The sequence below is a fragment of the Mycobacterium sp. E2699 genome, assembly GCF_001666745.1.
Classification (GTDB): Bacteria; Actinomycetota; Actinomycetes; order Mycobacteriales; family Mycobacteriaceae; genus Mycobacterium.
On the sequence record NZ_LZJH01000138.1, the window covers coordinates 1 to 54,085 of the forward strand.

The window sequence follows — 54,085 nt, forward strand, 5'->3', positions numbered from 1 at the left end:
GGCGCCGGCCCCGCCGGCGGCCACGCCGACCGCGGCGGCACCGCCCCCGGCCACCACGACGACACCCGCCGGGCCGCGGCAGGTCACCTATTCGGTGACCGGCACCAAGGCTCCGGGTGACATCATCTCGGTGACGTACGTCGACGCGTCCGGCCGGTCCCGCACCCAGCACAACGTGTACATCCCGTGGTCGATGACCGTGACACCGATCTCCACGTCCGACGTCGGATCGGTCCAGGCATCCAGCCTGTTCCGGGTCAGCCGGCTCAATTGCTCGATCACCACCAGCGACGGAACGGTGCTGTCGTCGAACAACAGCGACGCACCGCAGACGAGCTGCTGATGGTCAGCAGGTATTCGGCCTACCGGCGTGGTTCGGACAGCATCCCGCCCGACGTCATCGACCGCCTCCTGCTCGGCGCCTGCGCGGCCGTCTGGCTGGTGTTGCTGGGCGTCAGCGTGGCGGCCGCCGTCGCCCTGGTGGATCTCGGCCGGGGCTTCCACAAGACGCCCGGCGGCTCGCACACCTCGTGGGTGTTGTACGCCGTCATCGCGATTTCCGCGCTGATCATCGCCGGGGCGATCCCGGTGCTGCTGCGGGCGCGCCGCATGGGCCTGATCGAGCCGGCGACCCGGCCCGGCGCGGGTGCCGGGCGCACGCCGCACCGGCCCCCGGTGCGCCTGATGGCCCCCGCGCCGCGCACCGCGGCCGAGCGGGCGCGCCAGCCGCGGATGCAGGCGGCGGAGCCGGCGACGGAGTGGTCGGGCGCCGCGGTGGATCGGGTGTGGTTGCGCGGCACCGTCATTCTGACCGGCACCATGGGCGCCGCCCTGATTGCGGCCGCCGCGGCGACGTACCTGATGGCCGTCGGTCACGACGGCCCATCCTGGGTGGGCTACGCGGTGGCCGGGGTCGTCACCGCGGCGATGCCGGTGGTGGAATGGCTGCACATCCGCCAGTTACGCGACCTGCGGGACGCGCGCTAGGCGCACAGGCTCCCTCGGTTCTCCTGGGGCCGGGTCTCCTGGGGCCGCGACACATAAACCTCTGCGAGGACACGCCGAAATGCGCCGCAAGAGTTGATGTCTCGCGGCGCACTCTTGGCTTGGTGCGGTTCAGTGCTCGTCGTGTTCGCCGTTGGAGGAGCCGACGATGCTCTCCTGGTATTCGCGCAGCGCGGTCAGCTCGCGGTGCTCGGCGGCATGCTCCGCCTCGCGCAACGCGGCGTCCTCGGACGGCGGGTCGGCGAACAGGAAGCTGCCGCTGCCGGGCGAGCCGGCGGAGCCCAGCTTGTTCATCCGTTTGGGCACCGGGGCGCCCTCATACTCCAGCGGAATCGCGTGACCGTGCGCGTCGACGGGGCCGAGCGGCTGGTGCAGCTCGATGTAGGCGCCGTGCGGCAGCCGCTTGATGATGCCGGTCTCGATGCCGTGCTCGAGCACCTCGCGGTCGCTGCGCTGCAGCCCGATGCACCACCGGTAGGCGATGAAGTAGACGAACGGCGGCAGGATCACCATCCCGATGCGCCCGATCCACGTCGTCGCGTTCAGCGAGATGTCGAACTTGAACGCGATGATGTCGTTCATCGCCGCGAGGGTGAGCACCATGTAGAAGGCGATCGCCATCGCGCCGATCGAGGTGCGCACCGGCACGTCGCGCGGCCGCTGCAGCAAGTTGTGGTGCGCGTAGTCGCCGGAGAACCGCTTCTCCAGGAACGGGTAGATGATCAGCAGGATGAAGATCAGGCCCATCAGCAGCGCGACCCAGACCGGGGCCGGAATGGTGTGGTGCCAGAAGTAGAACTCCCACGGCGGCCAGATACGGGCCAGGCCCTCCGTCCACATCATGTAGAAGTCCGGCTGCGAGCCCGCCGACACGTGAGACGGCTTGTAGGGGCCCAGGTTCCAGATCGGGTTGATCTGCAGCAGCCCGCCCATCAGGCCGAGCACACCGACGATCGCGGCGAAGAACGCGCCGGACTTGACCGCGAAGATCGGCATCACCCGCACGCCGACCACGTTGTGCTCGGTGCGGCCGGGCCCGGGGAACTGGGTGTGCTTCTGGAACCACACGAACGCCAGGTGCAGCCCGATCAGCGCCAGGATGATCCCCGGCAGCAGCAGGATGTGCAGGGCGTACATGCGCGGGATGATGGCGCCCACGGTCGCGCATTCGTTGCCGATGCCACCGCAGGGGAAGTCGCCGCCGAACAGCGCCCAGTGCAGCCAGGTGCCGATCACCGGCATTCCCAACGTGATCGAGGACAGGGCGGCGCGCAGCCCGATGCCGGACAGCAGGTCGTCGGGCAGCGAGTAGCCGAAGTAGCCCTCGAACATGGCGAGGATCAGCAGCAGCGAACCGATCACCCAGTTGGCCTCACGGGGTCGGCGGAACGCGCCGGTGAAGAAGATCCGCGCCAGGTGCACCATGATCGATGCGGCGAAAAGCAAAGCGGCCCAGTGGTGTACCTGGCGCACGAACAGCCCGCCGCGCACCTCGAACGAGATGTCCAGGGTCGAGGCGAAGGCCTTGGACATGTCGACGCCGCGCAACGGTTGGTAGGCGCCGTTGTAGGTGACCTCGGCCATCGACGGGTCGAAGAACAGCGTCAGGTACACGCCGGTGAGCAGCAGCACGATGAAGCTGTACATCGCGATCTCGCCCAGCAGGAACGACCAGTGGGTGGGAAACACCTTGTTGAGTTGCCTGCGCACCGCCGCCGACGGGTGGTAGCGCGTATCGATGTCCTCGCCTTGGCGGGCCAGGACGTCACCGATCTTCGGGGGACTCAGTTTGGGGCTCATGTCGTCGTCCTCTCCCAAAATGCCGGTCCGACGGGCTCGATGAAGTCGCCGTTGGCGACCAGGTACCCGTTGGAGTCGATCGTGATGGGCAGTTGCGCCAATGCACGCGCCGCGGGGCCGAAGATCGGCTTGGCGAAGTGCAGGGCGTCGAACTGCGACTGGTGGCAGGGGCACAAGATCCGGTAGGTCTGCTGCTCATACAGCGACGCGGGACAGCCCAGGTGCGAGCAGACCTTGGTGTAGGCGAAGAACTCGCCCCAGTTGAAGCTCTCCTGGCCCTGGCGCTTGACCATCCGCGACATGTCGCTGGGCCGGATCCGGATGAGCATCACGGGGTTTCGGACGCCCTGGTTGATCGCGCGGAGCTTCTCCTGCGATTCCGGGGTGGTGCCGTCCCCGTCGGACTCCCGCCACGGGAAGACGGTCTCCATGCCGCCGGCGTCGAGGTCCTCGGGGCGCATCTTGATGAACGGCGAGGAGCCGGCCGAACCGGTGGCACGCGCCAGGAAGATGGTCTCGCCCTTGTAGCGCGGGGTCCACCCGGACGTCCACAGCACGGCCTTCTTGCCGTCCGCGGTCGGCACCACCGGCTTCCACGGGTTTTTGATCAGGCCGCCGGCAAACGCCACCAGGGTGGACAGCCCGAACGCGCCCAGCCCCACGCCCAGCGACAGGCCGACCAGCTTGCGCCGCCCGATCGTCGAGCCCTGGTACGCGTCGGCCAGGTTGGCAACCACCGTCTTGCGGTCGATGTCGCGTGAGGCGCCGTCATGGCGCTCCTGGATCGAAAGCTCTTCGGGGATAAACCTTTTCTGGTACAGGATCGCGCCGATCGCGATGCACAGGATCGACATGCCGAAGGTCAGGCCGTACAGCGGGGTGGCCAGCGTGTACAGCAGGCTGCCCGGGGCGTCCTTCGGCTTGTACTCCCACGGCCAGAACAGGAAGACCAGCAGCAGCGCCACCCCGAAGAAGCCGCCCAGCAAAAGCCAGCGGGCCACGGAGCGCTCGGCGCGCTTCTCGGCCTTGGTGCCCTCGACCGGCCAGCGCGTCTCCTTGTAGACCGTCTCGACGCCGTCGATCTTGCCGCCGAGGGCCACCAGTTCCTGCTGCGACATCGCGGCCAGCGCGGCGTCGCTGGGCTCGTGGGGTGCCCCCGCTCCGCCCTTGTCGGTGTCCGAGCCGCGCACGTCTTGCTCGCTCATGATGCTCGCGCCCCAATCCACAGTGCCAGCCCGATGGCGGCCACCATCCCGATGATCCACGCGGCCATGCCCTCGGGCGCGGGTCCGAAGCCACCCAGGCCGTAGCCGCCCGGCTGCCGCTCCTCGGTGACGGTCTTCACGTACGCGATGATGTCCTTCTTGGCGTCGAAGGACAGCTGGCGGTCAGAGAACTTCGGCATGCTCTCGGGTCCGGTCAGCATCGCGGTCAGGATCTGCTGCTCGTTGGCTTCGCCCAGGTCGGGCGCGTACTTACCCGACGACAGGGCCCCGCCCTTCCCGGTGAAGTTGTGGCACGACGAGCAGTTCAGCCGGAACAGGTCGCCGCCGCGGCCGACGTCGTCACCGCGCAGCGAGTGCATCGCCAGGCTGCCGTCGGGGTTGCGCACGGTGGTGGGGCCGCCGCCGTTGGCCTGCACGTAGGCGCCGATCGCGTCGATCTGAGCTTCGTCGAAGATCGGCTCCTTGCGCGGAGCCTGGGCGGCGCCGGCCATCACCGGCATGCGGCCGGTGGACACCTGGAAGTAGACGGCCGCCTCGCCGACGCCGATCAGGCTGGGGCCGTGGTCGGCCACGCCCTGCAGGTTGGCGCCGTGGCAGGACACGCAGGACGTGTCGAAAAGCTGCTTGCCGGTGCGCAGGATCGCCGAGGAGTTCTCGTCGGCGACGGCCACCTGTGGCGTGGGGGTGAGGACGGCGGCCAGGCCGCCGGCCACGGTCAGGGCGATCAGCAGCAGCAGCCCGCCCGACAACCGCCGCCGCAGGCGCCGTCGCGAGCGGTCGCTGTGCCCTTTTCGCGGCTGGCCACGCCGGGCACCGTTTCGGGTAGACCCCAGTTTCTTCAACCGAGCACTCCTGTCCTTCGCCTGGTCAGCGGATGAAATAGATCACGGTGAACAGCGCGATCCACACGATGTCGACGAAATGCCAGTAGTAGGAGACGACGATGCTGGCCGTCGCCTGCGCCGGCGTGAACTTGCTCATCGCGGTGCGGGCCAGCAGGAAGATGAAGGCGATCAGCCCGCCGGTGACGTGCAGGCCGTGGAAGCCGGTGGCCAGGTAGAACACCGTGCCGTAGGCGCTGCCGGGGATCGTGGTCCCATGCGACACCAGGTGGTAGTACTCGTAAGCCTGGCCGAGGACGAAGAACAGGCCCATCAGGAACGTGATCACATACCAGCGGCGCAGCCCGAACACGTCGCCGCGCTCGGCCGCGAACACGCCCATCTGGCAGGTGAACGACGACGCGATCAGCACCAGCGTCACCGGCACGGCCTGATAGAGGTTCAGCTCGGTCGGCGGCGGCGGCCATTTGCCGCCCGCCTGAGCCCGCGCCGTGAAGTACATCGCGAACAGGCCAGCAAAGAACATGAGTTCGCTGGACAGCCACACTATGGTGCCGACAGCGACCATGTTCGGCCGATTCAGCGAATGCACTCGCGACGTGATCGCAGTACCCGAGGTCCCCACAGCGCTGGTCACATCCGCAAGTATGACGCTTTGTAGTTGTCGAACTCTACCCGGGTCCGAAATTTCTCGAATCGGCGTTCCGCCCGCCCCCACCGGCGCGCTGGGAGCAACGGTTGGGCGGGCGGCTGACCCTCGTGGGACCATCGGCGCGTGGCCGCGTCGCCTGAAGCCCGCCCTCCCCGGGGCGCCCCCGGGGAGTCGCCGTCGTGGCCGCAGGTGCTCGGCCGCCTGACGGGCGGTCAGGAACTGGGGCGGGGCCAGGCCGCCTGGGCCATGGACGAGATCATGGCCGGCGCGGCCGGCCGGGCCCAGATCGCCGCCTTCGCGGTGGCGATGACGATGAAGGTGCCCAGCGCGGCCGAGGTGAGCGAGCTGGCCGACGTGATGCTGCGCCACGCCCGCCCGATGCCCGCGGGCGCGGTCCCGGACGACGCCGTCGACATCGTCGGCACCGGCGGCGACGGCGTCAACACGGTCAACCTGTCCACCATGGCCGCGATCGTGGTGGCCGCCGCGGGGGTGCCGGTGGTCAAGCATGGCAACCGGGCGTCGTCGTCGCTGTCCGGGGGCGCCGACACGCTCGAGGCGCTCGGGGTGCGCATCGACCTCGAGCCCGACCAGGTCGCGCGGAGCCTCGCCGAGACCGGGATCGGGTTCTGCTTCGCGCCGCTGTTCCACCCGTCGTACCGGCACACATCCGCGGTGCGCCGCGAGCTCGGGGTGCCCACCGTGTTCAATCTCCTTGGGCCGCTTACCAATCCGGCTCGGCCGCGGGCGGGCCTGATCGGCTGCGCGTTCGCCGGCCTCGCCGAGGTGATGGCCGGTGTGTTCGCGGCACGCCGGTCCAGCGTGCTGGTGGTGCACGGCGACGACGGGCTCGACGAGCTGACCACCACGACCACCAGCACGATCTGGCGGGTGCAGGCCGGCACGGTGGACCGGCTGACGTTCGATCCGGCCGGATTCGGGTTCGCCCGGGCCGAGCTGCACGAGCTGCTGGGCGGCGACGCGCAGGCCAACGCGGCGGAGGCGCGCGCGGTGCTGGCCGGGGCCAAGGGCCCGGTCCGCGACGCGGTGGTGCTCAACGCCGCCGGGGCGATCGTCGCGCACGCCGGCCTATCCAGCCGTGCTGAATGGCTGCCGGCCTGGGAGGACGGGCTGCGGCGCGCCTGCGCGGCCATCGACTCCGGGGCGGCCGAACACCTGCTCGCGCGATGGGTGCGGTTCGGCCAGCAGCTCTGAGCCCCCCTGCGCCGGATCCTGTTGCCAGGCCAGCCGCGCCGAACGCGCCAGGGCCGCCCACGCCGACCAGGCGCCGGCCGACCGCAGCGGGGTGCTCCACCCGGCATCGTCAACGCCGGCCACCCGCACGATGCGCACCCCTGGGGTGGCCAGCCACCGCGCGACGAGCGCGGTCTCCTCGACCAGCGCGCCGCCCAGCGGGGCCGCCGTCGGCAGGATCGTCTGCGCGCCGGCCCGAAGGGCGTCGACCACCGGCATCGGGGGCACCCCGCGCCTGGCGGCGCCGGCCGCGGCGAGTTGGCCGTAGCGGATCACGGTGAGGTGGTAGCCGCCCTGACCATCGGGCGCGGCGGCGATCAGCTCGGGCACCGCGGCCAGCGACCGCAGCCGCTGGCCGCGCCACAGCGTCTCGATGGCGGTGGCGGTGCGGTCGCGCAGGCGCGCGGCGCTCTCGAAGTGGCGTTGCTCGGCAAGCGAGGCGACGTGGCGCACGGCGGCGGCCAGCGCGGCGTTGTCCAGCCCGTCGATCAGCGCCCCGGCCCCCGCCACGGCCGCCGCGTACCGGGTGGCGGTGACACCCCGGGCGGCCGGGCACGGCGACACCTCGACCTCCGGGCAGGCCGGTCCGTGCAGGGCCGAACGGCCCAGCCGCGCGGTGCACGTCCGCAGGCCGGTGAACCGCGCCAGCAGCGCCGCCGTGTCGATCGCATCGGTGCGGGACCGGAACGGGCCGACGGCGCGGTCGTGCCGCGGAGCCCGAATCGCCGACAGCCGCGGGAACGCCTCGTCGCTCAGCACCAGCCACCACCACCGCTGCGGGAACCTCGACCGCCGGTTGTAGGGCGGGGCGTGCGCGGCCAGCAACCGCAGCTCCCGCACGCCGGCCTCCAGCGCATGCGCGCACTCGACATGGTCGACCGCGCCGGCCAGCGTGACCATCTCCTTCATCCGGCCGCGGGGATCCGCGCCGGTGAAGTACTGGCCGACCCGGCGCCGCAGGTCGACGGCGGTCCCGACATAGAGCACTTCACCCGCCGGGCCGCGGAACAGGTACACGCCGGGCCGGTGCGGAAGGCCTTCCGCGAGAACGCGTTTGCTGCGCTGGGCGGGCGTCACGTCGGGCAGATACGAGCGCAGGTCGGCATAGGTGTGCACGCCCTGGTTGCCCACTCGCTCGATGAGCGCGTGCAGGACGTCGACGGTCGCCCGGGCGTCGTCGAGCGCGCGGTGCGTCGGTTGGGTGGCCACCGCGAACAGCCGCGCCAGGGCGGCCAGCCGCACGCTGGGGGCCTCCTCGCGGCCGAGCACCCGGCGGGCCAGGCGCACGGTGCACAGCACCTGGGGACGGGGCCAGGGGATGGCGCAGCGCTGCGCGGCGGCCCGCAGGAACCCCACGTCGAACCCGGCGTTGTGGGCCACGAGCACCGCCCCGTGGTCCAGGCCGGCGAACTCGAAAAACATCGGCAGCACGGCGTCGATGGTCGGGGCGTCGCACACCATCGCCGTGGTGATCCCGGTGAGCCGCACGATCTGGGGCGGGATGGCGCGCTGCGGGTCCACGAGGGTGGCGAACTCGCCGAGCACGACGCCGCCGCGCACTTTGACCGCCCCGATCTCGGTGATGGCGTCGCACGGTCCGCCGTCGGCGCTCTTGGTGCGTCCGCCGGTGGTCTCCAGGTCCACGACGACGAAAGTGGTTTCGCGCAAAGGGATTTCGTCGATCGGGGTGGCGGCCGGGTGCCAGCGCGCTCCCAAGTCGGCGAAACTCAGCTGAGCCGCACCACTCATGGCGGAGAGGTTAGGCACTCGCACCGACAGCGGTCTGCTTCCCACGCCGGGCGGATCGACGGCGGATTCGATGTCGGTGCCCCCGGCTAGCGTGCGGATCAGCGCGCGAAACTTCAGCGTTCGAACGACCGAGAGGACGGCCCGAGATGGCATACGGCAGCGGCAAGGGCGAGGCGGCGTCCGGTCCGGAGGCACCGGTGGTGATCGACTGCGACGAGTGCGCGGTGCGCGGCCCGGGATGCCGCGACTGCGTGGTCAGCGTGTTGCTCGGCGTTCCGGAGACCCTGTTGCACGACGAACGGGCCGCACTCGAGGTACTCGCCGATGCCGGGCTGGCGCCGAGGCTGCGGCTGGTGCCGATTCGTCGGGACCGTGGGGCCGGTGTAGCCTAATTGCCTTGTGCGCCAAAACCGCTCAAGCGTCTTAGGGGATTGCCAACATTCACATAGTAACGACAGAAATCTTTCCGATTTCTTAACGATCCGGTTTGGACAAACGTCGATATCGTTTCGTAACCTGTTTGAGACCTAAACTAGTCCGACGGCGCTCCTGCAGTGCCAGTCCAGGCCGTTTAAGGATGCAAATTTTGAGGCTCGACTCTATGTACCCCTGTGCGCGTGTCATCACACGTTCTGCCCTAGGTACGTTAGCGGGCTTGGTGGTCTTCTCGGGGGTTTTCGCCGCGAACTCCGTGGCCGATCCGGCCGAGGACGCGCTGGCCAAACTGAATCAGCTGTCCCGCCAGGCAGAACAGACCACCGAGGCGATGCACAGCGCGCAGCTCGACCTGAACAAGAAGCTGGCGGTCCAGCAGGCGGCGGAAAAGAAGCACGCCGACGACCAGGCCGCCGTGGATTCGGCGAAGGCGCGCCTGGCCTCCTTCCAGGGCGCCGTCAACAAGCTCGCCGCCGCGCAATACATGGGCGGCCGCGTCGACGGCATGGAGGCCATGCTGACCGCGGGATCGCCGCAGGGCCTCATCGACAAGCTGGCCGTGCAGCGGCTGATGGCGGCGCAGATGCGCACGCAGATGACGAGCTTCCGGGCCGCCAGCGAGCAGGCCGCCAAGGCCGAGCAGGCCTCCGCCAAGTCCGCGGCCGACGCCAAGAGCGCCGCTGAGCAGGCCGCCGCGGTCCGCGCGAGCCTGCAGTCCAAGCAGAGCCAGCTGCAGGTGCAGATCGCCGTCGTCAAATCGCAGTACGTGGCCCTGACGCCGGAGCAACGCACGGCGCTCGCCGACCCCGGGCAGGTCCCGGCGGCCGCGCCGCCGCCAGGTGCGCCGGCGCCGGACGCGGTGCCGCAGCCGGGCGGACCGCCGCCCGCCGACGCTCCGCAACCCGCCGGAATGATGCCCGGGATGCCGGGGATGCCCGGGATGCCCGGGATGCTGCCCCCCGGCGGCGTGGGCGGCGGTGACCGCGCGACCGTCGTGCAGGCGGCGCTGACCCAGGTCGGCTCGTCCTATGTGTGGGGCGGCGCCTCACCCGGCGCTTTCGACTGCTCCGGGTTGGTGATGTGGGCGTTCCAGCAGGCCGGCATCTCGCTGCCGCACTCCAGCCAGGCGCAGGCTCAAGGCGGTCAGCCGGTGGCGCTGTCGGACCTGCAGCCCGGCGACGTGGTGACCTTCTACTCCGATGCGTCGCACAGCGGCATCTACGTCGGCGACGGGATGGTCATCCACTCCTCCACCTACGGCGTGCCGGTGCGGGTGGTGCCGATGAATGCCGCCGGCCCGATCCACGACGCCCGTCGCTACTGACCCCCTCAGTCGGCGGCGTCGGCTGCCGCTCCTGCTGGCCTGGGTGTTCGCCCTCGAGCTGATCGTGGCCGCGGCCGTGCCGTTCGACGCGGCCGGCGACGGCAAGGCCCGGCACGCGCAGCTGGTCACGCCCGCCCGCAGCCAGGTGGGCGCCGCGGCGAGGTCGCTGGTCGTCGGCGACCGTACGGTCCGGCTCGTCGGCCTGGGCGGCGCCGTCAGCGACCGGCTGCTGTCGCGGGTGGCCTCCGGCATCGGTGGCGCGATCACCGCGGTGACGTCCTTCTGGGGCGGCGACTGGCCGCACGACATCTCGATCCTCGCCACCGGCTCGGACGAACAGTTCCGGGCCGCCGCCGGCGGGGGACCGGCGTCGCAGTGGGCCGACATCGCGGCCGTGACGGTGGCCGACCGCGTCGATCCCACCCACCACGCCGCTTTCGGTCAACGGATCGTCTTCGCCCCGGGCGCGGTGACCATGAACGAAAGCGCGCTGCGAATTGTGTTGACGCACGAGCTGTTTCACTACGCCGCCCGCGCCGACACCGCCGCGGACGCGCCCCGGTGGCTCACCGAAGGGGTCGCCGACTTCGTCGCCCGGCCGCAGACCGCGGTGCCCGCCGACGCACTGCCGGTGCCGCTGACGATGCCGGCCGACAGCGAGCTGGACGAGCCGGGTCCCCAGCGCTCGCTGGCGTACGACAAGGCATGGTGGTTCGCCCGCTTCGTCGCCGACACCTACGGGGCGCCGAAGTTGCGTGACCTGTACCTGGCCGCATGCGGGATCGGCCACGCCGACGTGCGCACCGCGGTGCACGACGTCCTCGGCACCGACACGGCCGGCCTGCTGGTGCGATGGCACCAATGGCTGGCCCGCTAGCCTGACCCAGGTGAGCCGGGTCCTGCTGGTAACCAACGACTTTCCGCCCCGCCCGGGCGGCATCCAGTCCTACCTGGGCGAGTTCGTCGGCCGACTGACGCAGCATTCGGTGACGGTGTACGCGCCGCAATGGAAGGGGGCCGACGCCTTCGATGACTCGGCCGCCGCCGCCGGCTACCGCGTGGTGCGCCACCCCGGCACCCTGATGCTGCCCGGCCCGGCGGTGGACGCCCGGATGCGCCGGCTGATTCGCGAGCACGGCATCGACACCGTCTGGTTCGGCGCGGCCGCGCCGCTGGCGCTGCTGGCGCCGCGCGCCCGGCAGGCCGGCGCCACCCGCGTGCTGGCCAGCACCCACGGCCACGAGGTGGGCTGGTCGATGCTGCCGGTCGCGCGGTCGGTGCTGCGTCGCATCGGCGACAGCACCGACGTCGTGACCTTCGTGAGCCGCTACACGCGTTCGCGCTTCGCGTCGGCCTTCGGGCCCGCGGCGCGGCTGGAGTACCTGCCGCCCGGGGTGGACACCGACCGGTTCCGGCCCGACCCCGCCGCCCGGGCCGAGCTGCGCGCCCGCTACGGGCTGGGCGAGCGGCCGGTCGTCGTGTGTCTGTCGCGACTGGTGCCGCGCAAGGGCCAGGACGCGCTGATCAAGGCGTTGCCGTCGATCCGGCGGCGCGTCGACGGGGCGGCGCTGGTCGTCGTCGGCGGCGGACCGTACCTCGAGGCGTTGCGCACGCTGGCCCGCGATCGCGGCGTGGCCGAGGATGTGACGTTCACCGGCGGCGTGCAGGCCGCCGAACTGCCGGCCCACCACGCGCTGGCCGACGTGTTCGCGATGCCGTGCCGCACCCGCGGCGCCGGGATGGACGTCGAGGGCCTGGGCATCGTCTTCCTCGAGGCCTCGGCGACCGGCGTGCCCGTCATCGCCGGCCTGTCCGGTGGGGCCCCGGAAACGGTGCAGCACAACAAGACTGGGCTGGTGGTGGACGGCCGCTCGGTGGACGAGGTCGCCGAGGCCGTCGCCGAATTGCTGGCCGATCCCGACCGGGCCGCCGCGATGGGCGCGGCCGGGCGCGCCTGGGTGACCTCGCAGTGGCGCTGGGACACGCTGGCCGCCCGGCTGGGCGAACTGCTGGGCGGCTAAGTGTGCGAGCAGACGCAAAAGTCCCCGATTTCATGCCGAAATGGGGACTTTTGCGTCTGCTCGCGGCTAATCCTTCTCGTAGATCGATTCGATGTCGGCGGCGAACTTTTCGGCCACCACGTTGCGCTTGACCTTCATCGTCGGGGTCAGCTCGCCGGTGTCCTCGGTGAAGTCGACCGGCAGGATGCGGAACTTGCGGATCGACTCGGCGTGCGACACCGCCAGGTTGGCGTTCTTGACGGCCGCGTCGACCTCGGCGAACAGGTCCGGGTCGGTGGCCAGGTCGCCGACCGACGCCTCGGCGGGCTTGTGGTTGCGCTCCTTCCAGCCGACGAACGCCTCCGGGTCGATGGTGATCAGCGCGCCGATGAACGGCTTGGCGTCGCCGACCACCATGGCCTGACTGATCAGGGGGTGCGCCCGCAGCTGGTCCTCGAGCACCGCGGGCGCGACGTTCTTGCCGCCGGCAGTGACGATGATCTCCTTCTTGCGGCCGGTGATCTTCAGGAAGCCGTCCTCGTCCAGCGCCCCCAGGTCGCCGGTCTTGAACCAGCCGTCGGTGAACGCGTCGCTGGTGGCCTGCTCGTTGCGCCAGTAGCCGTCGAAGACCACGCCGCCGCGCACCAGCAACTCGCCGTCGTCGGCGATGCGCATGCTGTTGCCCGGCAGCAGGGTGCCGACCGTCCCGATCTTGACCCTGCCGACCTGGTTGACCGTGATGGCGGAGCTGGTCTCGGTCAGCCCGTAGCCCTCGTGGATGGTCAGGCCGACGCCGCGGTAGAAGTGGCCCAGCCGCGCGCCCAGCGGGGCACCGCCCGAGACCGACGCGTGGCAGTCGCCGCCCAGCGCCGTGCGCAACTTGTGGTAGACCAGCCGGTCGAACAACGCGTGCTTCGCACGCAGCAGCAGCCCGGGCCCGCCGTCGTCGTGGGCCTGGCTCCAGTCGACCGCCGTTTGCACGGCCATCGCGAAGATGCGCCCCTTGCCGTCGTTGACGGCGTTCTGCTCGGCGGTGTTGTAGACCTTCTCGAACACCCGCGGCACCGACACCACGACCGTCGGCTTGAACACCGCGAACATCGGCAGCAGGTTCTTGATGTCGCTGGTGAACCCGACCGTGACCTTGTTCGCGAACGCCGACAGGGTCAGTGACCGGGCCAGCACGTGAGCCAGCGGCAGGAAGACCAGCAGCCGCTGGCCCTCGTTCAGCAGCGTCGGCAGGCACTCCTTGGCGCCGCGGGACTCGTAGAGCAGGTTGGAGTGGGTGAGCTGGCAGCCCTTGGGCCGGCCGGTGGTGCCCGAGGTGTAGATCAGGGTCGCGGGGTCGTCGGCGCGCAGCGCCTCGAGGCGGGCGGTCAGCTCGGCCGGCTCCACCGCCGCGCCGGCCTCGGCGAGCTGGTCGAGCGCCTTGGGGCCCGATCCGTCGATGTGCAGCACCCGGCGCAAAGCCGGCAGATCGGTGGTCAGTTCGGTGACCATCGCGGCGTGCGCGTCGGTCTCGGCGAAGGCCACCACCGCTTCGGAGTCCTGCAGCACCCAGCGCACCTGCTCGGCCGACGACGTCTCGTAGATCGGCACGGTGACCGCGCCCACCGAGAGGATCGCCAGGTCCAGGATCGCCCACTCGTAACGGGTGGCCGAGAAGATGGACACCCGGTCGCCGGCCTGCACGCCGAGGGAGATCAGACCCAGCGCGGCCGAGCGGACATGCCTGGCCGCCTCGGCGCACGTGACGTCGGTCCACACGCCGTCGACCTGGCGCTGAAAGATGACGAAGCTCGGGTCATCGCGCTCGTGGTCGAAGACCATGGCCGCGACGCTTTCGTGCTCGCCGACGGTAAAGCGGGCGGGGACACTGTACTCACGCACTCTGATGACCTCGATTGGCTCGTCACGTTCCGGGTGCCGGCTTGCTGTGGCCCAGCCTAATCCGCGCTTCGAGCAGCACGGCCGAGGTCCACCCGGCCCGCACCGCACTGCGGCGCCGGATACCGGCGATTCCGATCGGTGTGTGAAGCTGGGACGGTGAACAGCATCCAGATCGCCGACGAGACGTTCGTCGCCGCCGACGGCGCCCGTGTCGGCGCCGTGGTCGCCGATCCGTCGTGCTGGCGCCGGTGGTGGCCGGACCTTCGGCTGCAGGTCGTCGAGGATCGCGCCGAAAAGGGCATGCGGTGGACGGTCACCGGCGCGCTGACCGGCACGATGGAGATCTGGCTGGAACCGTCGTTGGACGGCGTGGTGCTGCACTACTTCCTGCACGCCGAGCCCACCGGCGTAGCGGCCTGGCAGCTGGCCAAGCTGAACCTGGCGAAGATGACGCACCGCCGTCGGGTGGCGGGCAAGAAAATGGCCTTCGAGGTCAAAAGGACGGCGGAACGCTCACGTCCGGTCGGCGTTTCTCCGGTAGTTTAGCCGGATCAAGGTTCGGCGGTAGGAGTACCGTTTCGGCCCGGAGGCCGGGGTAATCCGGTATGTCGCGGGGCCTACCCGCGCGCGGGAGAGAGGGCAGCAGCCAGGTGGCGGAGAAGACGACGCAGACCATCCACATCGAGGCCGACCCCGGTACGGTGCTGGGGGTGATCGCCGATATCGATTCCTACCCGGAATGGATCTCGGAATATAAGGAAGCCGAGGTGCAGGAGCGGGGCGCCGACGGTTACCCCAAGGTCGTGCGGTTCGTGATGGACGCCGGAATCATCAAAGACACCATGGTGATGTCCTACCAGTGGCCGGCGGACCGCCAGTCGCTGAGCTGGACCCTGGTCTCCAGCTCGCTGCTGCGCTCGCTCGAAGGCTCGTATCGCCTGACGCCCAAGGGATCTGGCACCGACGTCACCTATGAACTTTCGGTTGACCTGTCCCTCCCCATGATCGGAATGCTCAAGCGCAAGGCCGAGCGCAGGCTGACCGACACGGCTTTGAAGGAACTGAAGAAACGAGTCGAGGCTGAGTGAGTCCAGTGAATTCCGGGCGACCACCCCGGCCCGGATCAGTCTTTTCGTCGGGAAGGGCGGGGTAGGAAAGTCCACCCTGGCGTCCGCCACCGCCGTCTGCGACGCGGGCGCGGGGCGGCGGGTGCTGGTCGTGTCCACCGACCAGGCGCACTCGCTGGGCGACGTGCTGGGCGTCGCGGTCCCGCCCGGCGGCCAGGGCGAGCTGGTTCGGGTGCTCGCCGACCTCGAAACCGGGGGGGCGGAGGCCGGCGGCGGCTTCCTCGACGCGCTGGCGCTGGACACGCTGCAGCTGCTCGAGTCCCGGTGGCGCGGCGTGGTCGACACGCTTGATCGCCGATTTCCCGATTCCGAGCTCAGCACCATTGCACCGGAAGAACTTTCGGCGCTGCCGGGTGTTCAGGAGGTGCTGGGGCTGCACGCCGTCGGCGAGCTCGCCGCCTCCGGGCGATGGGATCGCATCGTCGTCGATTGCGCCTCGACCGCGGACGCGCTGCGAATGTTGACCCTGCCGGCCACCTTTGGGCTCTACGTCGAACGCGCGTGGCCGCGCCATCGCAGGCTGTCCGTCGCCGGCGACGACGCCCGCTCGGCCGCGATGGTCGAGCTGCTGGAGCGCATCAGCGCCAGCGTCGAGAAGCTCAACGCGGTGCTGACCGACGGCGAGCTGGTTACCGCGCACCTGGTGCTGACCCCCGAGCGGGTGGTGGCGGCCGAGGCGGCGCGGACGCTGGGCTCCCTGTCGCTGATGGGCGTGCGGGTCGAGGAGCTGATCGTCAACCAGGTCCTCACCGAGGACGAGTCCTATGAGTACCGGAACCTGCCCGAACATCCGGCGTTCTACTGGTACGCCGAACGCATCGCCGAGCAACGCGCCGTGCTCGAGGAACTCGACGCCACCATCGGCGACGTGGCGCTGGTGCTGACCCCGCACCTGTCCGGCGAGCCGATCGGCCCCAAGGCGCTGGGCGCGCTGCTCGACGGCGCCCGCCGGCGCGGCGGGGCGGCGCCCCCCGGGCCGCTGCGGCCCGTGGTGGACCTCGAATCCGGGTCGGGGCTTGGGTCGATATACCGTATGCGGCTAACGTTGCCGCAGCTTGATCCCGGAGGACTGTCGTTGGGCCGAGTCGACGACGACCTGATCATCAGCGCCGGAGGGTTGCGGCGCAGGGTCCGGTTGGCGTCCGTGCTGCGGCGCTGCACGGTGCTCGACGCGCAGCTGCGGGGTAGCGAGCTGACGGTTCGCTTTCGACCGGACCCGGAGGTGTGGCCAAAGTGAGTGGGGCTCACCCCGAGATCGGTCCCGAGCTGCGCAGGCTTGCGCAGGCGATCCTGGACGGCATCGACCCCGCGGTGCGGGCGGCGGCCGCGCTGACGGCGGGCGCGGGAGTCGGGACCGGCAAGTGCCAGCAGGTGTGGTGTCCGGTGTGCGCGCTGGCCGCCTTGGCCACCGGCGATCAGCACCCGTTGCTCACCGTCGTCGCCGACCACAGCATCGCGCTGCTGGACGCGATCCGCGCGATCGTCGACGACTTGAACCGGTCGGCCGAACCGCCGCCCGACGGACCGCCCGGCGGCGGCGCCCAGCCCGACGTCGGGACGCCCGCCGGCGATGCGACCGCCAAGACGCGCTACCAACCCATCCCGGTCACCATCGAGGAGTGACCCGGCCGCGCCGAAGGTGGTCCCTTCCGCCGCGGGTCGGTACAGTTGGCGCAAACACGGCAGGTGCGGGCGAGAGGGAGGGCCATGTGGTACTGGCTATTCAAGTACGTCTTGCTCGGCCCGTTGCTCACCCTGCTCGGTCGACCGAAAGTCGAAGGGCTGGAATACGTTCCGAGTTCCGGGCCGGCGATCCTGGCGAGTAACCACCTGGCCGTCATGGACAGCTTCTTCCTGCCGCTGGTCGTGCGGCGGCGGATCACCTTCCTCGCGAAGTCCGAATATTTCACCGGCACCGGGCTCAAAGGCTGGTTCAGCCGCTGGTTCTTCACCGCCGTCGGGCAGGTGCCGATCGACCGCACCGACGCCGACGCCGCGCAGGCCGCGCTCAACACCGCCGAGCAGGTGCTGGCCCACGGCAAGCTGCTGGGCATGTACCCCGAGGGCACCCGGTCGCCCGACGGCCGCCTGTACAAGGGCAAGACCGGGCTCGCGCGCCTGGCGCTGCACACCGGGGTTCCGGTGATTCCGGTGGCGATGATCGGCACCAACGTGGTCAACCCGCCGGGCACCACGATGCTGCGCCCCGGGCGGGTCACCGTGCGCTTCGGCAAGCCGATGGACTTCTCCCGCTTCGAGGGCATGGCCGGCAACCGCTTCATCGAGCGGGCCGTCACCGACGAGGTCATCTACGAGCTGATGGGCCTGTCCGGGCAGGAGTACGTCGACATCTACGCCGCCAGCGTCAAGGAACGCAGCAACGGCGCCGACCCGGCCGGTGACACCGCACGGATTCCCGAGACCGCCGTCAGCTGATCGCCGACACCGGCGCCAGCGTCTGCGCGGCCGAATCCCGCGACGCTATCCGCGCGGTGACGGTCAGCCCGGCCGCGACGATCACCGCCAGCGCCCACCACACGTAGGACGCCCCGACGAGCTGGCGCCACCAGTTCGCCGTGGTCTCGTGGTGCTTGGGCAGCAGGTCGATCGGCGTCCACCGCATCAGCGCCACCCCGGCGGCGCTCAGCACGGCCAGCGCCATGTTTCGGCGCCGCCAGGCCAGCACCCCGGTCACGAGCACGGTCGGCAGCGCCCAGACCCAGTGGTGGGACCAGGACACCGGCGAGACCACCAACCCGAACAGGGCCACGCAGATCACCGCCAGGATCGGCTCGCCCGCGCGCAGCACCCGCCGCATCGCCCAGATCGTCAGCGCCAGCACCACCAGGCACGCGGCGACCCACAGCGGGAAGCGTTCATGCTCGTTGAGCCCCAGGCGGGCCAGGGTGCCGGCGATGTTCTGGTCGGTGTTCAGCGCGGCCTCACCGATGCGGTCGGTGTGGTGCACGGTGTGGGTCCAGTATTCCCACGAATCGCTCCACGCCAGCGCGAAGCCCAGCAGGGTCATCCCCGCGAACGACGCCAGCGCGGTCAGCGCCGCGCGGTTGTCGCGGCGCAGCAGGAAGTAGAGCAGGAACACCGCCGGCGTGAGCTTCAGCGCCATGCCGAGGCCCAGCAACAGCCCGCGCGGCCACGGCAGGCGGCGCGGCACGCAGTCGGCGATCACCAGGGTCATCAGCACGACGTTGATCTGGCCGAAGGCGAAGTTCGACGCGACCGGCTCCAGCCAGATCGTCGCCGCCGCCGCGATCAGCACGGCCAGCCACAGCCGGCGCAGCCACGCCGGACCGGGCACCACGGCCGACGTCTGCCACACGTCGAGGCCGGTCAGCAGGATGGCCGTCGAGACGACCAGGAGCACCAGCGTCAACAGCGTGATCGCGACGCTGGCGGCCGGCATGTGCAGCCAGGAGAACGGGCAGAACACGATGGCCGCCAGCGGGGGATACGTGAACGGCAGGTTCAGCCCGATCGGTGTGTGGAACAACACATCCCCGCGGTACAGCGGGCGCCCGTCCAGCCAGGCCTGGCCGCCCAGCTGATAGATGTCGATGTCGATGCGGTACGGCGTGTGGCCGAACAGCCGCCCGGCCACGTAATACATCGCCGCGCCCGCCACCAGCCAAAGCAGGCACCACAGCAAGACCCGCCCGGGTTGACTGCCCACGCCGGGGGCCCGCCATCTACTCATGTCGCCCAACAGCGTAATCGGTGCGACCGCGGGCCAGGTGTCGCAGCGCGGCTCCCGCCCTGTCGCGACGTGCAGGCGTAGGTTTCTAACGTGCTCCATTGGTTCTTGTTCGGGGTGGCCCACTGGTTCGCGCACGACATCATCGACCGCGGCCGGCTGCCGCTGCTGTGCTGCCTGGTGGCCTTCATCCTGACCTTTTTCGTGACGCGAACGTTCGTGCGGCTCATCCGGCACCGCGCCGTCGCCGGCCGTCCGACGCGATGGTGGCACCCGCGCAACGTGCACATCGGCGAGCTGCACATCCACCATGTGGCGTTCGGGGTGGTCCTGGTGATGCTCTCCGGGTTGACGCTGGTCACCCTTTCCATCAGCGGCCAAGAGCCCGAATTCACCTTGGCCGCGACACTTTTCGGCGTCGGGGCCGCTCTGGTGCTGGACGAATACGCGTTGATCCTGCATCTCTCCGACGTCTACTGGGAGGAAGACGGGCGCACGTCGGTGGACGCCGTATTCGCCGCGGTGGCGGTGGCCGGGCTGTTGATCATGGGCCTGCACCCGCTGATGTTCTTCCTTCCGTTCTGGCACGCGGCCGATTCGGTGGCCCTGCGCGCCGGCGTGGCCGGCGCGCTGGTGCTGACGTTGCCGCTGGCCGTGGTGGTGGTGCTCAAGGGCAAGGTCTGGACCGGGTTGCTCGGCATGTTCATCGTCGTGCTGCTGGTCATCGGCGCGATCCGGTTGTCGCGCCCGCACGCCCCCTGGGCCCGGTGGCGCTACACCACCCAGCCCGACAAGATGCGCCGCGCGCTGCAGCGGGAACGGCGGCTGCGGCGCCCGGTGGTGCGCGTCAAGCTGTTGGTGCAGTGCGCGATCGCCGGCACCCCGCGCCTGCCCGACAAGCGCACGGTCGACGCGCAGCTCGACCACGACGTGCACCCCGCACCTGCGCCGACGGGGCCCATCCTGATCAGCCGATAGGCTGCGCCGGTGCGGTACTTCTACGACACCGAGTTCATCGAGGACGGCCGCACCATCGAACTGATCTCGATCGGGGTCGTGGCCGAGGACGGCCGCGAGTACTACGCCGTGTCCACCGAATTCGACCCGGAGCGCGCCGGCAACTGGGTGCGCGCCAACGTGCTGCCCAAGCTGCCGCCGCCGTCGTCGCCGCTGTGGCGCTCGCGCAAGCAGATCCGGCTGGACCTGGAGGAGTTCTTGCGCGTGGACGGCGGCGAGCCGATCGAGCTGTGGGCCTGGGTGGGGGCCTACGACCACGTGGCCCTGTGTCAGCTGTGGGGGGCGATGCCGGCGTTGCCCCAGGCGATACCGCGCTTCACCCGGGAATTGCGGCAGTTGTGGGAGGAGCGCGGGTCGCCCCGGATGCCCCCGCGGCCGCGGGACGCGCACGACGCCCTGGTCGACGCCCGTGACCAGCTGCGCCGGTTCCGGCTGATCACGTCCGGTGAGGGCCCGCAGGGGCGTTCGCCCTGATCAGGCGTGATCAGTCGTGAGGAGAACCCCGGTTACCATGGACCGATGAACTGGACCGTCGACATACCGATCGAACAGCTGCCGCCGCTGCCGCCGCTGTCGACCGAGCTGCGCGCGCGCCTGGACGCCGCACTGGCCAAGCCGGCCGCCCAGCAGCCCAGCTGGGACGCCGAACAGGCCGCGGCGATGCGCACGGTCCTCGAGAGCGTGCCGCCGGTGACCGTGCCGTCCGAGATCGTCCGGCTGCAGGAACAGCTGGCCCAGGTCGCCCGGGGTGAGGCCTTCCTGTTGCAGGGGGGCGACTGCGCGGAGACGTTCGTCGACAACACCGAACCCCACATCCGCGGCAACATCCGCACCCTGCTCCAGATGGCCGTCGTGCTGACCTACGGCTCGAGCATGCCGGTGGTCAAGGTGGCCCGCATCGCCGGCCAGTACGCCAAGCCCCGCTCGGCGGACGTCGACGCGCTGGGCCTGAAGTCCTACCGCGGCGACATGATCAACGGCTTCGCCCCCGACGCCGCGGTGCGCGAGCACGACCCGTCGCGACTGGTGCGCGCCTACGCCAACGCCAGCGCGGCGATGAACCTGGTGCGGGCATTGACCTCGTCGGGGCTGGCGTCGCTGCACCTGGTGCACGACTGGAACCGCGAATTCGTCCGGACCTCGCCGGCCGGCGCGCGGTACGAGGCGCTGGCCACCGAGATCGACCGCGGACTGCGGTTCATGAGTGCCTGCGGGGTGGCCGACCGCAACCTGCAGACCGCCGAGATCTACGCCAGCCACGAGGCTTTGGTGCTCGACTACGAGCGGGCCATGCTGCGCCTGTCCGATGTGGAGGGCGGCGAGCCGCAGCTGTACGACCTGTCGGCGCACACCGTGTGGATCGGGGAGCGCACCCGTCAGCTCGACGGCGCGCACGTCGCGTTCGCGGAGGTGATCGCCAACCCGATCGGCGTCAAGATCGGCCCGACGATGACCCCTGAGCTGGCGGTCGAATACGTCGAGCGGCTCGACCCGCACAACAAGCCGGGGCGGCTGACGCTGGTGAGCAGGCTGGGCAACAACAAGGTGCGCGACCTGCTGCCGCCGATCGTCGAGAAGGTCCAGGCCGCCGGGCACCAGGTGATCTGGCAGTGCGACCCGATGCACGGCAACACCCACGAGTCGTCCAACGGCTACAAGACCCGGCACTTCGACCGCATCGTCGACGAGGTGCAGGGCTTCTTCGAGGTGCACCGCGCCCTGGGCACCCACCCCGGCGGCATCCACGTCGAGATCACCGGCGAGAACGTCACCGAGTGCCTCGGTGGGGCGCAAGATATTTCGGACACCGACCTGGCCGGCCGCTACGAGACGGCGTGTGACCCGCGGCTGAACACCCAGCAGTCGCTGGAGTTGGCCTTCCTGGTCGCCGAGATGCTGCGCGACTAGCTTCCGCCACCAGACGCAAAAGCACCGTTTTCATCGGCGTGTTGGGGGCTTTTGCGTCTGCTCGCGGGGAAGAGGCTCTCAGAGCAGGCCGGTCAGGTTGCTGCCGATCGTCCAGGCCACGGTCGCGATCAACCCCGTGAACGCGAGCACGATCGCCACCCAGATCAGCACCATCCGCCGGGCGCGCTGACGGGCCCAGACGAACTCGCTCATCGCGATGCCGGCGAATTCGCCTGAGACCGGCTGATATTCGTACTCGTCGGGTTCGCGCTCGCGGGCCGCCGGGCGGGCGGGCTCGGCCCAGTCCTCGGGCCCGCGGGTCAACTGGCGGGTGGGGTGGCGGACCGGGGCCGCGACCGGCGGGCGAGCGGGTTGCGCGGCCGCCAGGCGCTCGCTCATCCGCAGGTGGTGCAGCGCCGCCGATCGGTGCTGGGCGGAGTTGCGCGGCGCCGGCACCCGGAAGTCCGGCAGGGCGAGTTCCTCGGCGATGGCCTCGAGGTCGGCGCCCATCTCGACCGCGTCGGCGTACCGGTCGGCGGGGTCGCGGGCCGTCGCCCGCAGCACCAGGTCGTCGAATTGCGGTGGCACACCGTCGATCGCCGCGCTCGGCGGCGGGACGTCGGCGTCCAGGCGGCGGTAGGCGACCGACAACGCCGAGTCGCCGGTGAACGGCGCGCGCCCGGTCAGCAGCTCGTAGGTGAGGATCCCGGATGAATACACGTCGCTGCGCGGGCTGGCGGTGCCGTCGCGCACCTGCTCGGGCGACAGGTAGGCGGCCGTCCCCAGGATGACGCTGGTGGAGGTGATGCCTGCGGCCGCGACGGCGCGGACCAACCCGAAATCGGCGATCTTGACATCGCCGTCGTCGGAGATCAGGACGTTCTCGGGTTTGACGTCGCGATGCACCAGGCCGGCCCGGTGCGCGGCGGCCAGCCCGCCCAGGACCGGGCGGAGCACCGCGGCCACCGCGTGCGGCGGCATCGGACCGCGCTCGGCCAGCAGCTCGCGCAGGGTGCCGCCCTCGATGAGCTCCATCACCAGGAACGGGTGCCGGGCGTCCAGGCCCTGGTCATAGACGGCGACCAGCCCGGGGTTTTTCAGCCGGGCGACCGTGCGTGCCTCGAGCTGGAATCGGGTCAGGAATTGGTCGTCGCCGGCGTAACGGGCATCCATGACCTTCACCGCGACCGGCCGGTCGAGGCGGACGTCCAGCCCGCGATACACCGTCGAGGTGCCGCCGCTGGCGATCCGGGACTCGACGCGGTAGCGGCCGTCCAGCAACGCGCCCTCCATCGGGTCCCCCGTCCCAGCTCCGGCCACGGGGCCATAGTAGGTGCGGAACGCCCGTGCAACGCGGGAAGCTGGGCCTACACTGGCGCGATGAGCAGTGTTCCGGCCGGGGACGACGTTCTTGACCCCGACGAACCCATCTACGAGTTGCCCCGGGTCGCCGAATTGCTCGGCGTATCGGTCAGCAAGGTTCAGCAACAGCTGCGGGAGGGACACCTGGTCGCGGTGAAGCGCGGCGGCGGCGTCGTCGTGCCCCAGGTGTTTTTCACGCACTCCGGTGAGGTGGTCAAGAGCCTGCCGGGCCTGCTGACGATCCTGCACGACGGCGGTTACCACGAGACGGAAATCATGCGCTGGCTGTTCACCCCGGATCCGTCGCTGACGATCACGCGCGACGGCACCCGGGACGCGATCAGCAACGCCCGCCCGGTCGACGCCCTGCACGCCCACCAGGCGCGGGAAGTCGTGCGGCGCGCGCAGGCTATGGCGTACTGACCGATCCGGCCTGGGGCGTCCGGTACAGCGCATACCAGGCGGCCAGCCCGCACGCGGCGGCCAGCGAAACGTGCAGCCACGAATACATGCCGTGCGATCCGTCGGGCTTGAAGATCACCATGACCCACGTCGACAGGCCGGCGATGGCCGCGACCGCGCGCCGGGACTGGGCCAAGGGGGCCGCGACGGCCAGCGGCCAGGAGTAATACCAGGGCAGGGCGGCCGGGACGAACAGCACCACGATCAGCATCGACCACGCGATCCCGGCCAGCGCGTCGCGGTCGTCGCGCCGAAACCGCCACCACAACAACGGCAATGACACCCCGATGATCGCGATGCCGATAAAGCGGGTGATCCGCAGCGTGGCGTAGAAGTCGACGGGGAAGAATCCGCTGCACAGGGCGTGGATCAGGTTGGCGACCGCGGTCGGCACCGTCAGCCAGTTGATGATCTTCACCGACCCGGCCAGTGCGGTCAGCCACCCCAGCCCGACCCCGGCCACGGCCGACAAGACGGCGAACACCACGGCGAAGGTCAGCCCGGACATCGCGGTGGCCGCCAGGAACGCGGGGACGGTGCGATATCCGCGCCGGTCGCGCAGGTGCCGCATCCACACCCAGACCAGGAACGGCAGCGAGATCCCGGCGGTGGCCTTCACCGCGATCGCCACCGCGATCAGCACGACGCCCAGGACGTGGCGGCCCTGAAACGTCAGCGCGATCCCGGCGGCCATCAGGCCGACCATCAGCATCTCGTTGTGCACGCCGCCCATCAGGTGGATGAGCACCAGCGGGTTGAGGACGCAGATCCACAGCGCCAGTGCGCCGTTGGTGCCCAGGTGGTGCGACAGCCGGGGGGTCGCCCAGATCAGCAGGGCCAATCCGGGCAGCATGCACAGGCGCAGCAGCATGGTCCCGGCGATCACGTGGTTGCCGGCAACCACCGTGACCAGCTTCGCGATCAGGATGAACGCCGGCCCGTACGGTGCCGTGGTGATCGTCCAGATGGGACTCACGTTGTCCAGCAACACGTTCGGGTTGGCGACCGGACCGACCGCGTACGGGTCGAAACCGTCGCGCAGCAGCGCGCCCTGCGCCAGGTAGGAGTAGGTGTCGCGGCTGAAGACGGGCACCGACAACAGCAACGGCGCCAGCCAGAATGCGGTGGTCGCCCGCATGGTGAACTCGGTTGCGTCGCCGGCCAGCGCGCGCCGGCCCAGCGCCACCCACGCGATCAGCATGAGGCCCACGCCCGCCCACAACACGATCGACGACAGCACCAGCCCGTGGCCGAAGCGCAGCCAGGACAGGTGCAGCGCTTCGAGCAGCGGGTCGTGCGGCTTGGTGCTGCCGGCGCCCAGGCCGCCCAACGTGATCAGCGCGGAGCCGAGGAAGCCAAGCTTCGCCGGGCGGGCCTCCGGGGTGGCGGCGAACGACGCCAGGCGTGAAATATACTGAGCGACAAACCTTTTGGCCGCCAGCGAATCGGCCGCCTGGGTGTGAGTCGGGGTCGACGGGGTTGTCATGGCCTCAGGCGGACCGATTCGTGGCCATCCTGGCCAGCTCGGTCAGTCCGGCTTTGGCCGCCGCGTTGACGGGCGCGACGGCGAGGGTGGCCAGCGCGCGTTCGGTCAACTCGGCGATGCGCCGCTCGGCGGCGGCCAGCGCGCCCACCGACACGATCAACTCGCGCAGTTCACTCACCTGCGCGTCGGTCAGCCGCTCGCCGATGGAGGTACGTAACAGGTTGGCCGCCAACGGATCCGACTTGTCGGCCCGCTCCATCGCCTCGGCGAGCAAGACGGTCCGCTTGCCGGATCTCAGGTCGTCGCCGGACGGCTTGCCGGTCACCGCCGGGTCGCCGAACACGCCCAGCACGTCGTCGCGCAACTGGAACGCCACGCCGAGGTCCGTCCCGAACTGCGCGAAGGCGGCCTGCACGTCGGGTCTGTCCGCGGCGGCGGCCACCCCGAGCTGCAGCGGTCGCGCCACCGTGTAGCAGGCGGTCTTGAAGGTGTCGACGTTCATCGCCGACGCGATCGACTCCGCGGCGCTGGCCTCGCCGACGATGTCGAGGTATTGCCCGCCCAGCACCTCGGTGCGGATGTCGGCCCACACACGCCGGATGCGGCGCTGGGTCTGTCGCGGCAGGTCGAGCCCGAACACGATGTCGTCGGCCCAGGCCAGCGCCAGGTCGCCGAGCAGGATGGCCGCCGAGATCCCGAATTGCACCGGTGAACCGCGCCAGCCCCGGTCGCGGTGCAGCTCCGCGAAGCGGACGTGGGTCGTCGGCTTGCCGCGGCGGGTGGCCGAGTCGTCGATCACGTCGTCGTGCAGCAGCGCGCAGGCGTGCAGCAGTTCGAGCGCCGAAAACAGCAGCAACGCTTCGGTATCGGGCTCACCGGGCGCGACGGCCCGCCAGCCCCAATAGGCGAAGGCGGGGCGCAGCCGCTTGCCGCCGCCCAGCACGAAGTCCTCGAGGGCCGCGATCAGGGCATCGAAGTGGGCGCCTTCAGAGCTGATGTAGCCGCTCTGGGCGCGCCTGTCGCGCAGATACCGCCGGAGTTGCTCGGTGATGGCGCCGGTCAACTCGACGGTTGCCCCTGCTTCTGCGGCTTTTGGGCTCAGCGCGGCGCCCCTTTCCGGTCGGCGTGACGGGTATTTGCTCCCGGGCCGACAGTTTATGTCGCTTCGGCGCCCCCAGTTGCTTCGACTGCCTCACTATCCCGCCCCTATGCTGGCGAGGGTGCCGGGGCGCTGCGGGGCGCAGCGCGGCCGGCCCGGCAAGGAGAGGAGCCGCGTGAGCCTCAACACCATCGCGCTCGAGCTGGTGCCCCCCAACGTCGAAGACGGCAAGGAGCGGGCGCTTGACGACGCGACGAAAGTGGTGCGCTACGCGGCCGAATTCGGCCTCGAGGGCCGGATCCGGCACGTGATGATCCCGGGGATGATCGCCGAGGACGACGATCGTCCCGTCGCGATGAAGCAGAAGCTGGACGTGCTGGACTTCTGGTCGATCATCAAGCCCGAGCTGCCCGGATTCCACGGCCTGTGCACGCAGGTCACCGCTTTCATGGATGAGGCGTCGCTGCGCCAACGGCTCACCGCTCTGTGCGACGCCGGGATGGAGGGCGTGGTCTTCGTGGGCGTGCCCCGCACGATGAACGACGGGGAGGGCTCCGGTGTCGCACCCACCGACGCCTTGTCGATCTATCGCGAGCTCGTGGGCAACCGCGGCGTGATCGTCATCCCCACCCGGGAGGGTGAGCAAGGCCGGCTGAACTTCAAGTGCAACCAGGGCGCGACGTACGGCATGACGCAGCTGCTCTACTCCGACGCCATCGTGGGCTTTTTGACCGACTTCGCCGCGAACACCGATCACCGGCCCGAGATCCTGCTGTCCTTCGGCTTCGTGCCCAAGGTGGAGAGCCGCGTCGGCCTGATCAACTGGCTGATCCAGGATCCGGGCAACGCCGCGGTGGCCGGCGAGCAGGAGTTCGTCAAGAGGCTGGCCGCCAGCGAACCGGACAAGAAGCGCCAGCTCATGGTCGACCTGTACAAGCGGGTGATCGACGGCGTCGGCGAACTCGGCTTCCCGCTGAGCATCCATTTCGAAGCGACCTACGGGGTTTCCGCGCCCGCGTTTCACACGTTTGCGGAGATGCTGGCCTACTGGTCGCCCTAGCTCGGGGGCTGGTCGCGCGGGGCGGTCAAGCGCGGTGAGCGGTCGCGGCTCATCCACGCCAGCAGCGCCACCACGCCGGCCGCCGCGAACGACGCGATGCCCAGCCAGACGCCCGCGCCGGTGAAGTTGCGGGTGTTGGGGTCGGTGTAGCGGGCGTTGGCGGTCATGGTGCTCACCACGCCGGGCTTGAGCTTCCAGGACACCACGTCGGGTTCGACCCGGTCACCGTTGGTGGAGGTCACCACGCCGGGAAAGGCGACGGTCAGCTCGACGTCGGCGTCGTTGTCTGTGACCGAAGTCAGGTCCGCGCGGCCCTCCAGGATCACCAGGTTGCCGTTGCGGCGCAGTGACAGATTCACGCCCTGGGCGTCGGAGTTCATATTCGCCAGCTGCGGCAGTTCGGCGAATGTCAGGTCGGAGAACACCGCCTGCGACCCGACGTAGCCGTCGCTGTCGTAGTTGGACACCGCAACCTTCTGGCCGAACGGCAGATTGTTGGTGTCGAGCTGGGGACCGGAGTCCTTGGGCGTCTTGGGCTTGGCCGCCGCGATGACCTCCCCGGAAACCAGATCATCGGGGGAGATGGTCAGCGACGCCCGTACCCGCAGGCAGCCGCTGGCCAGCGGCACGATGAGCAGCAGCATGGCGAGGGCCAGCAGGCGGCGCCGGCGGAACCCGCGGGCTCGAAGCGGGGAAGGGCTGGCGTGCACGAGGTCATCGTGCCAGATGCGTGGCCCGGCCCTATAGCGGCAGCGCCCGGCCCAGGATCGCGAACGCGCGGGGGTCCCCGGCGAAGTGGTAGCCGCGGATGACGTCGGTGAAGCCCAGGCGCCGGTACAGCCGCCAGGCGCGGTTGGGCTCGCCGTTGGTCTCGGGGGTGGACAGCAGGACGTTCCTCTCCGCGCGCCCGGCGAGCAGCCGGCGGGCCAGCGCCTCGCCGAGGCCGCGGCCCTGCGCGCGGGGATGGATGTGCAACTCCGTCAACTCGAAGTAGCTGTTCATCAGCCGGGCGATCTCGGCGGGGGGCAGGCCGCCGCGTTGCAGGCCCAGGACCACCTGTTGCTGCCACCACTGCCCGGGCGCCCCGGGATAGCCGTAGGCCACGCCCAGCAGCGGGGCATCGCTCAGGTCGGCCGCATCGCCGGCGTCGGCCTCGACGGCGGCCACGCCCTGCCAGCCTGGCCGCCGGACGTGTTCCAGCCACATGGCGGCGCGCTGGTTCTCGGTGCCCCGCGGGTATCGCATCGCCTCGACGTAGACCGCGAGGGCGTCATTGAGGCGGCGCTCCATATCGTTCGGCGGCAGATCGATGAGGAATATCGCCAACTCGCGGTGCCCTCCTCATCCGGTGACTTCATGTATGGGTTCGGCCCCGTGCCGCTGTCGTCATTATCCGACGCGGCTCTCCACGTTGCGCCGAGCGGTCGCGCCGGGGGCCCGCGGGGCCGGGCACACCCGCCGGTTTCGCGTGCCGGTTACCGCGCGGCGTCGCTGAGGGCCACGCCGGGGTCGGGATGCGGCCGGGATAGAATCGCTGCCGAACCGGTGGTACAGCGCAGATTGAGCTCGTATCATTTGTGTTAGTTGCCTTTACAACGGGCATCCGCGTGCTATCGATAGTTACGTGCCAAACTGTCGGCAAGGAGGGACGAATGCCACTCTCCGATCATGAACAGCGGATGCTCGATCAGATCGAGAGCGCACTTTACGCGGAAGATCCGAAATTCGCGTCGAGCGTCCGTGGCGGAGGGTTCCGCGCGCCGACCGCGCGGCGGCGCCTGCAGGGCGCGGCGTTATTCGTCATCGGCCTGGCGATGCTGGTGTCGGGGGTGGCGTTCAGGGCCACGATGATCGGAAGCTTCCCGATTCTGAGCGTTTTCGGCTTCATCGTGATGTTCGGCGGCGTGGTCTACGCGATCACCGGCCCGCGGCTGGCCGGCAGGCCGGACCGTTCCGGGTCGGCTCCCGGGTCCGCCCGCCAGCGCCGCAACAAGGGCGGCGGTTCGTTCACCAGCCGCATGGAGGACCGGTTCCGGCGGCGCTTCGACGAGTAGACCGACCACCACACGACACGGGGTAGCCGGCTGGGCTGCCCCGTTTTTCGTGCTCGAGACTGCAGTGAGCGCGTGCGTCTGCGTCGTTTCCACGATCTGGACGCAGTCTCGGCGCCATCGTCGCGGGGTCCCAACGCGCCGGGTGGCCGCACAGGGGCGTCGAGTCCCTTCTGACGCCCAATCGAGCCCAAATCGAGGCACAGGCGCCGGTTGGCCCCCCACCGGGCCCCACCGACGGGCCCCACCACGCCCCACTCCACCGGTTTGCGCCTCCGACGTGCGGATTTCCGGCGCCGCACTCGCATCGCGACCGGCCCCCGCCGCCCGCCGCCGGGCCACGTGACCCCGATCGGTGGCAGATGACCGGGAAAAGTCGGCGCCGACACCGCAGTAATGGGGCAAAGTGGGGGATCGTGGGGTATGGTGGCTGAAGTGTTTGGGTGACCGGTGTGGGAGGTGAGCTGGTGTTTCTCGGCACCTACACGCCCAAACTCGACGACAAGGGGCGGCTGACGCTGCCCGCCAAGTTCCGCGACTCGTTGGCAGGGGGGTTGATGGTCACCAAGAGCCAAGACCACAGCCTCGCCGTCTACCCGCGGGCGGAATTCGAGCAGCTGGCGCGGCGGGCGAGCAAGACGTCGCGCAGCAACCCCGAGGCGCGAGCGTTCCTGCGCAACCTCGCCGCCGGCACCGACGAGCAGCATCCCGACGCGCAGGGGCGGATCACGCTGTCGGCCGACCACCGCCGCTACGCGAACCTGTCGAAGGACTGCGTGGTGATCGGGGCGGTCGATTACCTCGAGATCTGGGATGCGCAGGCCTGGCACGACTACCAGCAGACGCACGAAGAGAACTTCTCCGCGGCCAGCGATGAAGCACTCGGCGACATTATCTGAGGCGCATGCCCGTGCATCGTGGCCTCTGCCCGAACCGACCCTGGCGTACTTCCCCAACGCCAGGTTCGCGCCTTCGGACAGGGACCTGGGTGCAAGGGCGGCCCTTCGGGCCGACCGAGGTGCGAGGGCGGTCCGCGGAGCCCGGGAAGGCGTTGCGGTGCAAGAGGTTTCAGGCGATTTCGGCCATGTGCCCGTCCTGCTGGAGCGCTGCGTCGAGCTGCTGACCCCCGCACTGACGCGCGACAACCCGGACGGCGCGGGGGCGGTGCTCGTCGACGCCACGCTCGGCGCCGGTGGGCACGCGGAGCGGTTCCTCACCGACCTGCCCGGCCTGCGGCTGATCGGGCTCGACCGCGATCCTGGCGCGCTGGACATCGCCTCCGACCGGCTCGCCCCGTTCGCCGACCGCGTCACGCTGGTGCACACCCGCTATGACGGCCTGGCTGGCGCCCTGGCCGAATCCGGTTACGCTGCAGCCGAATCCGTCGACGCCGTGCTGTTCGACCTCGGCGTCTCGTCGATGCAGCTGGACCGCGCCGAACGGGGTTTCGCCTACGCCCAGGACGCGCCGCTGGACATGCGGATGGACCCGGAGTCGGCGCTCACCGCGGCCGACATCGTCAACACCTACGACGAGGCGGTACTGGCCGACATCCTGCACCGCTACGGCGAGGAGCGGTTCGCGCGCCGCATCGCCGCGCAGATCGTCCGCCGGCGTGCCCGGGCGCCGTTCACCTCGACCGCGGAATTGGTCGCCCTGCTCTACCAAGCGATTCCGGCACCCGCCCGCCGCACCGGCGGGCATCCGGCCAAGCGCACCTTCCAGGCGCTGCGGATCGCCGTCAACGACGAATTGACCTCGCTGCGCGAAGCCCTGCCCGCCGCCCTGGACGCGCTGAGGGTGGGCGGACGCATCGCGGTGCTGGCCTACCAATCGCTGGAAGACCGGATCGTCAAGCGTGTGTTCGCCGACGCGGTCGCCTCGCGCACGCCGGTGGACCTTCCGGTCGAACTGCCCGGCCACGAGCCGCGGTTCCGGTCGCTGACGCGCGGCGCCGAACGCGCCGACGCGGCCGAGATCGAACGCAACCCACGCAGTGCCGCCGTGCGATTACGGGCCTTGCAACGGCTGGGGCAGCGGGAGCAACCAGAGCAGGCGAGCCGGGAAGGCGATACATGAAGGTAAAGCGCGAGACGCCGAAGCGCCGCGGAAGCGGCGACCGTCGTGGCACACGCGACGGTTCGGCCCGCAAGGGCAGGCGCGCCACCGCCGATCCTGCGTCGCCGCGGCGCACGCGCCCGGCCTCGGCCAACACCCGCGAGGCCGGTGCGCACAAGTCCGGCCCGCAAACCAGCCCGAACGCCCGGCCCGTCGAGCGGCCGGGCCGGCCCAAGAGCGCCAGCCAGGCCAAGGCGCGAGCCAAGGCGCGAAAAGCCAAGGCGCCCAAAGCAGTTCGACCCAGGTTGGCGGAGCGGTTGGCCATCCGGCTGGCGTCGATCGACCTGCGGCCGCGGACATTGGCCGCCAAGGTTCCCTTTGTCGTGTTGATCATCGGCGCGCTCGGCCTCGGGCTGGGCCTGACGCTGTGGTTGTCCACCGCGTCGGCGGAGCGTTCCTACCAGCTCAGCCACGCGCGCGAGAAGAACAGGATGCTGCAGGAGCAGAAGGAGGCGCTGGAACGCGATGTGCGCGAGGCGGAGTCGGCGCCGGCGCTGGCCGAGGCGGCACGCAAGCAGGGCATGATCCCGACGAGGGACACCGCGCATCTGGTCCAGGACCCGTCCGGTAACTGGGTGGTCGTGGGCACCCCGAAGCCGGCCGACGGGGTTCCGCCGCCGCCGCTGAACACCAAGATTTCCGACGCGCCACCGCCGCCTCCGCCACCGCCGGCGCTGCCGCCGGAGGTCCCGGTCCGGGTGCCGCCGGCCCCCGGGGGCCCGGCCGTGCCGGCCAGGCAGGGACCGGAGGCGTTGTTGCGGGCCCCGGACGGGTCGTCGACGGTCGGCGGCCAGCACCTGCCGTCGCAGCCGGTCCCGCCGCTGCCGGGCATGCCCGGCGGCCCGGCCACCGGGCACTTCCAGGGGGTGGTGCCGTTGCCGGGGCTGCCGGGCCCGGCCGCACCCGCGACGCCTCCGGTGCCCGCCGAGGTGTCAATCCCGTTGGGGGGACTGCCCGTTCCGCCGCCCGCCCCGGCGCCCGCGCCGCTGCCCGCGGAGGTGCCGCTACCGGTGCAGCCGGGTCCGCGGCCCCCGCAGCCCGTCGCACCCGGGGTGCCGGCGCCGCAGCCGGGCGCGCCGGCTAACGGCGCGCCGTTCGGGCCGATGACCGCCGCGACGCCGGGCGCCGCCCGGTGATCCGCGGCGAGGCCGGGCGGACGCGCCGGTCGCAGCCGGCGCGATCGCCCCGGGCTCCGGGTAAACCACAGAAGGCCAAGGCCGTCCGGCAACCCACGCTGAAGGAGCCACGGCAGGCGAGGAAGGCCAAGCAGGCCAAGCAAACCCGGCCCGACGCGGTGGGCACCGGGCACTCCGCGCGCGAGCGGCGCACCCGTCAGATCGTGGAGGCGGGATCGCGCGGCGCGTCGTTCGTTTTTCGGCATCGGGCCGGCAATGCCGTCATTTTGGTGCTGATGCTGGTCGCGGCGGCCCAGCTGTTCGTGCTGCAGGTCAAGGACGCCCCCAAGCTGCGGGCCCAGGCGGCCGGACAGCTCAAGGTCACCGATGTCGAAAAGGCGGTCCGCGGCAGCATCGTCGACCGTAACAACCAACAGCTGGCGTTCACCATCGAGTCGCGCGCCTTGACGTTCCAGCCCAAGCGGATTCGCCAGCAACTCGAGGAGGCGAAGAAGAAGACCCCGACCGCCCCCGATCCGCAGGAGCGGCTGCGTGACATCGCCAAGGAGGTCTCGACCCGGCTGAACAACAAGCCGGACTTCCAGACCGTGCTGAAGAAGCTGCAGGGCGACGACAACTTCGTCTATCTCGCGCGTGCGGTCGACCCGGCGGTGGCCAGCGCGATCTCCGAGAAGTATCCCGAGGTCGGCTCCGAGCGGCAGGATCTGCGCCAGTACCCGGGCGGATCGCTTGCGGCCAACATCGTCGGCGGCATCGACTGGGACGGCCACGGGCTGCTGGGGCTGGAGGACTCGCTGGACTCGGTGCTGTCGGGCACCGACGGCTCGGTCACCTACGACCGCGGCTCCGACGGCGTCGTCATCCCCGGCAGCTACCGCAACCGGCACCGGGCGGTCAACGGATCGACCGTCCAGCTGACCCTCGACGACGACATCCAGTTCTACGTTCAGCAGCAGGTCCAGCAGGCCAAGAATCTCTCGGGGGCGCACAACGTTTCGGCCGTGGTGCTCGACTCCAAGACGGGTGAGGTGCTGGCGATGGCCAACGACAACACCTTCGACCCCTCCCAGGACATCGGTCGTCAAGGCGACCGGCAACTGGGCAACCTGGCGGTGTCCTCGCCGTTCGAGCCGGGCTCGGTGAACAAGGTGATCACCGCGTCATCGGTGATCGAATACGGCCTCTCCAACCCCGACGAGGTGTTGCACGTGCCCGGCTCGATCAACATGGGCGGGGTCAACGTGCACGACGCCTGGGACCACGGCGTCATGCCCTACACCACCACGGGCGTGTTCGGGAAGTCCTCGAACGTCGGCACCCTGATGCTGGCGCAGCGCGTCGGTCCGGAGCGTTTCTACGACATGGTCCGCAAGTTCGGGCTGGGTCAGCGCACCAACGTCGGGCTGCCCGGTGAGAGCGCGGGCCTGGTGCCGCCGATTGACCAATGGTCGGGCAGCACCTTCTCCAACCTGCCCATCGGCCAAGGTCTTTCGATGACCCTGCTGCAGATGACCGACATGTACCAGACCATCGCCAACGACGGCCTGCGGGTGCCGCCGCGGATCATCAAGGCCACCATCGCGCCCGACGGCACCCGGACCGAGGAACCGCGCCCGGAGGGGATTCGGGTGGTCTCGCCGCAGACCGCGCAGACGGTGCGCGGCATGCTGCGCGCCGTCGTGCAGAAGGACCCGATGGGCTACCAGCAGGGCACCGGGCCGGCCGCCGCCGTGTCCGGCTACCAGATGGCCGGCAAGACGGGCACCGCCCAGCAGATCAACCCCGGCTGCGGCTGCTACTTCGACGACGTCTACTGGATCACCTTCGCCGGCATGGCCACCGTCGACAATCCCCGCTACGTGGTCGGCATCATGATGGACAACCCGCAGCGCAACGCCGACGGCTCGCCCGGGCATTCGGCCGCCCCCTTGTTCCACAACATCGCCGGCTGGCTGATGCAGCGGGAGAACGTGCCGCTGTCACCGGATCCGGGTCCGCCGCTGACCCTGCAGGCCACCTAGCTCGACCCGGCACCCGCCCCCGGCGAGATCGACGTTAGCGTGCGGTCTACTCGCTCGGGTTGGCGTCGATCTCGGCGCTGTGCCCCTTCTCGGTAGGGTGTCAGGGCTGATCGTGCGACAGGGGAGCCGACGGAGGGAGGTGTGGCTGTGGTCTCGGTACCCACCGGTTTGCGGCCCACCGCCGTCCCGGGCGCGCGGTTGCCGGCGCTGGCGGCCCAAGTGGGCGCGGTGATGGCCGACGGGGTGGACGTTCCGGATCTCGCGGTCACCGGCGTGACGCTGCGCGCTCAGGACGTGCTGCCCGGCGACCTGTTCGCCGCGCTGCCGGGTTCCACCACGCACGGCGCCCGCTATGCCGGCGAGGCGATCGAACGCGGCGCCGTCGCGGTGCTCACCGACGCCGCCGGCGTCGCCGAGATGGCGTCCCAGTCCCGCACCGCGCCCACCCTGGTCCACCCGTCACCGCGCCGCGTGCTCGGTGGCCTGGCCGCCACGGTGTACGGCGATCCGTCGGCGAAGCTCACGGTCGTCGGGATCACCGGCACGTCGGGCAAGACCACCACGACCTACCTCGTCGAGTCCGGGTTGCGCTCCGGCGGGCGCACGGCCGGGTTGATCGGCACCATCGGCATCCGCATCGACGGCGCCGACATCCCCAGCGCGCTGACCACCCCGGAGGCCCCCGACCTGCAGGCGATGCTCGCGGCGATGGCCGAACGCGGGGTGGACACCGTGGTCATGGAGGCCTCCAGCCACGCGCTGACCCTGGGTCGCGTCGACGGCACCACGTTCGCGGTGGGCGCCTTCACGAACCTGTCCCGCGACCACCTCGACTTTCACCGCACGATGGCCGACTACTTCGAGGCCAAGGCGGTGCTGTTCGACCCCGCCTCGCCGCTGCGTGCGCGCACCGCCGTGGTGTGCGTCGACGACGACGCCGGGCGGGCGATGGCCGGGAGGGCCGGCGCCGCGATCACGGTCAGCGCCGCCGGCGAACCCGCCGACTGGCGTGCTATGGACGTGGCGCCGATGGGCGCCGGGTCCGAATTCACCGTCGTCGACCCCGCGGGCGTGCACCACCGCGTCGGCATCCGGCTGCCGGGCCACTACAACGTCGCCAATTGCCTTGTCGCGCTGGCCATTCTGGACATCGTCGGGGTCTCCCCGGAGCAGGCGGCGCCGGGCTTGCTGCACACCCGCGTCCCGGGACGCCTGGAGGAGATCGACCGCGGCCAGGACTTCCTCGCGCTGGTCGACTACGCGCACAAGCCCGAAGCGCTGCGCGCCGTGCTGACCACCCTGCGCCGGCCGGGCCACCGGCTGGCGGTGGTGTTCGGCGCCGGCGGGGACCGCGACCCGGGCAAGCGGGCGCCGATGGGCGAGATCGCCTCGGAGCTGGCCGATTTGGTGGTCGTCACCGACGACAACCCGCGCGGCGAGGACCCCGCGGCGATCCGACGCGCGATCATGGCCGGGGCGGCCGGCGGCAAGGCGCAACTCGTCGAGATCGCCGACCGACGCCAGGCCATCGACCACGCGGTGGCCTGGGCCAAAGCCGGCGACGTCGTCCTCGTCGCGGGCAAGGGCCACGAAACCGGGCAGCGCGCCGCGGGGGAGACGCGGCCCTTCGACGACCGGGTGGAGCTCGGGGAGGCGCTGGGGGCCCTGAGGACCCCGCGGTGATCGACCTGACCGTCGCCCAGATCGCCGAAATCGTCGGCGGCACACTGGCCGACATCTCACCCGAGGCCGCGGCCGAACTGCACGTCACCGGGACCGTCGAATTCGACTCGCGCAAGGTCGGCCCTGGCGGGCTGTTCCTGGCGCTGCCCGGCGCCCGCTCCGACGGGCACGACCACGCGGCCTCGGCGGTGGCCGCCGGCGCGGTCGCCGTGCTGGCGGCGCGGCCGGTCGGGGTGCCCGCCATCGTGGTCGAACCGGAGCCCCGCGCGACCGGTGGCGGGCTGGCCGGGGTGCTCGAGCACGACGCCGACGGCTCCGGCGCGGCCGTCCTGGCCGCGCTGGCCGCGCTGGCCAAGGCGGTGGCCGCCGAACTGGTGGCGGGCGGGCTGACGATCGTCGGGATCACCGGCTCGTCGGGAAAGACCTCGACCAAGGACCTGGTGGCCGCCGTGCTCGAGCCGCTGGGCGAGGTGATCGCCCCGCCCGGGTCGTTCAACAACGAACTGGGCCATCCCTGGACGGTGCTGCGCGCCACCCGCAGCACGCACTACCTGGTTCTCGAGATGTCGGCGCGGCACCCGGGCAACATCGCCGCGCTGGCCGAGATCGCTCCGCCGTCGATCGGCGTCGTGCTCAACGTCGGCACCGCCCACCTGGGCGAGTTCGGCTCGCGGGAAGCCATCGCGCGGACCAAAGCCGAACTGCCCCAAGCCGTTCCGTCATCCGGTGTCGTCGTCCTCAACGTCGATGACCCGGTCGTCGCGGCGATGGCCGGGGTGACCGCGGCCCGGGTGGTCCGGGTCGCCCGTTCCGCGCGCACCGAGTCCGGACCCAGCGACGTCTGGGCCGAGGGAGTGTCGCTCGACGAATTGGCCCGGCCGCGCTTTACCCTGCACGCGATGGACAGCGCGGCTGACGTGCGGCTGGGCGTGTTCGGCGACCATCAGGTCACCAACGCGCTGTGTGCCGGCGCGGTCGCGCTGCACTGCGGCGCGGGCGTCGAGCAGGTGGCCGCCGCCCTGGAAGCGGCGGGCCCGGTGTCGCGGCACCGCATGCAGGTGACCACCCGCGCCGACGGCGTCACGGTGATCGACGACGCGTACAACGCGAACCCCGACTCGATGCGGGCCGGCCTGCAGGCGCTGGCCTGGATCGCGCACGGCGGGCCGGAAGGGGGCCCGGGCGCCCGGCGCAGCTGGGCCGTGCTGGGCGAGATGGCCGAACTCGGTGAGGACGCGATCGCCGAGCACGATCGCATCGGCCGGCTCGCAGTGCGCTTAGATGTGTCTCGACTCGTTGTCGTGGGAACCGGGAGGTCGATGAGCGCCATGCACGACGGCGCGGTCCTGGAAGGGGCAGTGGGCTCGTGGGGCGACAGGGGGGCCGTCGCGGTGCCCGACGGCGACGCCGCCCTGGCCCTGCTGCGGGCCGAGGTGCAACCCGGCGACGTCGTCCTGGTCAAGGCGTCCAACGCCGCCGGCCTCGGCGCCTTGGCCGAAGCGCTGGCCGCCGATGACGGCGGGGCCCGCCCGTGAGACAGATCCTCGTCGCCGTCGCCATCGCGCTGACGGTGTCCATCCTGCTGACGCCCGTGCTGATCCGGCTGTTCACCAAGCAGGGGTTCGGCCACCAGATCCGCGAGGACGGGCCGCCGAGCCACCACACCAAGCGCGGCACCCCGTCGATGGGCGGCGTGGCGATCCTGGCCGGCATCTGGGCGGGGTACCTCGGCACGCATCTGGTGGGGCTGGCGTTCGACGGCGAGGGCATCTCCGCGTCGGGCCTGCTGGTGCTCGGCCTGGCCACCGCGCTGGGTGCCGTCGGGTTCGTCGACGACCTGATCAAGATCCGCCGGTCGCGCAACCTCGGGCTGAACAAGACGGCAAAGACCGTCGGGCAGATCGTCGCCGCGGTGCTGTTCGGCGTGCTGGTCCTGCAGTTCCGCAACGCCAACGGCCTCACCCCGGCCAGCGCCAACCTGTCCTACGTGCGTGAGATCGCCACCGTCACACTGGCTCCCGGGCTGTTCGTGCTGTTCTGCGTGGTCGTCGTGAGCGCCTGGTCCAACGCGGTCAACTTCACCGACGGCCTCGACGGGCTGGCCGCCGGCTGCATGGCGATGGTCAGCGCCGCCTACGTGCTGATCACGTTCTGGCAGTACCGCAACGCTTGCGTCACCGCGCCGGGGCTGGGCTGCTACAACGTGCGCGATCCGCTGGACCTGGCGCTCATCGCGGCCGCCACCGCCGGCGCCTGCATCGGCTTTCTGTGGTGGAACGCCGCGCCCGCCAAGATCTTCATGGGCGACACCGGCTCCCTGGCGCTGGGCGGCATCATCGCCGGCCTGTCGGTCACCAGCCGCACCGAGATCCTCGCCGTGGTGCTGGGTTCGCTGTTCGTCGCGGAGGTCACCTCGGTGGTGCTGCAGATCCTGGCCTTCCGCACCACCGGGCGCCGGGTGTTCCGGATGGCGCCCTTCCACCACCATTTCGAGTTGGCCGGCTGGGCCGAAACGACCGTGATCATCCGCTTCTGGCTGCTCACCGCGATCTCCTGCGGCCTGGGCGTGGCGCTCTTCTACGGTGAGTGGCTGGCCACCGTCGGTGCGTGATGAGCGGCCTTGACCCGTTGAGACCGGGCGCGCCCGTGCTGGTGGCCGGCGGCGGAGTGACCGGCAAGGCGGTGCTGGCCGCGCTGACCCGGTTCGGCGCGGCGCCGACGCTGTGCGACGACGACCCGGCCACGCTGCGCCGGTACGCCGACGGCGGGGTGGCCACCGCGCCGACGTCGACGGCGGTCGGGCGGGTCTCCGAATACGCGCTGGTGGTGACCAGTCCCGGCTTCTCGCCGGCCACGCCGCTGCTCGCCGCCGCGGCGACGGCCGGCGTGCCCATCTGGGGCGACGTGGAACTGGCCTGGCGACTCGACGCCGCGGGCCGCTACGGGCCGCCGCGCCGCTGGCTGGTGGTGACCGGGACGAACGGCAAGACCACGACGACGTCGATGCTGCACGCCATGCTGACCGCCGCCGGAAAAAGCAGCGTGCTGTGCGGCAACATCGGCGATCCGGTCCTGGACGTGCTCGACCAGCCCGCCGACCTGCTGGCCGTCGAGGCGTCCAGCTTCCAGCTGCACTGGGCGCCCTCGCTGCGGCCCGAGGCCGGCGTCGTCCTCAACATCGCCGAGGACCACCTCGACTGGCATGCCACGATGGCCGAATACACCGCGGCCAAGGCCCGGGTACTCGACGGCCGGGTCGCCGTGGTCGGGCTGGACGACGTCCGGGCTGCCGCGCTGCTGGGCACCGCCGCCGCGCCGGTCCGGGTCGGCTTCCGGCTCGGCGAGCCCGGCCCGGGCGAGCTCGGCGTGCGCGACGGCCAGCTGATCGACCGGGCCTTCGCCGACGACCTGGCGCTGCTGCCGGCCGGCGCGATACCCGTGCCGGGCCCGGTCGGCGTGCTCGACGCCCTGGCCGCGGCGGCCCTCGCCCGCAGCGTCGGCGTGCCCCCTGAAGCCATCGCCGGGGCGGTCGCGTCGTTCCGGTTGGGCCGGCACCGGGCGGAAGTCGTGGCCGTCGCCGACGGGATCACCTACGTCGACGACTCCAAGGCCACCAACCCGCACGCCGCCGAGGCGTCGGTGCTGGCCTACCCGCGCGTGGTGTGGGTGGCCGGCGGTTTGCTGAAGGGCGCATCGGTCGACGCCGAGGTCGCCAGGATCGCATCCCGGCTGGTCGGGGCGGTGCTCATCGGCCGGGATCGCGCCGAGGTTGCGGAGGCGTTATCGCGACACGCGCCGGATGTCCCCGTCGTCCACGTTGTGACAGGCGAGGATGCTGGTATGAACGCGACTGCTGTGGTTCCTGATACAGATGTGATAGAAGTGAAACCGTCGGACGGGGACCTCGGCGCTCGCGTGATGACCGCGGCCGTGGCCGCAGCGCGGGAGCTCGCGAAGCCGGGCGACACGGTGCTGTTGGCGCCGGCCGGCGCGTCGTTCGACCAGTTCGCCGGCTACGCCGCCCGGGGTGACGCGTTCGCCGCCGCCGTGCGCGCGGCGATCCGGTAGGTGGGCGTGGCTAACCCGCTCGCCCGGCGGTTGCGCCGGGGCAGGAAGACCCAGGACGCCGCGCCCGAGCCCCGCGGGGCGGAAGCGGCGGACCAGGCCGCAGACGCCCCCGATGCCGCCGACGCCGCCGACGCCTCCGACGACGCGGACGCCGCCACGGACGTCATCGACACCGCCGCCGAGCCCGCCGAAGTCGTGGCCCCGGGGGCCGCGAAGGCCGCCAAGGCGAGGCTCGCCGCCATGCCGGGGGGTTTGCGCAGCCGGTTCGGCGCCTGGCTGGGCCGGCCGATGACGTCGTTTCACCTGATCATCGCCGTGACGGGGCTGCTGACGACGCTCGGTCTGATCATGGTGCTGTCCGCCTCGGGCGTGCGCTCCTACGGCGCCGACGGGTCGGCCTGGGTGATCTTCGCCAAGCAGGTCTTGTGGACGGTCATCGGGCTGATCGCGGCCTACGTCGCGATGCGGGTGTCGGTGCGGTTCATCAGGCGCGTCGCGTTCACCGGCTATGTCATCACCATCATCCTCCTGGTCCTGGTGCTGGTTCCCGGGATCGGCAACCTGGCCAACGGCTCGCGGAAGTGGTTCGTGATCGCCGGCTTCTCGATGCAGCCCTCCGAGCTGGCGAAGATCGCGTTCGCGATCTGGGGCGCCCACCTGCTGGCCGCCCGGCGCATGGAGCGGGCCTCGCTGCGCGAGATGCTGATCCCCCTGGTCCCGGCCGCGGTCATCGCGCTGGCGCTGATCGTCGCCCAGCCCGACCTCGGGCAGACCGTGTCGCTGGGCATCATCCTGCTGGCCCTGCTGTGGTACGCCGGGCTGCCGCTGCGCGTGTTCGTCACCTCGCTGGTGGCCGTCTTCATGGCCGGCGCGGTGCTCGCGATGTCGGCGGGTTACCGCTCGGACCGGGTGCGGTCCTGGATCAACCCCGAGAACGACCCGCAGGACACCGGCTACCAGGCCCGGCAGGCCAAGTTCGCGCTCGCGCACGGCGGCATCTTCGGCGACGGCCTCGGCCAGGGCGTCGCCAAGTGGAACTACCTGCCCAACGCCCACAACGACTTCATCTTCGCCATCATCGGCGAGGAGCTGGGCTTCATCGGCGCGTTCGGGTTGCTGGCCCTGTTCGGGCTGTTCGCCTACACCGGGATGCGAATCGCGCGCCGGTCGGCCGACCCGTTCCTGCGGTTGGTGACCGCCACCACGACCATGTGGATCCTGGGTCAGGCGTTCATCAACATCGGCTATGTGATCGGCGTGCTCCCGGTGACAGGCCTGCAGCTGCCACTCATCTCCGCGGGCGGAACATCAACGGCCGCAACGCTATTCATGATCGGCATCATGGCCAACGCGGCCCGGCACGAACCCGAGGCGGTGGCCGCGCTGCGGGCCGGCCGGGACGACAAGATGACCCAGCTGCTGCGGCTGCCGCTGCCCCGGCCGTACGTCCCGAGCCGCATCGAGGCGTTCCGCGACCGCAAGCGGGAGGGCACCGCCGCGCCGCGGACCGGCCCGAAGGCGCCCGCCCGGAAGGCGAAGCGCAACCCCGACAAGCCGCTGCGCAAGGCCACCGGCCGAACGGCCACCCCGACGGCGCGCCAGTCTGGGGGCGCCGCGCGGGGGCGGGGAGGGCATCATGGATCAAGCCAGCGGTACGCCGGTCAGCGTCCGACACGGCGGGCACGCACATTGGAAGGTCAGCGTTACGGGTGAACGGCACGATCGGACAGCCGGCCGGCGGGCTGGGGGGCAACCCCTCGCCCGCCGGTGCCGCATCATCGGCCGATGATGCGTCATCGGTTGATTCCCCCCTGTCGGTGGTGCTGGCCGGCGGCGGCACGGCCGGCCACGTCGAGCCGGCGATGGCCGTCGCCGACGCGCTGTCCGCGCTGGATCCGCACGTCAGGATCACCGCGCTGGGCACCCCGCGCGGGCTGGAGACCCGGCTGGTGCCCGAGCGCGGCTATCACCTCGAGCTGATCACGCCGGTCCCGCTGCCGCGCAAGCCCAGCGGTGACCTGGCGCGGCTCCCGCCGAGGGTGTGGCGCGCCGTCCGGGAGACCCGCGCGGTGCTCGACGCCGTCGACGCCGACGTGGTGATCGGTTTCGGCGGCTACGTGGCCGTGCCGGCCTACCTGGCCGCGCGCGGCGGGCTGGGCCGCAGGCGCCGGGTCCCGGTCGTGATCCACGAGGCCAACGCCCGCGCCGGGCTGGCCAACCGGGTCGGCGCCCGCCGCGCCGACCGGGTGCTCTCGGCGGTGCCGGACTGCGGCCTGCCGCGGGCCGAGGTGGTCGGCGTGCCGATCCGGGCCACCCTCACCGCGCTCGACCGCGCCGCGCTGCGCGCCGAAGCCCGACGGCACTTCGGCTTCGCCGACGACGCGCGGGTGCTGCTGGTGTTCGGCGGCTCGCAGGGCGCCGTCTCGCTCAACCGGGCCGTGTCCGCTGCGGCCGCCGACCTGGCCGACGCCGGGGTCAGCGTGCTGCACGCGCACGGGCCCAAGAACACGCTGGACCTGCGCGAGCCCCAACCCGGCGACCCGCCCTACGTCGCGGTGCCCTACCTCAACCGGATGGACCTGGCCTACGCCGCCGCCGACCTGGCGATCTGCCGGTCCGGCGCGATGACGGTCGCCGAAGTCTCGGCGGTCGGCCTGCCGGCCATCTACGTGCCGCTGCCCATCGGCAACGGCGAGCAGCGGCTCAACGCGCTGCCGGTGGTCAACGCCGGCGGGGGCATGGTCGTCGCCGATGCCGACCTCACCCCGGCCCTGGTCGCCCGCGAGGTGGCCGGCCTGCTCACCGATCCGCCGCGGCTGGCGGCGATGACGGCCGCCGCCGCCCGGGTGGGCCACCCCGACGCCGCGCGCCAGGTGGCCCAGGCGGCGCTGGACATCGCGCGACGGGCGCGGGTCGGCGGGAGAAACACGTGAACGCCGAGCTGCCCCCCGAATTGCACAGGGTGCACATGGTCGGCATCGGCGGAGCCGGAATGTCGGGCATCGCCCGCATCCTGCTGGACCGCGGCGGGCTGGTGTCGGGGTCCGACGCCAAGGAATCGCGCGGCCTGCACGCGCTGCGGGCCCGGGGCGCCCAGATCCGCGTCGGCCACGACGCGTCGGCGCTGGATCTGTTGCCCGGCGGCGTCACGGCGGTCATCACCACCCACGCCGCCATCCCGAAGACCAACCCCGAGCTGGTCGAGGCCCGGCGCCGCGGCATCCCGGTGATCTTGCGCCCGGCCGTGCTGGCCAAGCTGATGGCCGGGCGCACCACGTTGATGGTCACCGGCACGCACGGCAAGACGACGACGACGTCGATGCTGATCGTGGCCCTGCAGCACTGCGGACGGGACCCGTCGTTCGCCGTCGGCGGCGACCTGGGGGAGGCCGGCACCAACGCCCACCACGGCAGCGGCGACTGCTTCGTCGCCGAGGCCGACGAAAGCGACGGCTCGCTGCTGGAGTACGCGCCCAACGTCGCGGTGGTGACCAACATCGAGACCGATCACCTGGACTTCTACGGCAGCGCCGATGCCTACGTCGCGGTGTTCGATTCCTTCGTGGAGCGGCTGGCCCCCGGCGGGGCGCTCGTGGTCTGCACCGACGACCCCGGCGCGGCGGCGCTGGCCGAACGCACCGCGGAGCTGGGCATCCGGGTCCTGCGCTACGGCTCGGCGGGTGACGGCTTGGCCGCCAGGCTGCTGTCGTGGGAGCAGCAGGGCACCGAGGCCGTCGCGCACATCCAACTCGCGGGCGACGCGCACCCGCGCGTGATGCGGCTGTCGGTGCCCGGCCGGCACATGGCGCTCAACGCGCTGGGCGCCCTGCTGGCGGCGATCGAGATCGGCGCCTCGCCCGACGAGGTGCTCGACGGGCTGGCCGGATTCGAGGGCGTGCGCCGCCGATTCGAACTGGTCGGAACGTCCGGGACCGGCCCCGAAACGGTCCGGGTGTTCGACGACTACGCCCACCACCCCACGGAGATCAGCGCCACGCTGGCGGCGGTTCGCGCCGTGCTTCAGCGGGATGGTGACCCCGGTGGTCGCTGCATCGTGGTGTTTCAGCCCCATTTATATTCGCGCACAAAGACTTTCGCGGCCGAGTTCGGTCGCGCGCTGGACGCCGCCGATCAGGTGTTCGTCCTCGACGTCTACGGCGCCCGCGAAAAACCGCTCACCGGCGTCAGCGGTGCGAGCGTCGCCGAACACGTCAGTGTGCCGGTGCGCTACCTGCCGGACTTCTCGGCGGTCGCCGAGGAGGTCGCCGCGGCCGCGGGCCCCGGGGACGTCGTCGTCACGATGGGCGCGGGCGACGTCACCCTGCTGGGCCCTGAGATCGTGACCGCGCTGCGGGTGCGGGCCAACCGTAGCGCGCCGGGCAGACCGGGGATTCTGCGATGACCGAGCCGAACGAGCCCGCGCCGGCCGACCCCGAGCGCGCCGACGGCGTGATCACCGAGCCGATCGCGACCGGGGCGCCCGCCGACGCGTCGCAGCCGGATCAGGCCGAATTCGAGGGGCCGCGCCGGCGGGCCCGCCGCGAGCGGGCGGAGCGCCGCGCCGCGCAGGCCCGCGCCCGAGCCATCGAGGAGGCCCGCCGCGAGGCCAAGCGCCGGGCCAGCGGGCGCATCGCCAACCAGCCCAAACCGGCGGCCCGCGGCGTGGTGCGGGGGCTGAAGATGCTGCTCGCCAGCGTCATCGTGGCCATCGTCGGGGTCGGTCTCGGGCTCATCCTCTATTTCACGCCCGCGATGTCGGCGCGCACCATCGTCGTCACCGGGATCGGCACGGTGACGCGCGAGGAGGTGCTCGACGCCGCGCGGGTGCGTCCCGGGACGCCGCTGCTGCAGATCAACACCAACCAGGTCGCCGAGCGGGTGGCCGCGATCCGGCGGGTGGCCAGCGCCCGAGTGCAGCGCCAGTACCCGTCGGCGCTGCGGATCACCATCGTCGAGCGAGTTCCGTTGGTGGTGAAGGACTTTCCCGACGGGCCGCACCTGTTCGACCGCGACGGCGTCGACTTCGCGACCGCGCCGCCGCCGCCGGCGCTGCCCTACATCGACGTGGCCAATCCCGGGCCGAACGACCCGACGACCAAGGCGGCGCTGCAGGTGCTGATCGCCCTGCGCCCGGAGGTCGCCGGTCAGGTGAGCCGGATCGCGGCCCCGTCGGTGGCCTCGATCACCCTGACGCTGGGCGACGGGCGGGTGGTGATTTGGGGGACCACCGACCGCACCGAGGAGAAGGCGGAAAAGCTGGCCGCCCTGTTGACCCAGCCGGGCAAGACCTACGACGTGTCCAGCCCCGACCTGCCGACCGTCAAGTAGCTTTCGCGCGCGAATGTGCGGCCAGCCGCACGTTCGGCGCCGAATGTGAGGCCAGCCGCACACTCGGCAACTGCAAAATTTGCGTGCCGCGCGTCGGCGCGCCTGCGGGATAAGCGCGCGTACTACCCATACCGTTCTGTTTGCGCGGAACTACTTGACATAACTCTAACTCTATGGTTGAGGTTGAGGGTTTGCCAGGCCGACACACCGAGTCCCACCAGGGAGGAAGACGAATGATGACCCCCCCGCACAACTACTTGGCCGTCATCAAGGTCGTGGGCATCGGTGGCGGCGGCGTGAACGCCGTCAACCGGATGATCGAACAGGGCCTCAAGGGCGTGGAGTTCATCGCGATCAACACCGACGCCCAGGCGCTGTTGATGAGCGACGCCGACGTCAAGCTCGACGTGGGGCGCGACTCCACCCGAGGGCTGGGCGCCGGAGCGGACCCGGAGGTCGGGCGCAAGGCCGCCGAGGACGCCAAGGACGAGATCGAGGAGTTGCTGCGCGGCGCGGACATGGTGTTCGTCACCGCCGGCGAGGGCGGCGGCACCGGCACCGGCGGGGCGCCCGTCGTGGCCAGCATCGCCCGCAAGCTGGGCGCCCTGACCGTCGGCGTCGTCACCCGGCCGTTCTCCTTCGAGGGCAAGCGGCGCGGCAATCAGGCCGAAAGTGGCATCGCCGCGCTGCGGGAGAGCTGCGACACCCTCATCGTGATCCCCAATGACCGGCTGCTGCAGATGGGTGACGCCGCGGTGTCGCTGATGGACGCGTTCCGCAGCGCCGACGAGGTGCTGCTCAACGGCGTGCAGGGCATCACCGACCTGATCACCACCCCCGGTCTGATCAACGTGGACTTCGCCGACGTCAAGGGCATCATGTCCGGCGCCGGGACGGCATTGATGGGCATCGGCTCGGCGCGCGGCGAGGGCCGGTCGCTCAAGGCCGCCGAGATCGCCATCAACTCGCCGCTCCTGGAAGCCTCGATGGAGGGCGCGCAGGGCGTGCTGATGTCTATCGCCGGCGGCAGCGACCTGGGCCTGTTCGAGATCAACGAGGCCGCTTCGCTGGTGCAGGACGCCGCCCACCCGGACGCCAACATCATCTTCGGCACCGTGATCGACGACTCGCTGGGCGACGAGGTGCGGGTCACCGTCATCGCAGCGGGCTTCGAGGCCACCGGACCGGGCCGCAAGCCGGTCATCGGCAGCACCGCCGAGGAAAAAGGCGGCGCGCACCGCATCGAATCCGCCAAGGCCGGCAAGCTCAGCTCGACGCTGTTCGAGCCCGTCGACGCGGTCAGTGTCCCGATTCACACCAACGGTTCGACCCTGAACATCGGTGGCGACGACGACGACGTCGACGTGCCGCCTTTCATGCGCCGCTGAGTCTCATGTCGGTGACAACCGGACCCCGGCGCGCGTCGGGGCGGCATGGCCGACATTGCTTTTCGGATACTGGTGACGTGAGCGTTCGCATCCGTCGGGTGACCACCACCCGCGCCGGCGGGATCTCGGCGCCGCCGTTCGACACCTTCAACCTCGGTGACCACGTCGGCGACGACCCCGCGGCGGTGGCGGCCAACCGCAAGCGGCTGGCCGACGCGATCGGCCTGGGCGCCGACCGGATCGTGTGGATGAACCAGGTGCACGGCGATCGGGTCGAGGTCGTCGACGGACCGCAGGCTGCCGCGGTCGACGAGACCGACGCGTTGGTCACCGGAACGGCGCGCCTGGCGCTGGCGGTGGTGACCGCCGACTGCGTGCCGGTGCTGCTGGCCGACGCGCGCGCCGGTGTGATCGCCGCCGTGCACGCCGGCCGCGTCGGCGCGCAGCGCGGGGTGGTGACCCGCGCGATCGCGGCGATGCTGGCGCGGGGCGCGCGGGCCGGCGACATGTCGGCGCTGCTGGGCCCGGCGGTCAGCGGTCGCAACTACGAGGTGCCCGCCGCGATGGCCGACGAGGTCGAGGCGGCGTTGCCGGGCAGCCGCACCACCACCGCGGCCGGCACTCCCGGGCTCGACCTGCGCGCCGGAATCGCTTGCCAGCTCCGCGATTTGGGCGTCACGGCGATCGACGTCGATCCGCGCTGCACGGTGGACGACCGGGCGCTGTTCAGTCATCGCCGGGACGCGCCGACCGGGCGCCTGGCGTCGCTGATCTGGATGGAGTGACCGATGGCGGGGGACCTGCCGGCCCACGAGCATGGCGACCGCGAATCGGAATTGACGCATGCGCTGGCCGCGGTGCGTTCGCGACTTGCGGGTGCCGCGGAAGCGGCGGGCCGCAATGTCAGCGAAATTGAACTTCTCCCTATTACCAAATTCTTTCCAGCAACCGATGTTGCGATTTTGTCTCGATTGGGTTGTCGGTGCGTCGGCGAATCCCGCGACCAGGAAGCGACGGCGAAGGTCGCCGAAGTCGACCGGTTGGCGGCCAGTTCCGGGCTTGCCGAGTTGCGGAATATGCACTGGCACATGGTGGGCCGGATTCAGCGAAACAAGGCGCGTTCGCTGGCGCGGTGGGCGCACACGGCCCACTCGATCGACAGCACGCGCCTGGTCGCCGCGCTCGACCGGGCGGTGTCGGCGGCCCTGGCCGACGGCCGCCGCCAGGAGCCGCTGCGCGTCTACGTCGAGGTCAGCCTCGACGGCGACGTCTCCCGCGGCGGCGTCGACGTCACCGCGCCCGGCGCCGTCGATGAGGTCTGCGCGCAGGTCGCGGGATCCCGAAGCCTGGAACTGCTCGGCCTGATGGGCATCCCGCCGCTGGACTGGGACCCCGCGCGGGCCTTCGAGCTGCTGCGATCCGAGCACCGCAGGGTGCTGGAATCGCACCCGAACGCCGTCGGACTGTCCGCCGGCATGTCCAACGATTTCGAAATAGCCGTCAAACATGGTTCGACGTGTGTGCGTGTCGGTACCGCGCTATTGGGTCCGAGGCGGCTACCGTCACCGTGAGTAGTCACTGTAGTCACATCTTCATCACAGACACCAATACTCCCAGGGGCTAGAAGGGTTTACGCGATGAGCACACTGCACAAAGTCAAGGCCTACTTCGGTATGGCTCCGATGGAGGACTACGACGACGAGTACTACGACGACCGGGCGCCCTCCCGCGGCTTCCCGCGGCCCCGGTTCGACGAGGGGTACGGCCGCTACGAGGGCCGTTTCGAAGGCCGCGACTACGAGGACCTCAGGGACCCGCGCGGCGAGCCCGCCGACTACCCCCCGCCCGGCGGCTATCGTGGCGGCTACGCCGACGAGGGCCGCTACGGCCCCGTCCACCCGCGCGAGTTCGAACGGCCCGAGATGAGCCGGCCGCGGCTCGGCTCGTGGTTGCGGAATTCCACCCGCGGTGCGCTGGCGATGGACCCGCGCCGCATGGCGATGCTGTTCGAGGAGGGCAGCCCGCTGTCGAAGATCACCACGCTGCGGCCCAAGGACTACAGCGAGGCGCGCACCATCGGCGAGCGCTTCCGCGACGGCACCCCGGTGATCATGGACCTGGTGTCGATGGACAACGCCGACGCCAAGCGGCTGGTCGACTTCGCCGCCGGCCTGGCCTTCGCGCTCCGGGGGTCGTTCGACAAGGTCGCGACCAAGGTGTTCCTGTTGTCGCCCGCCGACGTCGACGTGTCACCGGAGGAGCGTCGCCGGATCGCCGAAACCGGGTTCTACGCCTACCAGTAGACGCACCCGTTCCGCCGCTCGGCGGGGTCGGCGCACGTGAGATGTGTGCCCGCACCCGAGAATCGGTAGGCTGGCGCCTGACATCGGGTCATCTCATCGGTAAGGTCGGGGCTCCAGTTGGTGCTGTTTTTTCAGATCCTTGGGTTCGCGCTGTTCATCTTCTGGCTGCTGCTCATCGCCCGGGTCGTCGTCGAGTTCATCCGCTCGTTCAGCCGCGACTGGCATCCCACCGGCATCACCGTGGTGATCCTGGAGATCATCATGTCGATCACCGACCCCCCGGTGAAGCTGCTGCGGCGGCTGATCCCGCAGCTCACCATCGGGGCGGTGCGCTTCGACCTGTCGATCATGGTGCTGCTGCTGGTCGCGTTCATCGGCATGCAACTGGCGTTCGGCGCGGCGGCATGATCGGTGCTGAGAGCGCGCGCCGCGGCCCGGAGACGGTTCGGCCACGTTTTAGCGTCGGTTCGGCCGCCGCAATTTAAAAATTTTAAGGGTTTGGATTTTATTGGTCTTAGTGTGTGAAATAGGTTCTTATTTATTGGGCTAATCGGCTACCGCCGAGTCTGGTGTGACAGGATGGACGGCAGTTGCACGACGGCAACCACTCCGTTCTACACTTTCCAGATCGTTTGACAGGAACTCGAGGGGACGAACAATGCCGCTTACACCAGCCGACGTCCACAATGTGGCGTTCAGTAAGCCGCCGATCGGCAAGCGCGGTTACAACGAAGACGAGGTCGACGCCTTTCTCGACCTGGTGGAAAACGAGCTGACGCGGCTCATCGAGGAGAACTCCGATCTGCGTCAACGGATCGAGGAGCTGGACCGCGAGCTGGCCGCCGGTGGGGGCGGCGGCGCAGCTCAGCCCACCCAGGCGATCCCGACCTTCGAGCCCGAGCCCGAGCCGGTCAAGCCTGCGCCGGTCGTCGCGCCGGCGGCGCCGGCGGCGTCCCAGGGGACCAACGAGGAACAGGCCATGAAGGCCGCCCGGGTGCTGACCCTGGCCCAGGACACCGCCGACCGGTTGACCAGCAACGCCAAGGCCGAGTCCGAGAAGATGCTGGCCGATGCGCGGGCCAACGCCGATCAGATCCTCAGCGAGGCCCGGCACACCGCCGAGACCACGGTCACCGAGGCCCGCCAGCGCGCCGACGCGATGCTGGCCGACGCGCAGAGCCGCTCGGAGACGCAGCTGCGCCAGGCGCAGGAGAAGGCCGACGCCCTGCAGGCCGACGCCGAGCGCAAGCATTCCGAGATCATGGGAACCATCAACCAGCAGCGCACCGTGCTGGAAGGCCGCCTCGAGCAGCTCCGCACCTTCGAACGCGAATACCGCACCCGGCTCAAGACCTACCTGGAATCCCAGCTGGAGGAACTCGGCCAGCGTGGATCGGCGGCGCCCGTCGACTCGAGCGCCGACGCCGGCGGGTTCGACCAGTTCAATCGGGGTAATAACTAGCCGGGCGATCGTGCCGGGGTACTCGCCGGGGCTCCCGTTCGGCACACTAGCCTGCACTAGACCTGGCAGTCCCCGTCTTCGGCTGGAGGATGACCGATGCTGATCATTGCGCTGGTACTCGCCCTGATCGGGCTCGTCGCCCTGGTGTTCGCGGTGGTCACCAGCAACGAGCTGGTCGCCTGGGTGTGCATCGGCGCCAGCGTTCTGGGCGTGGTGTTGCTGATCATCGACGCGTTGCGGGAACGCCAGCGTCGTGACGCCGACGGCGCAGCACACGACGTGGAAGAACCCGGGCATGACGGGGAAGCCCCGGTCGACTACCCCGAAGAGGCCCCCGACGAGGGGGAGCGGCCCGCGGTCGAGGACACCGCCGACGAGTCGTCCCAGGGCCTCGAGTCCAGCGAGGACCGGGCCACCTAGTACTTCAGCGTTCTTCAGCGGGTCGGCGTAGTCAGCAGCTCGCGAACCTCATCGTCGGTGACCTGGCGAAAGTCTGCGTAGACCTGCCCGACGGCTTCGAACCCGGGTGGCATGGAGGCGCACACCACCTCGTCGGCTTCCCGCCCGATTTCGCGGCAGGTCGACGCCGGTCCGACCGGCACCGCGACGACGATCGACAGCGGCCCCGCGGCCCGCACGGCCCGGACGGCGGCCAGCATGCTGGCGCCGGTGGCGATGCCGTCGTCGACCAGGATCACGACCTTGCCGCGCGGGTCGGCGCCGGGGCGGCCGCCCCGGTAGGCCTGCTCGCGCCGGTTGAGTTCGGCGGTCTCGCTGGCGATCACCTCGCGCACCTGGTCGTCGGTGATGTGCAGGCTGGAAACCACGTTGTCGTTCATCACCACCCCGCCGCCGCTGGCCAGCGCGCCCATCGCCAGCTCCGACCAACGCGGAACCCCCAGCTTGCGCACCAGAAACACGTCCAGCGGGGCGTGCAATGCCGAGGCGATCTCCCAGGCCACCGGCACGCCGCCCCGCGCCAGCCCGAAGACCAGCACGTCGTCCCTGTCCCGATAGGAGGCCAACTCCTCGGCCAGCGCGCGGCCCGCCTCACGACGATCACGGTAGATGCGCGCCGTCGCTCGCCGGAGGAAGCCGCTGGGTGGGTTCATTGGTCGCTCTCCAGGCTAACGCCGAGCTAACTCGATTGCTCTAGTACGTCGCACGTACTAACGTGGCGGGCATGGCAAGGCCGAACGATCCCGGCGTGCTGATCCTGACGAGCCTGGCCTCGGGTCCCAAGCACGGGTACGCGCTGGCCCGCGATATCGAGGAGTTCTCCGGTGCGGCGCTGGGGCCCGGAACTCTCTACGGGGCGATCACCCGGCTCGAGGAGCGGGGCCTCATCGAGCCGCTGCAACACGACCAGCGGCGGCGGCCGTACCGGTTGACGGCGGCCGGGCAGGCCGAACTTGCTGCTGCCGTAAGGGAATTGGGCGCGATCGCCGACGAGGGCGCGCGCCGGCTGGGCATGCCGTTGCGGTCCCCGCGGCCGGGCTGGTCGGTGTGAACGCCGACGACGCGCGGCGGGCGCTGCGCTGGTATCCGCGGGCCTGGCGCCGCCGCTACGGCGACGAGCTGGTGGCCTTGCTGGAAGACATGTACGGCGACGAGCTGGTGGCCTTGCTGGAAGACATGTACGGCGACGAGCCGCTATCCCGGCACTGCCGGGCATCGCTGTTCTGGTCAGGCACGATCGAAAGGATCCACGAGATGGGCCGGCGCTTTCGCAGAACGTACACGGGATACAGCATCGGCTGCGCGATCGTGTGGGCCGTCATCCTGGCCGGGGTGTCGTCGACGGCCGGCACCGCCACCCGGCACACGCTGATGCTCGTTTTCGGGGGATGGTGGATCGGGTGGCTGTCGGCCACGATCGCGCGAGCCGTCTACCCGCCGCCGAAACGCCACATCGCGCCGTAAAACCGGTGTCCGAAAAGGGGCTAGCCACTTACGCCACGGGTCCCGACCTGAAGAACCGGTACCTGACCGTCGTCCGTGCCGGGGTTGACCCACTCTGATGTCGAGCGCTCGGATCAAGGGTCGAGTTGGGCGGGGGCGACGCGGCACCCGACGGCTTGGGCTCCGGTGTGCAGGCGTCGGTCCCAGACGGCGACGATCAGGTCGGGATCGCCGACGGCCAACGCGCTGGCCAGATGAACTGCGTCGGCTCCTCGCAAGGCATGGGATCGAGCGAGGTGGCCGGCGTGCTGTTCAACCGTCGCGGTGAGTTCGACTGGGCGGGTCGCGGCCCAGAAGTCGGCCAACCCATGCTCGGCATCGGCGAGCTCATCTTCGGTTAGGTCGTGATTGCGGGCGGCCGCAGCGAGTGCGGCGCGCACTTCGGGGTAGGCCAAACGGCTGGACAATGCGGCGTCGCAGCCGTCCCATAGCGCGGTTGCCAGCGCGCTCCCCGGCTCAGTGGTGAGAAGTTTGACGAAGGCGCTGGCGTCGAAGTAAACGAGCGGCACCTGTCAGCGCCGCTGGTCGCTGACCCGGTCAGACACCGGCCGTCGCGGTCGGGGCCCGCGCCGACCCGCAGCGACGGGCCGCTGCGCGGTGGCCTTGCCAATCACGCCTTCGGCCGTGAGACGCTCCAAGGTGCCTGCGCTGTCCAGTGGAGTCAGTCGCGCGACCGGAATCCCACGGTCGGTGATGACGACCTCACGACCAGCCCGCGCTCGATCCAGCCACTCGCTGAGGTGCGCGCGCAACTCGGTCACGGATACGTCCATATCCCCAACTGTACACTCACGGAGCCTTGATTTTGTACATGTCGCCGCTGAGTGCAGCAACGACCCACGTGACCGAGGTCTGTTCAAATACCTCCGATTCACGTCTTGCCAATTCAAGCTCAGGCGACAACTGCGCCCACACACGAGGCGGGCAAATGCGGGCGGACGGCCGACGCGCGTCGTGTCGCCGATTGTGTGATCGTCGCCGGTTCTAGCGAACCCGCGTGGAATCACACTCCATCGGCTCGGATGTGAATGCGAGCATTCACATCGCTGGCCTCAGTCGTGTCGCCGGATGTGTCCGAGGGGGTCTGTGGTTCATTGACATAGAGGACAGATGTCTCCCGACATAGAGGACAGCCCAGTTATCGCGAGGTGTCCTCAT

Annotated in this window: 50 protein-coding genes and 4 pseudogenes; 39 read left to right on the forward strand and 15 right to left on the reverse strand. The window is 70.6% G+C overall.

Features of this window, described 5'->3' with window-relative positions; genetic code table 11:
- Positions 1-343 (forward strand): MmpS family transport accessory protein (locus A5696_RS27335; protein ID WP_082969117.1); only part of this gene is annotated, 343 nt, incomplete at its 5' end.
- Positions 343-987, forward strand: a complete 645-nt coding sequence (locus tag A5696_RS23395; RefSeq protein ID WP_067883374.1) for a DUF2561 family protein — start codon at positions 343-345, stop codon at positions 985-987. The genes A5696_RS27335 and A5696_RS23395, both read left to right, overlap by 1 nt.
- Before the next feature lie 129 nt (positions 988-1,116).
- Here the strand turns inward: A5696_RS23395 and A5696_RS23400 are convergent, their stop codons facing one another.
- The 4 genes from A5696_RS23400 to A5696_RS23415 are packed head-to-tail and all read right to left on the reverse strand — an operon-like array spanning position 1,117 to position 5,510.
- Positions 1,117-2,805 (reverse strand): cytochrome bc complex cytochrome b subunit, encoded by a 1,689-nt coding sequence (locus A5696_RS23400; RefSeq protein WP_067883414.1) that lies wholly within the window; start codon positions 2,803-2,805, stop codon positions 1,117-1,119.
- Positions 2,802-4,010 (reverse strand): ubiquinol-cytochrome c reductase iron-sulfur subunit, encoded by a 1,209-nt coding sequence (locus tag A5696_RS23405; protein ID WP_067883375.1) that lies wholly within the window; start codon positions 4,008-4,010, stop codon positions 2,802-2,804. The genes A5696_RS23400 and A5696_RS23405 overlap by 4 nt, the downstream gene beginning before the upstream one ends.
- Positions 4,007-4,873, reverse strand: a complete 867-nt coding sequence (locus A5696_RS23410; RefSeq protein ID WP_067883376.1) for a c-type cytochrome — start codon at positions 4,871-4,873, stop codon at positions 4,007-4,009. Before A5696_RS23410 ends, A5696_RS23405 begins: the two co-directional genes overlap by 4 nt.
- Positions 4,874-4,898: 25 nt before the next feature.
- Positions 4,899-5,510 (reverse strand): heme-copper oxidase subunit III, encoded by a 612-nt coding sequence (locus A5696_RS23415; RefSeq protein WP_067883377.1) that lies wholly within the window; start codon positions 5,508-5,510, stop codon positions 4,899-4,901.
- 138 nt (positions 5,511-5,648) lie between these two features.
- Here A5696_RS23415 and trpD point away from each other — a divergent pair, with 138 nt between their 5' ends.
- Positions 5,649-6,740 carry an anthranilate phosphoribosyltransferase gene (gene trpD, locus A5696_RS27340; RefSeq protein WP_156738559.1) on the forward strand — a complete coding sequence of 364 codons (1,092 nt, stop codon included), beginning with the start codon at positions 5,649-5,651 and terminating at the stop codon, positions 6,738-6,740.
- On the opposite strand, the pseudogene A5696_RS23430 reads toward trpD, so the two are convergent.
- Positions 6,678-8,681: pseudogene (locus tag A5696_RS23430) on the reverse strand (DEDD exonuclease domain-containing protein); the annotation flags it as partial. The gene trpD and the pseudogene A5696_RS23430 sit on opposite strands and share 63 nt — an antisense overlap.
- Between A5696_RS23430 and A5696_RS23435 the strand changes: the two are divergent.
- The 4 genes from A5696_RS23435 to pimB all read left to right on the forward strand — a co-directional run bounded on the left by A5696_RS23435 (position 8,675) and on the right by pimB (position 12,308).
- Positions 8,675-8,920, forward strand: a complete 246-nt coding sequence (locus A5696_RS23435) for a hypothetical protein (RefSeq protein WP_067883378.1) — start codon at positions 8,675-8,677, stop codon at positions 8,918-8,920. The pseudogene A5696_RS23430 and the gene A5696_RS23435 sit on opposite strands and share 7 nt — an antisense overlap.
- Before the next feature lie 185 nt (positions 8,921-9,105).
- Positions 9,106-10,287 carry a peptidoglycan hydrolase RipC gene (ripC, locus tag A5696_RS23440; RefSeq protein WP_156738560.1) on the forward strand — a complete coding sequence of 394 codons (1,182 nt, stop codon included), beginning with the start codon at positions 9,106-9,108 and terminating at the stop codon, positions 10,285-10,287.
- 43 nt (positions 10,288-10,330) lie between these two features.
- Positions 10,331-11,164: a hypothetical protein gene (locus A5696_RS23445; RefSeq protein WP_067883379.1), complete on the forward strand. Its 834-nt coding sequence runs from the start codon at positions 10,331-10,333 to the stop codon at positions 11,162-11,164.
- A gap of 10 nt (positions 11,165-11,174) precedes the next feature.
- Positions 11,175-12,308, forward strand: coding sequence for a GDP-mannose-dependent alpha-(1-6)-phosphatidylinositol monomannoside mannosyltransferase (pimB, locus tag A5696_RS23450; RefSeq protein WP_067883380.1), 1,134 nt, complete (start codon positions 11,175-11,177; stop codon positions 12,306-12,308).
- 66 nt (positions 12,309-12,374) lie between these two features.
- On the opposite strand, the gene A5696_RS23455 is transcribed toward pimB, so the two are convergent.
- Positions 12,375-14,177 carry a long-chain fatty acid--CoA ligase gene (locus A5696_RS23455; RefSeq protein ID WP_067883381.1) on the reverse strand — a complete coding sequence of 601 codons (1,803 nt, stop codon included), beginning with the start codon at positions 14,175-14,177 and terminating at the stop codon, positions 12,375-12,377.
- Positions 14,178-14,333: 156 nt separating this feature from the next.
- Between A5696_RS23455 and A5696_RS23460 the strand changes: the two genes are divergently transcribed.
- From A5696_RS23460 to A5696_RS23480, 5 genes are all read left to right on the forward strand, one after another.
- Positions 14,334-14,723: a polyketide cyclase / dehydrase and lipid transport gene (locus tag A5696_RS23460; protein WP_067883382.1), complete on the forward strand. Its 390-nt coding sequence runs from the start codon at positions 14,334-14,336 to the stop codon at positions 14,721-14,723.
- A 104-nt stretch (positions 14,724-14,827) separates the two neighbouring features.
- Positions 14,828-15,265, forward strand: a complete 438-nt coding sequence (locus tag A5696_RS23465) for an SRPBCC family protein (protein WP_067883418.1) — start codon at positions 14,828-14,830, stop codon at positions 15,263-15,265.
- Positions 15,258-16,541: an ArsA family ATPase gene (locus tag A5696_RS23470; RefSeq protein ID WP_156738562.1), complete on the forward strand. Its 1,284-nt coding sequence runs from the start codon at positions 15,258-15,260 to the stop codon at positions 16,539-16,541. Before A5696_RS23465 ends, A5696_RS23470 begins: the two co-directional genes overlap by 8 nt.
- Positions 16,538-16,927 carry a hypothetical protein gene (locus tag A5696_RS23475; RefSeq protein ID WP_067883384.1) on the forward strand — a complete coding sequence of 130 codons (390 nt, stop codon included), beginning with the start codon at positions 16,538-16,540 and terminating at the stop codon, positions 16,925-16,927. Before A5696_RS23470 ends, A5696_RS23475 begins: the two co-directional genes overlap by 4 nt.
- Positions 16,928-17,011: 84 nt before the next feature.
- Positions 17,012-17,740: a 1-acyl-sn-glycerol-3-phosphate acyltransferase gene (locus tag A5696_RS23480; RefSeq protein ID WP_067883385.1), complete on the forward strand. Its 729-nt coding sequence runs from the start codon at positions 17,012-17,014 to the stop codon at positions 17,738-17,740.
- On the opposite strand, the gene A5696_RS23485 is transcribed toward A5696_RS23480, so the two are convergent.
- Positions 17,733-19,016 (reverse strand): glycosyltransferase 87 family protein, encoded by a 1,284-nt coding sequence (locus tag A5696_RS23485; RefSeq protein WP_067883386.1) that lies wholly within the window; start codon positions 19,014-19,016, stop codon positions 17,733-17,735. The two genes, A5696_RS23480 and A5696_RS23485, sit on opposite strands and share 8 nt — an antisense overlap.
- 114 nt (positions 19,017-19,130) lie before the next feature.
- On the opposite strand from A5696_RS23485, the gene A5696_RS23490 reads away from it, so the two are divergent.
- The 3 genes from A5696_RS23490 to A5696_RS23500 are packed head-to-tail and all read left to right on the forward strand — an operon-like array spanning position 19,131 to position 21,938.
- A complete protein-coding gene (locus A5696_RS23490; protein ID WP_197517060.1) occupies positions 19,131-19,991 on the forward strand; it encodes a hypothetical protein in 861 nt (286 codons plus the stop codon).
- A gap of 9 nt (positions 19,992-20,000) precedes the next feature.
- Positions 20,001-20,504, forward strand: coding sequence for a polyadenylate-specific 3'-exoribonuclease AS (locus A5696_RS23495; protein ID WP_067883388.1), 504 nt, complete (start codon positions 20,001-20,003; stop codon positions 20,502-20,504).
- 45 nt (positions 20,505-20,549) lie between these two features.
- Positions 20,550-21,938 carry a class II 3-deoxy-7-phosphoheptulonate synthase gene (locus A5696_RS23500; RefSeq protein ID WP_067883389.1) on the forward strand — a complete coding sequence of 463 codons (1,389 nt, stop codon included), beginning with the start codon at positions 20,550-20,552 and terminating at the stop codon, positions 21,936-21,938.
- Between the two features lie 78 nt (positions 21,939-22,016).
- Here the strand turns inward: A5696_RS23500 and A5696_RS23505 are convergent, their stop codons facing one another.
- Entirely contained in the window at positions 22,017-23,258 is a 1,242-nt protein-coding gene (locus A5696_RS23505; protein WP_197517058.1) for a protein kinase, read from the reverse strand.
- 60 nt (positions 23,259-23,318) lie between these two features.
- Between A5696_RS23505 and A5696_RS23510 the strand changes: the two genes are divergently transcribed.
- Positions 23,319-23,723: an Rv2175c family DNA-binding protein gene (locus A5696_RS23510; RefSeq protein ID WP_067883391.1), complete on the forward strand. Its 405-nt coding sequence runs from the start codon at positions 23,319-23,321 to the stop codon at positions 23,721-23,723.
- Here A5696_RS23510 and A5696_RS23515 read toward each other — a convergent pair.
- Complete coding sequence (locus A5696_RS23515; RefSeq protein ID WP_067883392.1) at positions 23,710-25,248, reverse strand: alpha-(1->6)-mannopyranosyltransferase A; 1,539 nt, start codon at positions 25,246-25,248, stop codon at positions 23,710-23,712. The two genes, A5696_RS23510 and A5696_RS23515, sit on opposite strands and share 14 nt — an antisense overlap.
- Before the next feature lie 4 nt (positions 25,249-25,252).
- A complete protein-coding gene (gene idsA2 / locus A5696_RS23520) occupies positions 25,253-26,311 on the reverse strand; it encodes a bifunctional (2E,6E)-farnesyl/geranyl diphosphate synthase (RefSeq protein WP_067883393.1) in 1,059 nt (352 codons plus the stop codon).
- A gap of 211 nt (positions 26,312-26,522) precedes the next feature.
- Between idsA2 and A5696_RS23525 the strand changes: the two genes are divergently transcribed.
- Positions 26,523-27,407 carry a mycobacterial-type methylenetetrahydrofolate reductase gene (locus A5696_RS23525; protein WP_067883419.1) on the forward strand — a complete coding sequence of 295 codons (885 nt, stop codon included), beginning with the start codon at positions 26,523-26,525 and terminating at the stop codon, positions 27,405-27,407.
- On the opposite strand, the gene A5696_RS23530 is transcribed toward A5696_RS23525, so the two are convergent.
- Both A5696_RS23530 and A5696_RS23535 read right to left on the reverse strand, forming a co-directional pair.
- Positions 27,404-28,051: a DUF3153 domain-containing protein gene (locus A5696_RS23530; protein ID WP_067883394.1), complete on the reverse strand. Its 648-nt coding sequence runs from the start codon at positions 28,049-28,051 to the stop codon at positions 27,404-27,406. The two genes, A5696_RS23525 and A5696_RS23530, sit on opposite strands and share 4 nt — an antisense overlap.
- A gap of 97 nt (positions 28,052-28,148) precedes the next feature.
- On the reverse strand, positions 28,149-28,733 hold the full coding sequence (locus A5696_RS23535; protein ID WP_067883395.1) for an N-acetyltransferase: 585 nt from the start codon (positions 28,731-28,733) through the stop codon (positions 28,149-28,151).
- 326 nt (positions 28,734-29,059) lie between these two features.
- Between A5696_RS23535 and A5696_RS23540 the strand changes: the two genes are divergently transcribed.
- From A5696_RS23540 to A5696_RS23635, 20 genes and pseudogenes are all read left to right on the forward strand, one after another.
- A complete protein-coding gene (locus A5696_RS23540; protein WP_067883396.1) occupies positions 29,060-29,461 on the forward strand; it encodes a DUF3040 domain-containing protein in 402 nt (133 codons plus the stop codon).
- A gap of 464 nt (positions 29,462-29,925) precedes the next feature.
- Positions 29,926-30,357, forward strand: a complete 432-nt coding sequence (gene mraZ / locus A5696_RS23545) for a division/cell wall cluster transcriptional repressor MraZ (RefSeq protein WP_066913393.1) — start codon at positions 29,926-29,928, stop codon at positions 30,355-30,357.
- Positions 30,332-31,537, forward strand: coding sequence for a 16S rRNA (cytosine(1402)-N(4))-methyltransferase RsmH (rsmH, locus tag A5696_RS23550; RefSeq protein ID WP_156738563.1), 1,206 nt, complete (start codon positions 30,332-30,334; stop codon positions 31,535-31,537). The genes mraZ and rsmH overlap by 26 nt, the downstream gene beginning before the upstream one ends.
- Complete coding sequence (locus A5696_RS23555) at positions 31,534-32,712, forward strand: hypothetical protein (protein ID WP_067883398.1); 1,179 nt, start codon at positions 31,534-31,536, stop codon at positions 32,710-32,712. The genes rsmH and A5696_RS23555 overlap by 4 nt, the downstream gene beginning before the upstream one ends.
- A complete protein-coding gene (locus A5696_RS23560) occupies positions 32,709-34,733 on the forward strand; it encodes a penicillin-binding protein 2 (RefSeq protein WP_067883399.1) in 2,025 nt (674 codons plus the stop codon). The genes A5696_RS23555 and A5696_RS23560 overlap by 4 nt, the downstream gene beginning before the upstream one ends.
- Before the next feature lie 147 nt (positions 34,734-34,880).
- Positions 34,881-36,416 carry a UDP-N-acetylmuramoyl-L-alanyl-D-glutamate--2,6-diaminopimelate ligase gene (locus tag A5696_RS23565; RefSeq protein ID WP_067883400.1) on the forward strand — a complete coding sequence of 512 codons (1,536 nt, stop codon included), beginning with the start codon at positions 34,881-34,883 and terminating at the stop codon, positions 36,414-36,416.
- On the forward strand, positions 36,413-37,951 hold the full coding sequence (gene murF, locus A5696_RS23570; protein ID WP_067883401.1) for a UDP-N-acetylmuramoyl-tripeptide--D-alanyl-D-alanine ligase: 1,539 nt from the start codon (positions 36,413-36,415) through the stop codon (positions 37,949-37,951). Before A5696_RS23565 ends, murF begins: the two co-directional genes overlap by 4 nt.
- Entirely contained in the window at positions 37,948-39,027 is a 1,080-nt protein-coding gene (gene mraY / locus A5696_RS23575) for a phospho-N-acetylmuramoyl-pentapeptide-transferase (RefSeq protein WP_067883402.1), read from the forward strand. The genes murF and mraY overlap by 4 nt, the downstream gene beginning before the upstream one ends.
- Positions 39,027-40,484 carry a UDP-N-acetylmuramoyl-L-alanine--D-glutamate ligase gene (gene murD / locus A5696_RS23580; protein ID WP_067883403.1) on the forward strand — a complete coding sequence of 486 codons (1,458 nt, stop codon included), beginning with the start codon at positions 39,027-39,029 and terminating at the stop codon, positions 40,482-40,484. The genes mraY and murD overlap by 1 nt, the downstream gene beginning before the upstream one ends.
- Before the next feature lie 165 nt (positions 40,485-40,649).
- A complete protein-coding gene (gene ftsW / locus A5696_RS23585; protein ID WP_369803385.1) occupies positions 40,650-42,197 on the forward strand; it encodes a putative lipid II flippase FtsW in 1,548 nt (515 codons plus the stop codon).
- A pseudogene (gene murG, locus A5696_RS23590) lies at positions 42,194-43,413 on the forward strand (undecaprenyldiphospho-muramoylpentapeptide beta-N-acetylglucosaminyltransferase); the annotation flags it as partial. The gene ftsW and the pseudogene murG, both read left to right, overlap by 4 nt.
- Positions 43,414-43,452: 39 nt before the next feature.
- Positions 43,453-44,886 carry a UDP-N-acetylmuramate--L-alanine ligase gene (murC, locus tag A5696_RS23595; protein WP_067883421.1) on the forward strand — a complete coding sequence of 478 codons (1,434 nt, stop codon included), beginning with the start codon at positions 43,453-43,455 and terminating at the stop codon, positions 44,884-44,886.
- Positions 44,883-45,812, forward strand: coding sequence for a cell division protein FtsQ/DivIB (locus A5696_RS23600; RefSeq protein WP_067883404.1), 930 nt, complete (start codon positions 44,883-44,885; stop codon positions 45,810-45,812). Before murC ends, A5696_RS23600 begins: the two co-directional genes overlap by 4 nt.
- Before the next feature lie 236 nt (positions 45,813-46,048).
- Positions 46,049-47,200 (forward strand): cell division protein FtsZ, encoded by a 1,152-nt coding sequence (gene ftsZ / locus A5696_RS23605; protein ID WP_067883423.1) that lies wholly within the window; start codon positions 46,049-46,051, stop codon positions 47,198-47,200.
- Between the two features lie 77 nt (positions 47,201-47,277).
- Positions 47,278-47,985, forward strand: coding sequence for a peptidoglycan editing factor PgeF (pgeF, locus tag A5696_RS23610; RefSeq protein ID WP_067883405.1), 708 nt, complete (start codon positions 47,278-47,280; stop codon positions 47,983-47,985).
- Positions 47,986-47,988: 3 nt separating this feature from the next.
- Positions 47,989-48,771, forward strand: a complete 783-nt coding sequence (locus A5696_RS23615; RefSeq protein ID WP_067883406.1) for a YggS family pyridoxal phosphate-dependent enzyme — start codon at positions 47,989-47,991, stop codon at positions 48,769-48,771.
- Between the two features lie 66 nt (positions 48,772-48,837).
- A complete protein-coding gene (gene sepF / locus A5696_RS23620) occupies positions 48,838-49,503 on the forward strand; it encodes a cell division protein SepF (protein ID WP_067883407.1) in 666 nt (221 codons plus the stop codon).
- Between the two features lie 117 nt (positions 49,504-49,620).
- Positions 49,621-49,911 carry a YggT family protein gene (locus tag A5696_RS23625; protein ID WP_007170773.1) on the forward strand — a complete coding sequence of 97 codons (291 nt, stop codon included), beginning with the start codon at positions 49,621-49,623 and terminating at the stop codon, positions 49,909-49,911.
- A gap of 250 nt (positions 49,912-50,161) precedes the next feature.
- The gene (locus tag A5696_RS23630) at positions 50,162-50,965 is read left to right on the forward strand and encodes a DivIVA domain-containing protein (RefSeq protein ID WP_067883408.1); all 804 of its coding nucleotides are present in this window, start codon (positions 50,162-50,164) and stop codon (positions 50,963-50,965) included.
- Positions 50,966-51,061: 96 nt separating this feature from the next.
- Complete coding sequence (locus A5696_RS23635) at positions 51,062-51,385, forward strand: hypothetical protein (protein ID WP_067883409.1); 324 nt, start codon at positions 51,062-51,064, stop codon at positions 51,383-51,385.
- Positions 51,386-51,399: 14 nt separating this feature from the next.
- Here A5696_RS23635 and A5696_RS23640 read toward each other — a convergent pair.
- Positions 51,400-52,092: pseudogene (locus tag A5696_RS23640) on the reverse strand (phosphoribosyltransferase); the annotation flags it as partial.
- A 56-nt stretch (positions 52,093-52,148) separates the two neighbouring features.
- On the opposite strand from A5696_RS23640, the gene A5696_RS23645 reads away from it, so the two are divergent.
- Positions 52,149-52,475 carry a PadR family transcriptional regulator gene (locus A5696_RS23645; RefSeq protein WP_067883411.1) on the forward strand — a complete coding sequence of 109 codons (327 nt, stop codon included), beginning with the start codon at positions 52,149-52,151 and terminating at the stop codon, positions 52,473-52,475.
- Entirely contained in the window at positions 52,472-52,888 is a 417-nt protein-coding gene (locus A5696_RS23650) for a hypothetical protein (RefSeq protein WP_067883412.1), read from the forward strand. Before A5696_RS23645 ends, A5696_RS23650 begins: the two co-directional genes overlap by 4 nt.
- Positions 52,889-53,001: 113 nt before the next feature.
- Here the strand turns inward: A5696_RS23650 and A5696_RS27345 are convergent, their stop codons facing one another.
- Both A5696_RS27345 and A5696_RS28550 read right to left on the reverse strand, forming a co-directional pair.
- Entirely contained in the window at positions 53,002-53,436 is a 435-nt protein-coding gene (locus A5696_RS27345; RefSeq protein WP_082956592.1) for a type II toxin-antitoxin system VapC family toxin, read from the reverse strand.
- 3 nt (positions 53,437-53,439) lie between these two features.
- A pseudogene (locus tag A5696_RS28550) lies at positions 53,440-53,733 on the reverse strand (type II toxin-antitoxin system Phd/YefM family antitoxin); the annotation flags it as partial.
- Positions 53,734-54,085 lie beyond the last annotated feature (352 nt).

Coding starts and splice junctions, on each gene's coding strand:
- A5696_RS23395 (WP_067883374.1), top strand. CDS start 343: ATGGTCAGCAGGTATTCGGCCTACCGGCGTGGTTCGGACAGCATCCCG.
- A5696_RS23400 (WP_067883414.1), bottom strand. CDS start 2,805: ATGAGCCCCAAACTGAGTCCCCCGAAGATCGGTGACGTCCTGGCCCGC.
- A5696_RS23405 (WP_067883375.1), bottom strand. CDS start 4,010: ATGAGCGAGCAAGACGTGCGCGGCTCGGACACCGACAAGGGCGGAGCG.
- A5696_RS23435 (WP_067883378.1), top strand. CDS start 8,675: ATGGCATACGGCAGCGGCAAGGGCGAGGCGGCGTCCGGTCCGGAGGCA.
- ripC (WP_156738560.1), top strand. CDS start 9,106: ATGCAAATTTTGAGGCTCGACTCTATGTACCCCTGTGCGCGTGTCATC.
- A5696_RS23480 (WP_067883385.1), top strand. CDS start 17,012: ATGTGGTACTGGCTATTCAAGTACGTCTTGCTCGGCCCGTTGCTCACC.
- A5696_RS23485 (WP_067883386.1), bottom strand. CDS start 19,016: ATGAGTAGATGGCGGGCCCCCGGCGTGGGCAGTCAACCCGGGCGGGTC.
- A5696_RS23500 (WP_067883389.1), top strand. CDS start 20,550: ATGAACTGGACCGTCGACATACCGATCGAACAGCTGCCGCCGCTGCCG.
- A5696_RS23510 (WP_067883391.1), top strand. CDS start 23,319: ATGAGCAGTGTTCCGGCCGGGGACGACGTTCTTGACCCCGACGAACCC.
- A5696_RS23515 (WP_067883392.1), bottom strand. CDS start 25,248: ATGACAACCCCGTCGACCCCGACTCACACCCAGGCGGCCGATTCGCTG.
- A5696_RS23530 (WP_067883394.1), bottom strand. CDS start 28,051: ATGCTGCTGCTCATCGTGCCGCTGGCCAGCGGCTGCCTGCGGGTACGG.
- A5696_RS23540 (WP_067883396.1), top strand. CDS start 29,060: ATGCCACTCTCCGATCATGAACAGCGGATGCTCGATCAGATCGAGAGC.
- rsmH (WP_156738563.1), top strand. CDS start 30,332: ATGAAGCACTCGGCGACATTATCTGAGGCGCATGCCCGTGCATCGTGG.
- A5696_RS23555 (WP_067883398.1), top strand. CDS start 31,534: ATGAAGGTAAAGCGCGAGACGCCGAAGCGCCGCGGAAGCGGCGACCGT.
- murD (WP_067883403.1), top strand. CDS start 39,027: ATGAGCGGCCTTGACCCGTTGAGACCGGGCGCGCCCGTGCTGGTGGCC.
- murC (WP_067883421.1), top strand. CDS start 43,453: ATGGTCGGCATCGGCGGAGCCGGAATGTCGGGCATCGCCCGCATCCTG.
- A5696_RS23600 (WP_067883404.1), top strand. CDS start 44,883: ATGACCGAGCCGAACGAGCCCGCGCCGGCCGACCCCGAGCGCGCCGAC.
- ftsZ (WP_067883423.1), top strand. CDS start 46,049: ATGACCCCCCCGCACAACTACTTGGCCGTCATCAAGGTCGTGGGCATC.
- A5696_RS23615 (WP_067883406.1), top strand. CDS start 47,989: ATGGCGGGGGACCTGCCGGCCCACGAGCATGGCGACCGCGAATCGGAA.
- sepF (WP_067883407.1), top strand. CDS start 48,838: ATGAGCACACTGCACAAAGTCAAGGCCTACTTCGGTATGGCTCCGATG.
- A5696_RS23630 (WP_067883408.1), top strand. CDS start 50,162: ATGCCGCTTACACCAGCCGACGTCCACAATGTGGCGTTCAGTAAGCCG.
- A5696_RS23635 (WP_067883409.1), top strand. CDS start 51,062: ATGCTGATCATTGCGCTGGTACTCGCCCTGATCGGGCTCGTCGCCCTG.
- A5696_RS23645 (WP_067883411.1), top strand. CDS start 52,149: ATGGCAAGGCCGAACGATCCCGGCGTGCTGATCCTGACGAGCCTGGCC.